General features: G+C 29.9%; 41 protein-coding genes, 2 other RNA genes and 1 pseudogene (1 of these 44 cut by a window edge). 32 read left to right on the plus strand and 12 right to left on the minus strand.

Annotation, left to right across the window (positions count from 1 at the left end; genetic code table 11):
• The 4 genes from rpoD to QMG30_RS17830 form a co-directional block, all read left to right on the plus strand.
• Positions 1 to 269, plus strand: partial view of an RNA polymerase sigma factor RpoD gene (rpoD, locus tag QMG30_RS17815; RefSeq protein WP_281817696.1) — the 3' portion only. It extends 808 nt beyond the left edge of the window; only the last 269 of its 1,077 coding nucleotides appear in the window; its start codon lies off the left edge, out of view; its stop codon occupies positions 267 to 269.
• 160 nt (positions 270 to 429) lie between these two features.
• Positions 430 to 1,122: a tRNA (adenine(22)-N(1))-methyltransferase gene (locus tag QMG30_RS17820; protein WP_281817698.1), complete on the plus strand. Its 693-nt coding sequence runs from the start codon at positions 430 to 432 to the stop codon at positions 1,120 to 1,122.
• Complete coding sequence (locus tag QMG30_RS17825; RefSeq protein ID WP_281817700.1) at positions 1,113 to 1,913, plus strand: Nif3-like dinuclear metal center hexameric protein; 801 nt, start codon at positions 1,113 to 1,115, stop codon at positions 1,911 to 1,913. The genes QMG30_RS17820 and QMG30_RS17825 overlap by 10 nt, the downstream gene beginning before the upstream one ends.
• 57 nt (positions 1,914 to 1,970) lie before the next feature.
• Positions 1,971 to 3,635 (plus strand): nucleoside kinase, encoded by a 1,665-nt coding sequence (locus tag QMG30_RS17830; RefSeq protein ID WP_281817702.1) that lies wholly within the window; start codon positions 1,971 to 1,973, stop codon positions 3,633 to 3,635.
• A gap of 42 nt (positions 3,636 to 3,677) precedes the next feature.
• Here the strand turns inward: QMG30_RS17830 and QMG30_RS17835 are convergent, their stop codons facing one another.
• The 3 genes from QMG30_RS17835 to QMG30_RS17845 are packed head-to-tail and all read right to left on the minus strand — an operon-like array spanning position 3,678 to position 6,318.
• Positions 3,678 to 5,138: a sensor histidine kinase gene (locus QMG30_RS17835; RefSeq protein WP_281817704.1), complete on the minus strand. Its 1,461-nt coding sequence runs from the start codon at positions 5,136 to 5,138 to the stop codon at positions 3,678 to 3,680.
• Positions 5,131 to 5,814: a response regulator transcription factor gene (locus tag QMG30_RS17840; protein WP_281817707.1), complete on the minus strand. Its 684-nt coding sequence runs from the start codon at positions 5,812 to 5,814 to the stop codon at positions 5,131 to 5,133. The genes QMG30_RS17835 and QMG30_RS17840 overlap by 8 nt, the downstream gene beginning before the upstream one ends.
• A 12-nt stretch (positions 5,815 to 5,826) precedes the next feature.
• Positions 5,827 to 6,318, minus strand: coding sequence for a huntingtin-interacting protein K (locus tag QMG30_RS17845; protein ID WP_281817710.1), 492 nt, complete (start codon positions 6,316 to 6,318; stop codon positions 5,827 to 5,829).
• A gap of 334 nt (positions 6,319 to 6,652) precedes the next feature.
• On the opposite strand from QMG30_RS17845, the gene rnpB reads away from it, so the two are divergent.
• The 11 genes from rnpB to QMG30_RS17900 all read left to right on the plus strand — a co-directional run bounded on the left by rnpB (position 6,653) and on the right by QMG30_RS17900 (position 21,242).
• An RNA gene (gene rnpB, locus QMG30_RS17850) (RNase P RNA component class A) lies at positions 6,653 to 7,003 on the plus strand.
• A 141-nt stretch (positions 7,004 to 7,144) separates the two neighbouring features.
• Positions 7,145 to 8,641: a polysaccharide deacetylase family protein gene (locus QMG30_RS17855; RefSeq protein WP_281817712.1), complete on the plus strand. Its 1,497-nt coding sequence runs from the start codon at positions 7,145 to 7,147 to the stop codon at positions 8,639 to 8,641.
• A 130-nt stretch (positions 8,642 to 8,771) separates the two neighbouring features.
• Positions 8,772 to 10,328, plus strand: coding sequence for a spore germination protein (locus QMG30_RS17860; protein WP_281817713.1), 1,557 nt, complete (start codon positions 8,772 to 8,774; stop codon positions 10,326 to 10,328).
• A gap of 37 nt (positions 10,329 to 10,365) precedes the next feature.
• The gene (locus QMG30_RS17865) at positions 10,366 to 11,451 is read left to right on the plus strand and encodes a GerAB/ArcD/ProY family transporter (protein ID WP_281817714.1); all 1,086 of its coding nucleotides are present in this window, start codon (positions 10,366 to 10,368) and stop codon (positions 11,449 to 11,451) included.
• Position 11,452: 1 nt separating this feature from the next.
• Positions 11,453 to 12,637, plus strand: a complete 1,185-nt coding sequence (locus QMG30_RS17870) for a Ger(x)C family spore germination protein (RefSeq protein ID WP_281817717.1) — start codon at positions 11,453 to 11,455, stop codon at positions 12,635 to 12,637.
• A gap of 3 nt (positions 12,638 to 12,640) precedes the next feature.
• Entirely contained in the window at positions 12,641 to 13,756 is a 1,116-nt protein-coding gene (locus QMG30_RS17875) for a GerAB/ArcD/ProY family transporter (RefSeq protein ID WP_281817768.1), read from the plus strand.
• A 623-nt stretch (positions 13,757 to 14,379) separates the two neighbouring features.
• Complete coding sequence (locus QMG30_RS17880) at positions 14,380 to 14,685, plus strand: hypothetical protein (RefSeq protein ID WP_281817719.1); 306 nt, start codon at positions 14,380 to 14,382, stop codon at positions 14,683 to 14,685.
• A gap of 43 nt (positions 14,686 to 14,728) precedes the next feature.
• Positions 14,729 to 15,223 (plus strand): NADH-quinone oxidoreductase subunit NuoE family protein, encoded by a 495-nt coding sequence (locus QMG30_RS17885; protein WP_330680778.1) that lies wholly within the window; start codon positions 14,729 to 14,731, stop codon positions 15,221 to 15,223.
• A 17-nt stretch (positions 15,224 to 15,240) separates the two neighbouring features.
• A complete protein-coding gene (gene nuoF, locus QMG30_RS17890; RefSeq protein ID WP_281817722.1) occupies positions 15,241 to 18,327 on the plus strand; it encodes an NADH-quinone oxidoreductase subunit NuoF in 3,087 nt (1,028 codons plus the stop codon).
• Positions 18,328 to 18,338: 11 nt separating this feature from the next.
• Positions 18,339 to 20,111: an NADH-dependent [FeFe] hydrogenase, group A6 gene (locus QMG30_RS17895; protein WP_281817724.1), complete on the plus strand. Its 1,773-nt coding sequence runs from the start codon at positions 18,339 to 18,341 to the stop codon at positions 20,109 to 20,111.
• Positions 20,112 to 20,282: 171 nt separating this feature from the next.
• On the plus strand, positions 20,283 to 21,242 hold the full coding sequence (locus QMG30_RS17900; protein ID WP_281817725.1) for a D-2-hydroxyacid dehydrogenase: 960 nt from the start codon (positions 20,283 to 20,285) through the stop codon (positions 21,240 to 21,242).
• 102 nt (positions 21,243 to 21,344) lie between these two features.
• On the opposite strand, the gene QMG30_RS17905 is transcribed toward QMG30_RS17900, so the two are convergent.
• Complete coding sequence (locus tag QMG30_RS17905) at positions 21,345 to 22,139, minus strand: hypothetical protein (protein ID WP_281817726.1); 795 nt, start codon at positions 22,137 to 22,139, stop codon at positions 21,345 to 21,347.
• A gap of 566 nt (positions 22,140 to 22,705) precedes the next feature.
• On the opposite strand from QMG30_RS17905, the gene QMG30_RS17910 reads away from it, so the two are divergent.
• From QMG30_RS17910 to QMG30_RS17945, 8 genes are all read left to right on the plus strand, one after another.
• Entirely contained in the window at positions 22,706 to 23,533 is an 828-nt protein-coding gene (locus QMG30_RS17910; protein ID WP_281817727.1) for a cell wall hydrolase, read from the plus strand.
• A 174-nt stretch (positions 23,534 to 23,707) separates the two neighbouring features.
• A complete protein-coding gene (thrC, locus tag QMG30_RS17915) occupies positions 23,708 to 25,198 on the plus strand; it encodes a threonine synthase (RefSeq protein ID WP_281817729.1) in 1,491 nt (496 codons plus the stop codon).
• Between the two features lie 379 nt (positions 25,199 to 25,577).
• Positions 25,578 to 26,252, plus strand: coding sequence for a hypothetical protein (locus QMG30_RS17920; RefSeq protein WP_281817731.1), 675 nt, complete (start codon positions 25,578 to 25,580; stop codon positions 26,250 to 26,252).
• A 29-nt stretch (positions 26,253 to 26,281) separates the two neighbouring features.
• On the plus strand, positions 26,282 to 27,244 hold the full coding sequence (locus QMG30_RS17925; protein ID WP_281817733.1) for a DnaJ C-terminal domain-containing protein: 963 nt from the start codon (positions 26,282 to 26,284) through the stop codon (positions 27,242 to 27,244).
• Between the two features lie 28 nt (positions 27,245 to 27,272).
• The gene (gene clpB, locus QMG30_RS17930) at positions 27,273 to 29,873 is read left to right on the plus strand and encodes an ATP-dependent chaperone ClpB (protein WP_281817735.1); all 2,601 of its coding nucleotides are present in this window, start codon (positions 27,273 to 27,275) and stop codon (positions 29,871 to 29,873) included.
• A gap of 335 nt (positions 29,874 to 30,208) precedes the next feature.
• Positions 30,209 to 31,270, plus strand: a complete 1,062-nt coding sequence (locus QMG30_RS17935) for an extracellular solute-binding protein (RefSeq protein ID WP_281817737.1) — start codon at positions 30,209 to 30,211, stop codon at positions 31,268 to 31,270.
• Positions 31,218 to 32,912, plus strand: a complete 1,695-nt coding sequence (locus tag QMG30_RS17940; protein WP_281817739.1) for an ABC transporter permease — start codon at positions 31,218 to 31,220, stop codon at positions 32,910 to 32,912. Before QMG30_RS17935 ends, QMG30_RS17940 begins: the two co-directional genes overlap by 53 nt.
• A complete protein-coding gene (locus tag QMG30_RS17945; protein WP_281817741.1) occupies positions 32,909 to 33,934 on the plus strand; it encodes an ABC transporter ATP-binding protein in 1,026 nt (341 codons plus the stop codon). Before QMG30_RS17940 ends, QMG30_RS17945 begins: the two co-directional genes overlap by 4 nt.
• Positions 33,935 to 33,936: 2 nt before the next feature.
• Here QMG30_RS17945 and QMG30_RS17950 read toward each other — a convergent pair whose 3' ends face one another.
• On the minus strand, positions 33,937 to 34,815 hold the full coding sequence (locus QMG30_RS17950) for a cation diffusion facilitator family transporter (protein WP_281817742.1): 879 nt from the start codon (positions 34,813 to 34,815) through the stop codon (positions 33,937 to 33,939).
• A gap of 458 nt (positions 34,816 to 35,273) precedes the next feature.
• Between QMG30_RS17950 and QMG30_RS17955 the strand changes: the two genes are divergently transcribed.
• Complete coding sequence (locus QMG30_RS17955; RefSeq protein ID WP_281817744.1) at positions 35,274 to 36,362, plus strand: HD-GYP domain-containing protein; 1,089 nt, start codon at positions 35,274 to 35,276, stop codon at positions 36,360 to 36,362.
• 55 nt (positions 36,363 to 36,417) lie between these two features.
• On the opposite strand, the gene QMG30_RS17960 is transcribed toward QMG30_RS17955, so the two are convergent.
• The gene (locus QMG30_RS17960) at positions 36,418 to 37,653 is read right to left on the minus strand and encodes a 6-phosphofructokinase (protein WP_281817746.1); all 1,236 of its coding nucleotides are present in this window, start codon (positions 37,651 to 37,653) and stop codon (positions 36,418 to 36,420) included.
• Positions 37,654 to 37,985: 332 nt separating this feature from the next.
• On the opposite strand from QMG30_RS17960, the gene ssrS reads away from it, so the two are divergent.
• A non-coding RNA gene (ssrS, locus tag QMG30_RS17965) (6S RNA) lies at positions 37,986 to 38,166 on the plus strand.
• Positions 38,167 to 38,297: 131 nt separating this feature from the next.
• Here ssrS and QMG30_RS17970 read toward each other — a convergent pair.
• The 5 genes from QMG30_RS17970 to hisC all read right to left on the minus strand — a co-directional run bounded on the left by QMG30_RS17970 (position 38,298) and on the right by hisC (position 43,735).
• Entirely contained in the window at positions 38,298 to 38,978 is a 681-nt protein-coding gene (locus QMG30_RS17970; RefSeq protein WP_281817749.1) for an SGNH/GDSL hydrolase family protein, read from the minus strand.
• A 90-nt stretch (positions 38,979 to 39,068) separates the two neighbouring features.
• On the minus strand, positions 39,069 to 40,349 hold the full coding sequence (gene aroA / locus QMG30_RS17975; RefSeq protein WP_281817750.1) for a 3-phosphoshikimate 1-carboxyvinyltransferase: 1,281 nt from the start codon (positions 40,347 to 40,349) through the stop codon (positions 39,069 to 39,071).
• Positions 40,350 to 40,374: 25 nt separating this feature from the next.
• Positions 40,375 to 41,466, minus strand: a complete 1,092-nt coding sequence (locus tag QMG30_RS17980) for a prephenate dehydrogenase (RefSeq protein WP_281817751.1) — start codon at positions 41,464 to 41,466, stop codon at positions 40,375 to 40,377.
• Positions 41,466 to 42,479: a 3-deoxy-7-phosphoheptulonate synthase gene (gene aroF, locus QMG30_RS17985; protein WP_281817752.1), complete on the minus strand. Its 1,014-nt coding sequence runs from the start codon at positions 42,477 to 42,479 to the stop codon at positions 41,466 to 41,468. The genes QMG30_RS17980 and aroF overlap by 1 nt, the downstream gene beginning before the upstream one ends.
• Before the next feature lie 170 nt (positions 42,480 to 42,649).
• Entirely contained in the window at positions 42,650 to 43,735 is a 1,086-nt protein-coding gene (hisC, locus tag QMG30_RS17990) for a histidinol-phosphate transaminase (RefSeq protein WP_281817753.1), read from the minus strand.
• Between the two features lie 725 nt (positions 43,736 to 44,460).
• Here hisC and fusA point away from each other — a divergent pair.
• The 6 genes from fusA to QMG30_RS18020 all read left to right on the plus strand — a co-directional run bounded on the left by fusA (position 44,461) and on the right by QMG30_RS18020 (position 50,445).
• Positions 44,461 to 46,536 carry an elongation factor G gene (fusA, locus tag QMG30_RS17995; protein WP_281817754.1) on the plus strand — a complete coding sequence of 692 codons (2,076 nt, stop codon included), beginning with the start codon at positions 44,461 to 44,463 and terminating at the stop codon, positions 46,534 to 46,536.
• A gap of 69 nt (positions 46,537 to 46,605) precedes the next feature.
• A complete protein-coding gene (locus QMG30_RS18000; protein ID WP_281817756.1) occupies positions 46,606 to 47,403 on the plus strand; it encodes a PHP domain-containing protein in 798 nt (265 codons plus the stop codon).
• A 23-nt stretch (positions 47,404 to 47,426) separates the two neighbouring features.
• Positions 47,427 to 47,966, plus strand: a complete 540-nt coding sequence (locus QMG30_RS18005) for a GNAT family N-acetyltransferase (RefSeq protein ID WP_281817758.1) — start codon at positions 47,427 to 47,429, stop codon at positions 47,964 to 47,966.
• Between the two features lie 133 nt (positions 47,967 to 48,099).
• Entirely contained in the window at positions 48,100 to 48,984 is an 885-nt protein-coding gene (locus QMG30_RS18010) for a GNAT family N-acetyltransferase (protein ID WP_281817760.1), read from the plus strand.
• 72 nt (positions 48,985 to 49,056) lie between these two features.
• Positions 49,057 to 49,860 (plus strand): GNAT family N-acetyltransferase, encoded by an 804-nt coding sequence (locus tag QMG30_RS18015; RefSeq protein ID WP_281817762.1) that lies wholly within the window; start codon positions 49,057 to 49,059, stop codon positions 49,858 to 49,860.
• Positions 49,861 to 49,941: 81 nt separating this feature from the next.
• Positions 49,942 to 50,445 (plus strand): hypothetical protein, encoded by a 504-nt coding sequence (locus QMG30_RS18020; RefSeq protein ID WP_281817763.1) that lies wholly within the window; start codon positions 49,942 to 49,944, stop codon positions 50,443 to 50,445.
• Between the two features lie 296 nt (positions 50,446 to 50,741).
• Here QMG30_RS18020 and QMG30_RS25260 read toward each other — a convergent pair.
• Positions 50,742 to 51,087, minus strand: a pseudogene (locus tag QMG30_RS25260) (transposase).
• A 67-nt stretch (positions 51,088 to 51,154) separates the two neighbouring features.
• On the opposite strand from QMG30_RS25260, the gene QMG30_RS18030 reads away from it, so the two are divergent.
• The coding region (locus QMG30_RS18030) for a helix-turn-helix domain-containing protein (protein WP_281817765.1) at positions 51,155 to 51,359 on the plus strand (205 nt) is incomplete at its 3' end.

The following is a 51,359-nucleotide window of genomic DNA, read 5'->3' on the forward strand; positions in this document are numbered from 1 at the left end:
AAGATGAAAATGTACCTATACCAGCTGATGCTGCTGCGTTCACTCTATTGAAAGAGCAACTGGTAGATGTACTTGATACATTAACGGATAGAGAGCAAAGAGTTCTTAGACTTAGATTCGGACTTGATGATGGTAGAGCTAGGACTCTAGAAGAGGTAGGAAAAGTATTTAATGTTACCAGAGAAAGAATAAGACAAATTGAAGCAAAAGCATTAAGGAAGTTAAGACATCCAAGTAGAAGCAGAAAATTAAAGGATTATCTAGAGTAATTGATTTCACCACATAATGTACATGAAATTGTACTTTAGTGGTGATTTTTAGTAAAAGAGAAGTTATATAATAATTTACTGAAAATTTTATATGGTGCAGTTTCATCCGTATTTTATTTGAGTATTGATGTTTTGTGTTATTTTTGTTGAAGGAGGCAATATGATAATTTCTAATAGATTGAAAGCTATAAGTGAAATGGTTGATTATAACTCTGTCATAGGGGATATAGGTACAGACCATGGTTATATTCCAATATATTTAGCTGAATTAAGAAAAATTAAATATGCTATAGCTTGTGATATTAATAAGGGACCCTTAGAAAAAGCTAATAAAAATATACAAGAACATAATGTTGGAAAATTTGTGGAAACAAGGTTATCTGATGGCTTAGAAAAAATTAGTAGAGAAGATAAAGTAGATACTATAATTATTGCTGGTATGGGCGGAATTCTGATTGAAAAAATTCTTAGCGAAGGTTCTAAAATACTAAAAGATATACATAAATTAATATTGTCACCGCATTCGGACGTAGATCTAATAAGAAAAAAAATTCATGAACTTGATTTTTTAATTATAAAAGAAGAATTAATAAAAGAAGAAGGAAAATACTATAATATAATATGTGCTGTAAAGGGGAAAGAAAAAAAATATGATACTATTGGTTATAAATATGGTAAAATATTAATAGACAACAAAGTACCTTTACTTAAAGAAAAACTTATCTTAGAAAAAGCTAAATATATAAAAGTGTTAGAGATACTTGAAAAACAAAATACAGATAATGCAATAAAGAGAATAAAAGAAATACAATTAGAGCTTAACATTTTGGAAGAGGTGTTGGAATGTCTGTAAAATGTATAGAAATAATTAATAAGTTAAAAGAACTTGCGCCACCTAAATTAGCAGAAAACTGGGATAATGTAGGACTTCTAGTGGGTGATAGTGATGCAGAGATAAATAGAATACTAATATCTTTGGATGCTACAAAAGAAGTTGTTGATGAAGCAGTAGATAAAAAAGTTGATATGATATTAACTCATCATCCAATAATATTTAAAGGTGTCAAAAATATTAATACGTCTAGTGTTATAGGAAGAAAGATAATAAAATTAATCAAAAATGACATCTGTGTATATTCAGCACATACTAATCTTGACGCAGCTAATGAAGGACTGTCAGCTTATTTAGCCAATAGGTTGCAATTAGAAGCTAGTAATATATTAGTGCCAACTAATAATTTTGATGTGCTTGAGCAATGTGGAACAGGACGGATTGGCTATATTGAAGAAATGACGCTCAATGAGTTATGTGTATTCATAAAAGAAAAACTCAACCTAGAAAGAATAAGAGTAATAGGAGACTTAGACAGGAAAGTCAAAAAAGTAGCTGTAAGTCCAGGTAGTTCAATGGAATTTTCTGAAACTGCATATAAAAATGGGGCAGAAGTTTATATAACTGGAGATATTAAATATCATGATGCTCAAGAATTCAAAGAAAAAGGTATGGCTCTTATAGATGCTGGACATTTTGGAACTGAAAATATAGTTCTGGATATGTTTCATGAGTATTTAGAAAAATATTTCAAGAACCAGCTAGAAATAATAACATCTACGGTCAATAAAGATCCGTTTGTAATCAAATGATAAAACCTTAATATCTAATATTAGGACAAAAATAATAAAACGAATGGGGGTACTAACATGAGAAACTTAGTCGAAGTCATACTACCAGACGGTAGAAAGAGACATGTAGAGAAGGGAATATCATTACTTGAACTTAGTAAAAAATATCAAAAAGAATTTAAATCACCAATAGTATTGGCATTAATAAATAATAAATTGAAAGAATTGCGTAGTCATATAAATGAAAACTGTTCATTGGAATTCTTAGATATAACAAGTAGGGACGGTTACAGAACATATCTACGAAGTGTATCATTCTTAATGATAAAAGCCGTATATGATATATCAGGAAGAGGACCATCTACAAAAGTAATAATACATCATTCATTAAGTCGAGGATTTTACTGTGAATTAAAAGGGCATGAAGTTACTGAAGAATTTCTCCTTGAAGTTAAAAACAGAATGGATGAATTAGTGAAAAAGGATATTCCTTTCTTAAAAAGAACAGTTAGCCTTAATAAGGCTCTTAGAATATTTGAAGAAAATTATATGGATGATAAAGTAAGATTATTCAACTATAGACGTGTATCAAGCGTTAACTTATATAAAATAGAGGATTTTGAAGATTATTTCTATGGATATATGGTACCAAGCACGGGTTATCTTGGTAACTATGATTTATTAAAGTATGAAGATGGATTCATACTTCAATTCCAAAGCAGAAATAAACCTATGAATGTAGCACCATTCAAAAATCAAGAAAAATTGTTCAAAACATTAAAAGAGTTTTCCGATTGGGGAGAGATAATGGATGTAAAAACAGTTGGAGCTCTTAATAATAAAATATCAGAAGGTAAAGTTGATGAACTTATTTTAATAGCTGAAGCACTACAGGAGAAGAAAATAGCGGCTATAGCTGATACGATAACAAGAGATATTGACAAGAAAAAAATAATTTTCATTGCAGGACCATCATCATCAGGGAAAACTACTTTTGCTCATAGATTGTCTATACAATTACGAGCAAATGGATTAAAACCTCATCCCATATCAGTAGATAACTATTTTGTTAATAGAGAATTGACCCCAAGAGATAAAAACGGAAATTACGATTTTGAATGTTTAGAAGCGCTGGATATAGAACAATTCAATATGGATATGATGAAGTTGTTAAATAGGGAACCTGTTGAAATGCCAGAATTTAATTTCAAAATTGGTAAAAGAGAATATAATGGGCAAGTGTTGCATCTGGAAAAAAATGATTTGTTAGTTGTTGAAGGTATTCACTGCCTTAATGATAAATTATCAGTTGGTATACCAAAAGAGAATATGTTCAAAATATATATAAGTGCTTTGACCCAACTTAATGTGGATAATCATAATAGAGTACCAACAACGGATGCAAGATTACTTAGACGTATAATTAGAGATAATACTTACAGAGGTACTAATGCAGAAAAAACCATCGCTATGTGGCCTTCAGTGAGAAAAGGAGAAGAGTTATATATATTCCCATATCAAGAAAAAGCAGATGTTATGTTTAATTCGGCTTTGGTTTACGAATTGGCAGTTCTGAAACAATATGCTGAGCCACTATTATTTAGTATTCCAAAAAATAAACCGGAATATATAGAAGCCAAAAGACTAATTAAATTTCTAGACTATTTCTTAGGTGTCAGTAGTGAAAAAATACCTAGAAATTCTTTAATTAGAGAATTTGTTGGTGGAAGTTGTTTTAGATAGAGCAATAAAAAAAGGGGTTTGTCATATAGACAAATCCCTAGTTTATTTTAAATTTGGAATGGATATAGGTATATTTATAATTATTTCTGTTCCCATTTCTAGTTTGCTTCGTACTTTAATTTTACCTTTATGACCTAAAACGATTATTTTAGCAATAGATAGTCCAAGACCATGTCCGCCAGTTTCTCTAGTTCTAGATTTATCAGAACGATAAAAACGGTTGAATATATTACCTAAATCTTCACGACTGATTCCAATACCTGTATCTTTAATACTAATACTTATATCAGAATCTGTTTTAGTAGACTTTAAAATTATTTTACCAGATGGAGGAGTATATTTGATAGCATTATCAACAAATATTCTAATGGCTTGTTTTAATCTATTTCTATCACCAGTTATTAATATTTCTGGAGTAATAGAATCTTCAATAATATGTTTTTTGTCTATGATTTTTGTTTCTCTTATAACTTCATTTAATAGTTCATCAATATAGAAGTTTTCTCTATTATATTTTAGGGTCTGATTATCATGTCTTGCAAGAAATAATAGATTTTCTACAAGATCTTTCATGTTTTCTGCTTCATTCTTTATAGCTTCTATAGATTCATCAAGAACATCTTCATCTTTTTTACCCCATCTCTGTAACATGCCGGCATAACCATCAATTATAGAAATCGGGGTTCTTAGCTCATGGGATACATCAGAAACAAATCGTTTCTGTTTAGTATAATCTGTATTAAGGCTATCAAGCATTTTGTTCAAAGTGTAAGCTAAATCTTTTAATTCATATTTTGCTTCACTGATATTTAATCTAGCATCCATATTATATATTGTTATATCCTTTGCCATTGTGGTCATAGTATATATGGGTTTCAGTACTTTCTTACTTTTTAGTGATCCGAATAGCCATATAATTATTAAACCGAATAGTTCACCAGCACCTACCAGAATTGCTAACATACTTGCTCTATGAGCGAATGCTTGTATATTGAAATAATAAAAGATTTTATGGAATTTGCCGTTAAGGGATATAATATCTTTATAAGGCAATTTTTTATTTTCTTTTATGAACTCGAAATATTTCAACTTGGTTTCTGGATATGGTGTATCATAAATATTATTGTCACTAGAATAAACGATATTATCATCAAGTTCTGTTATTATGATATCACAGTCTCTAAAAGTAGCGACTGTTTTTATTTTATTCTTTAGTTCCAGTTCCGTGGTACAACTACGTAATATATCTTCATCTATAGATATTTTTTTTGGTATGAAAATTTTATGCTCTAAATATAAATATCCACTTATAACTATTAATATCGTAAAAATACAGCTGATTATATATAGAGTGATATAATTATAAGTTATTTTTTTCTTAATAGAGAACTTGACTTTCCGAATATTATTATTAAAAATATTGTTGAATAATTTTAATATCGTATAGGGTAGGATAATAATATTTATTAGTAATTTTTTCATGAAACTAAAAAATTTATTCATCTTTTATTAAATATCCTACCCCTCTTACCGTATGAATCATGTCCATACTATATTTTTGATCGATTTTACCTCTTAAATATCTAATATATACATCAATAATATTAGTATCTCCATAATATTCAAATCCCCAAACTTTTTCTAGAATATTTTCTCTGCTTAGAACTATGTTCCTATTTTCTAATAGATACACAAGTAATTCAAACTCTTTTTTGGTTAATATAACCTCATCTTCATTTACTTTTACTTGACGTTGTTGTTTGTTGAGAGTTAAGTTTTTAAAAGATAGAATAGAATTGTTAGTTGTGCTATTGATTACGTTTCTTTTAAGTGCAACTCGCATTCTTGCTAGGAGTTCTTCTATAGCGAAGGGTTTTGTAAGATAGTCGTCTGCACCCATATCAAGTCCCATTACTTTATCAGATACGTCATCTTTTGCGGTAAGCATAATTATAGGAACACTTGATGTTTGTCTAATTCTTCTACATACTTCAATTCCGCTTAATATAGGTAACATTAAATCAAGTATAATTAAATCCACATCAGATTTTAAGCCTTTTTCAAGTCCTTCCCTGCCATTAGATGCTATATCGACCTCATAACCTTCATATTTTAATTCAAGTTCTAAAAATCTTGCGATTTTGGTTTCGTCTTCAACTATTAAAATCTTGTTTGACATTTGTACCACCTCTTAATTTTCAATATTAACTTCGTTGTAGTCTTCATCTTCAGTTACTTCTAATGTAGAAATTATATCATCACTTTCTTTTGGAGTATTAGTTGGTTTAACAACATTACTATCATGGGAATTTGCATTATTCTTTTGAATAATAACTTTGCAATCAGTTATAATAATGATTAATAATACAAACAAAAGGTCGATAAAACTTAGATAAATGTATCTCATTCGTAAGAATAATAAAAAAATGAGTATTACCATAATTGGTAGATTCATTAAAGTTTCATTCTTTCTGATGATAATCAATTTATACTTGAGCATATCTACAATAATATCTTTTAGTTTACTAAACATCCTACGGAAAATAGAATTCTTTTTCTTGTTTAGATATCTTATAGCTTTATTTAAGTCACCTTTTGATTTTCTTAATGCTTTTTCAGCATCAGCATAGCTTATATTCATTTTTTTTAGAATATATTCAATATCATTATCTCGGATAACCATGCTATACCTCCTTTGGTTACATTGGGAAATTAGATTTCCTTAGAATGACATAACATATGATTATAAAAATATTATAAAAAAGTATTATTATTATCACTTTAATATGTAATTAAAATTTAATTAATTTTAATCTAAATATGGAATTACTATACACATTATAAATCAATTATAGTAAAATTGAAACCAGTTTACTATTTATTTTTAAATAAAAGCTAAGGAAATTGCAATTATTAAGGATTTATTACGAAAAAATTAAACAATTATGGAATTTACTACATTTATAAAAAATGCCATTTGACAAATAATATATATAACGATATAATTACTAACTGAATGAGTAAGCCAAATGGTCGCGCATACTAATGTTGAAAAACTGTATGTGAGGAAAGTCCGAGCTCCATAGGGTAGGATGCCAGATAACGTCTGGTGGAGGTGACTCCAAGGATAGTGCAACAGAAATAAACCGCCAAGAAATTGGTAAGGGTGGAAAGGTAAGGTAAGAGCTTACCGCCCTTTTGGCGACAAAAGGGGCATATGTAAACCCCATCTGGAGCAAAACCGCATAGAAGAGCATATAGTGGTGACCCGTCACGCTCTTGGGTAGGTTGCTAGAGCTTACTGGTGACAGTAAGTCGAGATAGATGACCATTCATGACAGAACTCGGCTCATCGGCTTGCTCGTATTATTTACAAGACTTATTTGGATTATACAATTAAGTCTTTTTATATTATATTGTTTGGGGTAAATTATATTAAAAATGATTAAAATACAGTATAATAGGGTTATATTCATAAGGATCTGAGTCCTTATTTAGGAGGGAAGTAAATGAGTAAAAAGATTTATATGATATGTTTAATAATTATAGTTGTAGGTATTAGTGCATCTTGTAAAAGTAGTGAAGAAGAAGCAAAAAAATATGGTGAAGAGTTTAAGGTAATGGTAGATGATTTTGGTAAAGGAGAAATATCCTACAAACAGTGCGATAAATATTACGAAGAGATTGATAAGAATAAGGTGACTGATTTAATTTCGGATCTATCAACCAAAATGAATAATATTAATGATTCAAAAAACAATTATTCTTTAGGTGAAGAAAAATATAAGGATCAGCAATGGTCAGAAAGTATTAAATATTTTAGTAATGTAATAAGAGATGACGAAGAAAATTTTAGCGATGCAATTGAAAAAAGAAATGAAATCATAGATACATATATCAAAGAGACTGACAGATTGGAACTTGGATATTTTTATGATGAGGCAATTGCTAAGTTAGAGGAGATAAGTTCTTATGTGACAGATTCTAGTGTTGTAAGTGATAAAATACAAGAATATAAAAATAGAAAAAACGATATAGTATTATATGAAGGAGATATCAAGAATATATTTTTCCATTCATTGATTGCTTTTCCAGAATTGGCTTTTGATGGTGATTTCATGGAAGAAGGATATAATATGTGGATGACTACTGTGGATGAATATAAAAAGATGTTAGAGCAGATGTATGAAAGAGATTATGTTTTGATTGATGTCAATATGTTATATGAGACAAAAGAAGTAGATGGTAAGCAGGTAGTCGAAAGAAAAGATTTGTATTTGCCAAAAGGCAAAAAACCAGTAATTCTTTCACTTGATGACCAAAACTATTATGAATATATGGAAAAAGATGGTTTTGCTGATAGACTTGTATTGGATAAAGAGGGGAATGTAGCTACTTTTACTAAATTACCTGATGGTGGAAATCTAGTTGCTAGAGATAATGATTGTATTCCAATAACAGATGTCTTTGTTGAAAAACATCCAGATTTTTCTTATAGAGGTGCAAAAGGGATTGTAGGATTAACTGGATATGAAGGAATAATGGGTTATAGAACAGATTTATTTGATTCACCCACATTCGAGGAAGATGTTAAGACTACCAAAGCTATTGCAAATAGATTAAAAGAGACTGGATGGTTGTTTGCTTCACATAGTTATGGACATATTAGGTTCCCTGAAAAAGGTATGCCTAGAGTTAAGAAAGATACCAAACAATGGGACGATGAAGTACCACCGATAATAGGTGAGACAAACTTATATATATATCCATTTGGTGCTTCAGTGGGTAAGGATGATGAAAAATTTAAACTCCTTCAAGAATATGGATTCCAAGTATTTTTTGGTGTAGGAGTTCATACTAATCTAAGATTTACAGATGATGCTGTGCTGATGGATAGATGTAATTTGGATGGATTCAGAATGCATTATGGTAAGAATCAATTAGAAGACTTGTTCGATGTTGATTATGTGTATGACAAGAGTAGACCAAAATTTAAAGATAATTAGTATTAACAGTACCCCTGAGTTTTAAACTCAGGGGTTTATTTACGTTATAGTAGATTTAATTTTTCATTTATGGAATATTTTTTATAGTTATCCAAATAATAGCTATATAAATATAGTAAGGATGAAAATCATGAATAAATATATCGAGAAATTTATCAATAAGAGTTTTAATAAAACATCAAATAAAAATAAAAAGAATATCAATAAGTACAATAGAAAAATATCTACTAACCTTCAAACTAATATAGCTTATATTAAAAAAGAATTCGGCAATAGTCATGATATCATTTATCGTGAAATTAATATAGGGAGTAAAATATGTGTTCCGGCAATAGTAATTTCAATTAATGGGTTAGTTAATCTTAGTGTCCTGGATTTTGATATTCTAAAAAGAGTAATGCATGAAGATATAAAATTAAAAGAAGATTTTTTAGAATATATTAAAAAAAGTATTATAACCATGACTGATATTAAAAATATTGATAATATGGATAAAGTATTTGAAGCTATATTATCAGGTGAATCAGTAATGCTCATTGATGGATATAGTATTGCTTTTGAACTTGATACTAGAGGATGGGAAGATAGAGGCATTAGTGAACCTATAAACGGATCAGTTGTCAGAGGTCCTAGAGAAGGATTTTCAGAAACTCTTCTTCTTAATACAGCGCTATTAAGAAGAAGAATCAAAACACCTAAGTTGATGTTTGATTTAATTAATTGCGGTGAATTTACTAAGACTGATATAGTTATAGCGTATATTAAAGGTATAGCAAATGATAAGATAGTTAAAGAAGTAAAGGAAAGAATCAATAAAATCAATATAGATGGTATATTGGACTCAGGCTATATTGAACAGCTAATAGAAGATGAACCAATAAGTCTATTTCCTACCATAGGAAATACTGAAAGACCTGATCAAGCGGCAGGTAAATTATTAGAAGGAAGAATTGTCATATTAGTTGATGGTTCTCCTATTGCCTTAACGGTTCCTTATTTATTTGTTGAGAACATACAAGTTACTGAAGATTATTATACAAGACCTTTTTATGCTACTTTTACAAGGATAATCAGGATATTATCAATCATCATTGTAGTTTTTTTACCTGGATTCTATATTTCAGCACAGACATATAATCAAGAAATGCTTCCTACACACTTATTTATAACTATGGCAGCTTCTAAAGAAGGGGTTCCATTCCCTGCTTTCATAGAAATATTGATAATGTCAATACTATTTGAAGTTCTGAAAGAAGCAGGAATCAGAATGCCAAAGCAAATAGGTCAAGCACTAAGTATAGTTGGAGCGCTTGTACTAGGTCAAGCAGCGGTAGAAGCAGGCTTTGTAAGTAATCCAGCAGTTATGATTACTGCATTGACGGGGATTGCTACATTTGTAATATATTCACTTAATGATTCTATTACAATTCTAAGGTTTATTTTTATGATTCTCGCAGCAGTAGGTGGACTATTTGGTATGCTTGTAGGGACAATATTTTTATTATTACATTTAGTAAGTATTAGATCATTTGGTGCACCATATATGTCACCATTTGGACCTAGAAATGCAAAAGACATGAAGGATTCAATAATCAGAGCTCCTTTGTGGATGATGACTTCAAGGTCTCAGATCATCAGTAAAAACAAAAAGAAGCCTTCTGACAGATCTATTGATACTAATAGGTAGTAAATTGGAAATAATAATTTTTTGAATGGAGTATATGATGAATGAGAACGGTAAGATTTCATATAAACAAATAGTTAGTCTGATTATTATGACTATTTCACCTACAGCCATATTATATCTTCCTACTTTGATATATAAAGAAGCTAAACAAGATGGTTGGATCAGTATTATAGTAGTAACTGTATATTCTTTATTTTTAACATTCGTAATCAATAAACTGAATTTGATGTTTGTTGATAAAACTATAATTGAGTATAGTGTAGATATAGTTGGAAAATATTTTGGAAAAACTATTGGTCTAATATATTGTGTAATGTTCATTAATCTTAATAGTACAGTGATTAGAGAATTCTCAGAATTTTTGGCGGGACCTTTCATGATGGAAACACCTATATTGTTTTTTACTATAGGTATCATGTTGCCCTCCATATTTGGAGTATATAAGGGTATAGAAGTGATTGGGAGAACTGCTCAGATTATTTTGCCCATATTTATTGGTGCAGTTGTGATAATCATAATATTAGGAATAAAAGATATGAATTTCAGTAATCTACAACCAATAATGGAGGATGGTTTTGTTCCTGTGTTAAAAGGGGCAACGAGACAGATGAGTTGGTTTAGCCAACCAATGATACTAGTAATCATTATGCCTTTTATAAATAACCCACAAAAAGTAGGTAAAACGTCATATCTAGCTGTTATTTTGACAAGTTTTCTGATTCTATCAGTAAATATCAGCATAATAACTACGTTTGGCTGTCAGACAAAAATAATGATTTATCCCTTTTTATCATTTGCCAGATATATAACTGCATTAGGTTTTATTGAAAGACTTGATTCCATAATCATGTTCTTATGGATAGGAGGAGTTTTCGTCAAGATTGTCGTTCTTCACTATTGTTCGGTTATTTCTATTAGTCAATTATTCCAGGTTAAGGATTATAGGAAACTATCTATACCTGTAGGCATTATTCTTATCGTCATATCAACTGTAGCATGGAAGAGCTTGGTAGAATTAAAAGATTATATCAAATCATTTAATTATTACTTTAATGTTTCTATTCAGGCTGGTATTCCAATTACATTGATTGTAATAGAGAAAATCAAGAGGAGATATATATAACATGAAAGTTAAGGTTCCATTGATAATAATGATAATAGTACAGATGTTATTATTAACCAGTTGCTGGAGTAAAAAAGAATTAGATGAAATATCAATCTTATCCGGGGTGGGCATAGACAGTTATGATGAAGAAAATCTATTATTGACTATGCAGGTTATACTACACAGAGAAATGAAGATTGAATCTCAGACAGGAAAAAGAGGAGAGGAAAGTCCTACTCAGAATATTGAAGCTATAGGTGGTTCGCTTATTGATGCAAATAGAAATTTCGTACTTCAAACTGGTAGACATGGGTATTGGCCTCATATAGCAGTAATTGTTATTGGAGAAGAACAAGCAAGGAAAGGTATATCTCCTATATTGGATATATTAGAAAGAGATCATGAAATAAGGCAAAGAACCTATCTGCTGGTTACCAAAGACAAGGCAAAGGATATATTAATGGCAGAAACAGTTGACTTAGAAGTTATTCAAGCATATAACATCAAAGATATGATAGAAAACTCATATGAACATGGTGAAAGTGCCAAAGTGGATTTACACAAATATTATCTCATGAGTTCAGAGAAGAACAATAGTTGCTATGTAACTGGCATCAATACTATCAAAGATGATAATACAGAAAAAGTCACAAGTAACTTGGAGTTAAAAGATACTGGTATATTCAAAGAAAACAAACTTATCGGATGGTTCGATTCAGAACAAACCAGAGGATTGCTATGGATAATAGATGAGCTTAACAGTTGCGTTTCTAGAATAAATTATCCAAAAGATAAAAAGGATTTCGTTTTCATAGAAACTTTACGTAGCAAAACAAAAGTCAAACCAGTAGTCAAAAATGATAATCTGGAAAAAATTGTAATTGACGTGTCATCACAGAATATTCTTGCCCAAGCCAACGAGCATATTGATTTAACTAAAGTTGAGTCATTAGATGAAATAGAAAAGGAATTGGAACATCTGGTAAAAACTCAGATGGAAAGCTCTCTAGTCAAGGGAAAAGAACTTAATGCAGATGTATTTGGCTTTGGAGAGATTATCCATAAGTACGAACCCGAATTGTGGAAAGAGATAAAAGAATATTGGGAAGACATATTCTTGACTACACCAATTGAAATAAATGTTGATATGAATATCAAGAGAACTGGTCTAATATCAAAAAGTAAAAAAGATGAAGGAATGTAAGTGATGTTTGAAGATGGAAAAATATCGTATAGAAGTGTTGTTGGGATAATTATCACAACTATAGGACCAACTGCAATATTATATTTACCAACTATAACTTATAAAGAAGCTAAACAAGATGGATGGATTTCTGTATTGATAACTACAATATTTGGTTTCATAGTTGCTTATTCCGTAGCTAATTTAGGAAATATGTATAAAGACAAAACAATCATACAATATAGTAAAGATATAATCGGTAAGATACCTGGTAAGATAATAGGGTTTGCTTATTGCATCCATTTCATATATATAAATGCATTCATACTAAGAGAATTCGCTGAACTCTTAGCTGGAGCTTTCATGAGTAAGACCCCTATCTTATTTTTCGTAATCGGTATAATATTACCTTCTATTTATGGTGTCTATAAAGGTTTGGAAGTAATAATAAGGATAAATCAGATTATATTTCCCATATTTATGTTATCCATATTAGCTATACTAGCATTTTCATTGAAAGATACTGATTTTACAAGAATATTACCTATCCTTGATAATGGAATAGAGCCGATTATTACAGGAGGATATAGGAATCTGCTATGGTTTACTGAGGTAGTGGTTCTAGCTATGTTTATACCATATATTAACGAACAAAAAAAGATTAAAAAGCCGATAACCATAGCTTTACTTATTGTTGGAGTATTGGGTGCATTCATAAATCTGATAATAGTTGCTACTTTTGGTGCCAATACTGAATATTTAACTTATCCATATCTTTCATTAACTAGATATATAAGTGTGGGATTCTTAGAAAGACTGGATGCCATAATATTATTTATGTGGATTGCTGGAGTATATATGAAGATAGTGGTATTTCATTATTGTGCAACTCTAGCTTTAGGACAATGGCTGAATATCAAGAAGTTCAAAATTTTAGCAATTCCAATAGGAATATTATTAGTTGTTTTATCATATGTATTATGGGACAACCTTGAATTGTTAAAATATCAGATTGCATATATATTTGTTACACCATTTGTTATAATACAAGGTGTAATACCTGTTTTACTATATATAATAGCTCTGATTAGAAATAAATTTAATAAAAAGAAGGTAACTAGCAGTTTGAATAACAAATAATAATTATAATTTTAAAATATTTACTTGGAAAATATCTAAAATTGTATTATACTATAAACATCAGCATAATTTCATTAGGGAAAAAATGTAAAAAAGTTATAATTTCATAGTTATATAACATTATTACATTGCTATGCTAAAGTAGATTAAGTTTATTCTTAATATAATTAGTTTATATAGTCTTTTTATCTTAAAACTGTTAGTAGATTAATATAATATATTATATATATTTTAATTAATTGTTTTTTGTTTGTCTTATATATACTAATATTTACATAATTATTTCTATATAGATGCTCAATAACTTATCTGAAATTAACTTTGATAGTGCAAAAAGTCATATCACTAAACCTAATAATATTTTTTCTTATATATACTCAATAATACAATCTAAATAAAATAATAATATTATCATTATTCATAGGATAGCTATTTAAATTTTTAACTATCAGAATCTTCACATCATGGTGATACTAGATAATATTCGCAATTTTGAAATGATTGAATATTTATATTGGAGTTTTTTATCTAATTAAGGTATTCATTCATATAAAGCAATTACTATAACTTTATAATAATAAGGTTTATTAGTAATTGCAAAAAAATCTTAAGGGGTGTGATTCATGGAGGAAGTAATTAGTTATTTAAAGAAAAAGAGTCAACTAATTTATGACATCAATTGCATCAAAAAATATATTGAAGGAGGGGATTATGATAAGAATCTGAAAAGCACTTGGGAACGTTACAAGAAAGAACTCACTGAACTCAATCAAAAAATTGAAGAAATCAGAGTACCTCAGCTAAAAGAATTTGATAATAAAAAACAGGATATTCTAGATTCCATTAAAGAGCATGAAGAAAAAATTAGACTATTAAGGAAACAGTTGAAAGATATTGATAAAATAATAATCAAATTACAAATGGATTAAACTTATTAACTGTTTCAAGTAAACAATAGTAAGGAGAGTAGATATGGATAAATTAAAAAAATGTCAATGCGAAGATATGAGTGAAGAAGAAAAAATAGCCATAATAGAAGAATTTATTGATGAGTATAAAAACAAGGAAGGATCTTTAATACAAGTATTGCATATTGCTCAAACTATTTATGGCTATTTACCTATTAACATTCAAAAATTAATTGCAGATGGATTAGACAAGCCTTTATCAGAAGTTTCTGGTGTTGTAAGTTTTTATTCATTTTTCTCAACTACCCCAAGAGGAAAGTATACTATAAGAGTCTGTTTAGGGACAGCATGTTATGTCAGAGGTGGTAAAAAAATCCTGGATAAGTTACAAGAAATATTAGGCATTGGAGTAGGTGAGACTACAGAAGATCAAAAATTTACTCTAGAAGTGATGAGATGTATTGGAGCCTGTGGTTTAGCTCCTGCTATATCAATTAATGATACTGTGTACAAGCAGGTAAATCCAGATAAACTTAGCGAAATACTAGAGAAATATTAGTTGAAGGAGATGAAGTCATGGCAAAAATAATGAATATAAGTGATTTAAAACAAATCAAAAATGAATTTGATGAAATGACAAAAAAATATCAATATAACTTACATGTATGTTTTGGTGCTGGTTGTATTTCTTCAAATTGTAAAGATGTAAAAGATGCTCTAGTAGAAGCTTTAAAAAGATATAATTGTTATGATAAAGTATTAATTACTGAAACTGGATGTATAGGAGCCTGTCATCTTGGTCCCTCACTTTTAGTAGAACCGGGAAATATCTACTATATTAAATTGCAACCTGAGGAAATGGAAGAGATAGTACTAAAACATATAATAGGTGGACAAGTAGTAGAAAGAAAATGTTACTATGATGAAAATTCAAAAAAACATATACATAAACTCCACAAGATACCATTTTTTGAAAAACAGAAAAAAATTGTACTTAAAAATTGTGGACAAATTGATTTTAGTTCAATAGATGAATACATAGCTCATGATGGTTATCTATCATTAGAGAACATTTTTGAAAATAAAACTCCAGAAGAAGTAGTAAGAGTGATGAAAGATTCTGGATTAAGAGGTAGAGGTGGTGGTGGTTTCCCAACGGGATTAAAATGGGAATTCGCAGCAAGGTCTGAGTCAGACCAAAAATATGTTATATGTAATGCTGACGAAGGAGACCCAGGAGCTTTTATGGACAGAAGTTTGTTAGAAGGAGATCCTCATGCAGTTATAGAAGGTATGACTATAGCTGGTTATGCTATAGGAGCTAATAAAGGTTATGTTTATGTACGTGCAGAATATCCTTTGGCTGTTGAGAGATTGAATATTGCTATAGAAAAAGCTAGAGAATATGGACTATTATCAGATAATATTATGAATAGTGGTTTTTCTTTTGATATTGAAATCCGTATAGGAGCAGGAGCTTTTGTATGTGGAGAAGAGACAGCTCTAATGAATTCAATAGAAGGAAAAAGAGGAGAACCAAGACAAAAACCACCATTCCCATCTGATCGAGGTTTGTTTGACAAACCATCTATCATCAATAATGTGGAGACGTTCGGCAATGTACCTTATATCATGCTATATGGTGCAGACTGGTTCAAAACTTTTGGAACAGAAAAAAGCAGTGGTACAAAAGTATTTGCTTTGGCAGGTGCTATCCATAATACAGGTATAGTTGAAGTGCCTATGGGTGTAACACTAGGGGACATCATATATGATATAGGTGGTGGTATTAAGAATGGAAAGAAATTTAAGGCTGCTCAGACTGGTGGACCATCGGGAGGTTGTCTGACTAGTAATTGCCTTAATACACCTATAGATTATGATTCATTAAAGTCAAAAGGAGCTATCATGGGTTCTGGCGGACTTATTGTAATGGATGAAGATAACTGTATGGTTGACGTAGCAAGATTTTTCATGGAATTTGTTCAAGAAGAGTCATGTGGTAAATGTGTTCCTTGTAGACTTGGTACTAAGAGGATGCTTGAAATCCTTGAGAGGATAACTAGAGGTGAAGGAAAAGAAGGAGATATTGAAAAGCTTATTGAATTAGGTGAAACCATAAAAGAAACTGCGCTTTGTGGTCTTGGACAAACTGCTCCTAATCCTGTACTTAGTACAATTAAAGAATTTAGAGAAGAATATGAAGAACATATAAGGGATAAGAGATGTCGAGCAGGCGTGTGTACTGACCTTTTCATATCACCTTGTCAGAATGCCTGTCCAGCAGGAGTTAATGTTCCAGGTTACATAAGTCTTATTGCTGCTAATAGATTAAGAGATGCTTATAACCTAATTCGTAAAGATAATCCATTTCCAGCGGTATGTGGTAGAGTATGTACTCATCCATGTGAAAGCAAATGCCGAAGGACACAGTTGGATGAAGCACTTGCTATTAGAGATCTTAAGCGGTATATTGCTGATACCATTCTAGAATCAGATGAACCTTTTAATGATCTCAAATTCCCACCTAAAGGTAAATCAATAGGTATTATTGGAGCAGGTCCTTCAGGTCTTACATGTGGTTATTATTTATCAAGACTTGGTTATGATGTTACAGTATACGAATCCCATGATACTGCTGGAGGTATCTTAAGATATGGTATTCCTGAATACAGACTTCCAAGGGATATATTGCAAAAAGAGATTAAGACTATAGAGCAAGCTGGTGTGAAAATTGTACTTAACTCTGAAGTTGGTATTGACGTAAGTTTTGAAAAACTTAAGGAAGACAATGATGCCATTTATGTAGCAACGGGTACTCAGTATTCTAATAAGATAAATGTTAAAGGTGAAAATTTAGATGGAGTGTATCATGGACTTGATTTCCTTAAAGACGTCAATAAAGGAAAAGATGTAAAGGTAGGTAAGAAAGTCGCAATAATTGGTGGAGGTAATACAGCAATAGATGCCGCAAGAGTTGCTCTTAGATTAGGTGCTCCAGAAATACATATCCTTTACAGAAGAAACATAGATGATATGCCAGCTGAAAGAAGAGAAATAGATGAAGCTCTTGAAGAAGGCATCATCATTCATACTCTTGTATCACCAATAGAGATTATGGGAGAAGATTCTGTAGAGAAAATTAAATTAGTTAGATTAGAGCAAGGCAAATTTGATGCTACAGGAAGAAGGAGACCTCATATAATTGAAGGGTCAGCTTTTGAAATGGATTTTGATATGATTATACCTGCTGTTAGTCAACATTCTGATCTACCATTCATTAATAAAGATGAAGTTGAAATGACTAAATGGGGTACATTTGTAGTTGATAATAAGAGTAAAATGACTAATATTGAAGGAGTATTTGCTGGTGGTGATGTAGTAAGAGGACCAGATACTGTTATATGGGCGATTGCAGATGGTAAAGAAGCTGCTATTTCTATGGATAAGTTCTTAGGCGGAGATGGAGTTTTAAATACAGGAGAAGATATTGAAATTCCAAAACCAGATGCAGAAGTTCAGGTGTCTGAACATATGAGATTTGAAATGGATAATATATTACCAGAAGATAGAAAAAATAACTTTAAAGAGATATCTAAAGGATTCCATAGATTGAATGCTATCGCAGAATCTATGAGATGTTTAAGATGTGACAAAAGATAGGAGGATTAGTAATGGTAAAAATAACAATTAATAATAAAGAATTTGAAGTACCTGAAGATATTACAATTTTAGAAGCTGCTAAGATGAATGGTATTCTAATTCCTCATTTTTGTTACCTTGAAGATGTTCACAAAAATGGTTCTTGTAGAATATGTTCTGTTGAGGTAGAAGGAGCAAAAACTCTTCAAGCAGCATGTATGACAAAAGTTACAGATGGTATGGTGGTTCATACCAATACTAAAAAAGTGAGACAAGCAAGAAAGATATTATATGAGCTAATGCTTTCAGACCATCCGAAAGATTGCCTTAGCTGTGATAGAAACAGGCATTGTGAATTTCAAGAATTAGGTGAATTATTAGGTATAACAGATAATACATATGAAGGTGAAATGTCTAGATGCTATATAGACGATAACAATCCATGTATTGTTAGAGATCTATCCAAGTGTGTTCTATGTAGACGTTGTGTAACTATGTGTAATGAAGTACAAGGTGTAGGAATCCTTAATAATCAAAATAGAGGATTTGATACTTTTGTTGGTCCTACTGAAGGATTGAATCTTAATGATATCAATTGTACATATTGTGGACAATGTACTACAGTCTGTCCAGTGGATGCCCTCAGTGAAAGAGATTCCATAAAAGATGTATGGAGAATGTTGAGTGAAGAGGGTAAGAGAGTAATTGTTCAGACTGCACCTGCTGTTAGGGCTTCATTAGGTGAGGAGTTCGGTTATGAGCCAGGTACACTGGTTACTGGTAAAATGGCTTCGGCTCTAAGAGAAATTGGATTTGATGATATATTTGATACTAACTTCGCTGCTGACCTTACTATTATAGAAGAAGGTAATGAGTTATTAGCAAGACTTGGCAAATTCGTTAATAGTGAGGAAGTCGCACTTCCTATGATAACAAGCTGTAGTCCAGGTTGGATCAAATATATAGAAAACAGATTTCCAGAGCAGTTAGCTCATCTATCATCCTGCAAATCACCTCATATGATGTTGGGAGCAATAGCTAAATCATATTATGCTGAGAAGATAAACGTTGACCCAGATGATATATATGTTGTATCTATTATGCCATGTACAGCTAAGAAATATGAGATAACCAGAGAAGAAATGAAAAAGGATGTTGATGCTGTACTTACTACAAGAGAATGTGCTAAAATGATAAAAACGGCGGGTATAGATTTCAGAAATCTTCCCGACGGTAAATTTGATAATCCCTTTGGTATTTCAACTGGTGCAGCAGATATATTTGGTACTACTGGTGGTGTAATGGAAGCTGCTATAAGAACAGTCTTTGAAATACTAACAGGAAATGAATTACCATTTGAGAACTTACATGTGAAAGAGGTTATGGGTCTACAATCCATAAAAGAAGGAGAATTATATCTAGAAAAGACTACAGATGAATATAAAGCATTTGAAGGGCAGACAGTTAAAGTAGCTGTTGCAAGTGGTCTTGCTGCTGCAAAAATCCTTCTTCAACAAATAAAAGATGGTATTAGCCCGTATCATTTTATAGAAATAATGGCATGTCCAGGGGGATGTCTTAGTGGTGGAGGTCAGCCAAGACCAACAACTAAAGATGTAAGAGAAAAGAGGATGCAGGCTATATATAGAGAAGATGAAGGTAAAGAATTAAGAAAATCTCATGAAAATCCATTTATAGTTAAATTGTATGAAGATTATTTAGGTAAACCTCTAGGACACAAATCACATGAACTATTGCATACACACTATGTAAAACGTGGTTTGTATAATGAATTAGTTAAATAAAACATAGAAACAGGTACTTATAATATCTTAGTGCCTGTTTTTTATTTAATAAATAATTAGGATTACCCAATAGATGAAAATATATCTTAATTACTTATTGATAATTATTGATTTATATAATTCTAGATAGTATTATGGTAGTGTAACAAAATTATTAAAAGGAGAATAACTATGAAAATAGTAATTTTAGATGCGAATACATTAGGTGATGATCTTGATCTATCCGTCTATGATGATTTCGGAGAAGTAGAAGTATATGGATTTACATCTAAGGAACAAGTTGTAGAAAGAATAAAAGATGCTAATGTCATAATAACCAATAAAATAGTTCTTGATGAGAGTAATCTAAAATATGCTAGAAATCTACAATTAATATGTTTAACAGCTACAGGAACTAATAATGTAGATAAAAATTACACTAATGCTCATGGCATAGTTGTTTCTAATGTAGTGGGATATTCAACTGAAAGTGTAGTACAACATACTTTTGCATTACTGTTTTATCTATATGAGAATCTATCGTATTATGATAGATATGTTAAATCAGGAACATATGTTGGAGATAGTGTGTTTTCGCATTTTGAAAACAAATATAATGAGATTAATGGAAAGACATGGGGGATAATAGGATTAGGTACAATAGGAAAAAGAGTTGCAGATGTAGCTAGTTGCTTTGGTTGCAGAATGATATATTATTCTACATCAGGTAATAATCATAGTACAGAATATGAAAAAGTTAATCTAGACACATTAATAAGAACTTCTGATATTATTTCCATACATGCACCCCTAAATGAGAATACAGATGACCTTATAACATATAAGGAATTTATTAATATGAAAGATACTGCTGTTATTCTTAATTTGGGCAGAGGAAGAATAATAAATGAAAACCATCTTGCAAAAGCTCTAAAAGAAGAGTTGATTGCTGGAGCAGGAATTGACGTACTGGAACATGAACCTATCAATGAAGGTAATCCATTATTGGATATACAAGATAGTGGTAAGTTATTCATTACACCACATATAGCTTGGGCTAGTGTGGAAGCTAGACAAAGGGTGATTATTGAGATAAAAGAAAATATTGCTTCCTATATAAAAGGTACTCCAAGAAATGTTGTAACAAAATAATATAAGAAGGATAAGAGTATTTTTTATCCTTCTTATATTTCTATAAGTCTTATACTATATAATGTATGTTTGTAAATCATAATAATAAAATGTAAATAATAGTTATTGGTGTAAGGATAAGATTTTTTTGGGTAATTTGATTGAATCATATATTTTAGTATATTCCTCGTATGAATCAATTTCTGATATGAAATTTTTATTATATTTAATAGTAGATATATTATTGGAAAGAACAAAATCTACTGCTTTATTATAAGCTATAGCAGCTTCTATTTCTGTTTTGTATGTTCCTATCTTCATATATCCGTTTATTCGTATTTTTGCTAGGTATAGGTATTCATTTTGATTTGTCATTCGTTCAATACCATAGTATTTGTTGATTATAATAATATTATGGTATCTCATATTGTTGTTGTCACCGTCTTTAAAATGATAGTCTTTTCCCTCTACAGCAAAATTCTTGATTCCGTATCTTGATAAGATGTTAACCTGCATACCGTAATCATTAACAAATAGATACCCTCTCTTTCTAAAAATCTTATGATTGGAATAATAAAATAAATCATCTACATCAAATGTCAGCTCGGTTTTCATATCTATAAAATAAGAGAAATAATATTTATGAAGATAAATAGGGTTCTTTATGTAGTATTTGTTATCTCTGAAATTAATTAACATCACATGTTTTTCAAAAGACAGTAAACTAGTATCTTCATAATCAAAAATGGTTACACTGGAATTCAAAACATGTTTAGCTTCTAGGTAAGCTTCATGTGCATATGCTTCATATCTATAACTACCTAAGCTTATGTGTTTATTCTTGTATGTGATTGAAGATCTATAATATAGAGTACCGTCTTTTTTGGTAGCTTTTGAAACACCTTTTAATGAAGTCATTAGGTCTTTTATCCTTTCTCAATTATATCCAAATATATATTTTCAAAAACTTTATGTATAAAACTAAATATATCGGGAACAATCTAGATGCTAAGACGTTGGCATGTTGAATACATATATAATAACATGTTTTCAATAAAATATATATCGGATAATTATTGTTATTATATTATATTGTTTTAATACAAAAAAATACAATATTTGTATTGTAAATAATTAGAAAAAATTGGAAGCGAAAAAGTATACATATAATTACTAACAAAATTGTATTTGATAATTTACACAAAAAAATTTTTTGGTGTGTTAAATATAACAAAATAACAATTGGAAAAAATAGTAAATAAATATAAAGTGCATGAAAACATTAATTGAAAATTCTGAAAAAAAATAAAATGTACCAAAATATTTAGATGTTAGTTGACACATTATGTATGTTTTACTATAATCGCTATGACAAGCAAAATGTTAAGAAAGTATTACAAGCTTGTTAAAAAATTCAATTTCATATAACATGCTAGATTGTCTTAAATATTATGAAATTGTCTATAGTAAAAAGGAGAAAAATTATGTTTAAAGTAAAGAATCTTCTAAAGGACATATTTTCTTCAATAAAGCATATACCAAAGAAAGCATATACTAACGGGTTAATAGTATTGACAGGTTGTATGATGGTAACTGTACTCTACTTAGGAGTTAACGGATTCTTTGGTTCGCATACTAATGTAGTAGCAGCTTTAGAGGAGAATACTGAGGAAGAAACGGATGTTTCGGATGTAAAGTCTATTGAAGAAGAGGAAGCTTATCTTGCACTGAATATAGGGACTGCTCAGCTTACTGATAGTCTTAGTGATATATTGAGTGTAGAAGAAACAGAAGAAATAAAAGAAGAAGTTCTTGAAAGTGAAGAAAATATTTTAAAACCTATGAAAGAGCCGCTGGATAATAGCGATGAAAGACAGCTACGTACAGCAAGTTATAAACCAGAAGAACCAAAAGACCAATTAGTTAATATTTCAGCTAAGGATTATGAAGCCTTGACACGGATTGTAGAAGCTGAAGCTACTGGTCAAGATTTAACTGGAAAAATATTAATAGTGAATGTCGTAATGAATCGAGTAAAAAGTTCAAAGTTTCCAAATGACATTTATGGTGTTATACATCAGAGTAACAATGGAAAAGTACAGTTTTCACCAATAAGTGACGGAAGATATTATTCTGTAACAGTTACGGATAGTACGAAAAAAGCTGTTGAAAGTGCATTTGATGGTGAAGATTACTCAAATGGTGCATTATACTTTGCCGCAAGGTCTCTTGCTTCACAGAAGGCAATGAGTTGGTTTGATAGTCATCTTACCAAAGTATATGAATATGGAGGACATGAATTTTTTAAGTAGATAAATAATTATATATATAATGGGCAATCTTGAGATTGCCTATTTTTTGTTGAAATTTTTATGAGGTGTAGCGTGTTTGGTCTATTTATATGAATTTTGACCCTTTGTTTTACTATTGTATAAAAACAAATATTATGATATAATCTTAAAAAACATCATAAAGGAATGAAATTCATGAATACATTATATAAAAGTACACGTGGTGGTGAAAAGAATATACAGGCTTCACTAGCTATTATTAAGGGGTTAGCAAGTGATGGGGGATTGTTTGTACCTAATGAGATTCCTAAACTGGATAAGCCTATAGAAGATTTGATAAATCTAGAATATAAAGATTTAGCTTATGAAATAATGAAATTATATTTGACTGATTTTAGTGAAGAAGAATTGAAGTATTGTATAGATAATGCCTATGATGATAAATTTGATACTAGAGAGATCGCTCCTCTCGTTAAGAAAAATAAAGCATATTATTTAGAACTGTTTCATGGTTCTACTATCGCATTCAAAGATATGGCATTATCAATTTTACCATATCTAATGAAAGTATCTGCAAAAAAACAGAATATCGATAAGGAAATAGTAATTCTTACAGCTACTTCTGGAGATACAGGAAAAGCTGCTTTAGCTGGATTTGCTGATGTAGAAGGAATTAAGATTATCGTATTCTATCCTAAGGATGGAGTAAGTCCAATACAGAAACATCAAATGGTTACTCAAAAAGGTGAAAATACATATGTAGTCGGCATAGAGGGTAATTTTGATGATGCTCAAAATGGAGTAAAAGAAATATTCAATAATTCAGATTTTGTTAAATTAATGGATGATAATGGTTATAGATTTTCATCAGCCAATTCAATCAACATAGGAAGATTGATACCACAGATAGTTTATTATTTTTATGCTTATACTAATATGTTAAGGAATAAAGATATTAAATTAGGAGAAGAGATTAATGTTGTTGTGCCTACTGGTAATTTCGGTAATATATTAGCTGCTTATTATGCAAAAAATATGGGATTGCCAATTAATCAATTAATATGCGCATCAAATGATAATAAAGTGTTGTATGATTTTATGAATACAGGTGTATATAATAAAAACAGGGAGTTCGTTTTGACTATTTCTCCTTCTATGGATATATTGATTTCAAGTAATTTGGAAAGATTGTTATATAAGATATCCGGTAATAGTGAAAGTATCATTAATAATCTTATGGATTCTTTAGCTAGTAATGGTGAATATGAAATATCTGATGATATGAAGAAAGGGTTAAAGAGTTTTTATGGAAATTATGCAACCACTGATGAAACTTATGCTACGATAAAAGAAGTGTATGATAATTCTAGGTATTTGATTGATTCTCATACTGCTGTTGGTAGTTGTGTTTATAAAAAATATAAAAATGATACTGGAGACACTAGAAAGACTGTAATTGCTTCTACTGCAAGTCCGTATAAGTTTACTCGTAGTGTTATGAAGGCAATTGATAAGAGTTATGAGAAATATGATGATTTTGAATTGATTGAGAAGATGAACGAGCTTACAGGAGTTGAAGTTCCTAACGCCATTAAAGATATTATTAATGCAGAGGTTAGGCATAAGAGATTATGTGGCAAGGATAAGATGAAAGAAACAGTAAGAGATATTTTGGGTATAAGCTAGCGTGATGCTAGCTTTTTTTTATCTTATAGGAAAGTCCTACGTTTTAAGCATATATAGATAAATATTCATTAAGTAACTATATGATATTAGATTATTTCTATTAACGTATAGTTGCTTTTTTATTGATGTTTTTAAATGGTAAGGTGGGATGGTCCTTTAGTTATAGGTTTAATTTATTAAGTTTATTGTAAGTAATAATAATGTAAAAATTAAATTATATATTATTAGTATAATAAGGGTTAATATATGTAAAATAGTAATATAAAATAATAACCAAAAATGTAATTGAATTTATATAAAGAGGTTGACAAATTATTTAATGAGGTATACTATATATGTGTAATAACATATGATAGTGTTATTAGAAGGGTTGATAAATATGAAAAAGAGTATTTATAGTATAGTGTTGTTTGATGAGATTGTTGAAGCTATTGATAGATTATCATATATTAAGAATACTAATAGATCACAGTTAATTAACGATATGTTAGCTGAGAAATTGGGACTATTGACGCCCCAACAAAAAGTAACTAATATTATAAATAGAATATCTGCATTAGTTGAAACAGATAGTATTCAAGTTAAATCTAAAAATGATTATGGAAGTTTGCAGTTCGGTACTTTTATAAAATATAAATATAGACCTAGTATTAGATATAGTTTTGAATTTTATGTAGGAAATAATGAAGAAAGATATGCGGTGCTTAAGATAAATTCAAGGTCTAAGTCAGAAGAACTTAATGAGCATTTAGAAAGGTTTTTCAAAGGGATCTGTTATATTGATAAAAAGAGATTCCCACAGATATATCAAAGAGAAATTATCAATAAGACATATACGAATTCCAATAATAGATTTTCTAGAGAATTTTTACGCGGAATACCTTTGGAAAAAATGGATGATGAGGCGATAGCAGAATATTTAAGTTGTTATTTATTGATGATAGATGATTCAATGAATTATTATTTTAATAATTATGATATGGAGAATGTTTTTAGTCAGATTGATAGGATATATTATCATCATCTTAAGAATCTTAATTTGTTCTTAAAATAGTAATGGAAAAAAAATAGGAGGTGTACGTTATGCCAAATAGCGTTGAAGATTATTACAAAACACTGGGTGTTACAAAAGAAGCTACCGATAAAGAAATACAGAAGGCGTACAGAAAGCTAGCTCATAAGTATCATCCAGATTCAAATAAATCAAAAGCAGCAGAAGAGAAGTTTAAAAAAATTAATGAGGCTTATAATGTTCTGAAAGATCCAGAAAAAAGAAAAGCTTACAACCAATTCGGTAATCAGTGGGAAAGTGGTGGAGGATATTATTCTCAGGATACTAGCTCATGGAGTGGTGATGAAGATATATTAAGATCAGTTTTCGATTCTATATTTAGAGCTAATGGATTTGGTAATACTGGTAAAAGTACTTTTAGGGGATTTGGTAATATGGGAGGTTTTTCTTCATCTATGGGTGGATTCAGGAGGCAGCAGTATGGTGGACAGCCTAGAGCTGTCAAAGGGCAGGATGCAGAGGCAGAACTGGATATTGCCATATCAGATAGCTATTTTGGTTCGACTAAAAAAATAACTGTCGGTGATGAGATGGGTAATAGACACCAATTAGATGTTAGCATACCTAAAGGAATCACTGAAGGTCAGAAGATAAGGTTGAAAGGGCAAGGAAGCAAAGGATATAATGGTGGACCTAATGGAGACTTACTGATAAAGGTGCATATTGTAGAAGATGCAGAATATAGTCTGAATGGGTATGATATTTATAAAGATTTAAATATCGCACCATGGGAAGCGGCTCTTGGTGCTGAAATACCAGTTAGTACTCTGGATAAGAATTTGCAGATTAAAATACCTAAAGGAACCCAATCAGGTAAAAAATTCAGATTAAAAAATAATGGATTGAAAAGCAGAAAGAAAACAGGAGATTTCTATTTTGTGGCTAAGATAGTTGTTTCAGAGAAATTAAGTAAAGAAGAGATAAAGTTGCTGAAGAAGTGGCAGGAAATATCTAATTGGAAGATTAGAGAATAATAGGATAGTTATTGAGAGGTGAATAGTTATGGATATGAATAGATTTACTCAAAAAAGTCTAGAGGGAGTTAAGGATGCTCAGACTATTGCAGTTTCTAATGGTAATATTGAGATTATGCCGGAGCATCTGTTGTTGGCGTTATTAAAACAGGAGAATGGGTTGATACCTAGGATTTTGGATAAGATGGGTAAAAACATTAATGAATTGATTGTTGAACTAGAGGATTATGTTAATAAAATGCCTAGAGTATCTGGACCTGGACGAGAAGCTGGTAAAGTATATATTAGTGAGACTACTGATAAAATATTCGTTGCTGCTTTGAAAGAGGCTGAGAAATTAGGCGACCAGTATATTTCTGTGGAGCATTTGTTCGTCTCATTTTTTGAACTTAACAAAAAAGAATATGTTGTTAGTTTACTTAATAAATACAATATTACTAAGAACGAAGTATTAAATGTTCTTAAGGCGATTAGGGGTAATCAGAGAGTGGTTTCTGATAATCCGGAGAATACTTATGAAGCTCTAACCAAATATGGACATGATTTGGTTAAAGAAGCAAGACAAAATAAACTTGATCCAGTTATAGGAAGAGATAGTGAGATTCGTCATACTATCAGGATATTATCAAGGAAAACCAAAAATAACCCTGTTTTGATTGGAGAGCCTGGTGTTGGTAAGACTGCGATTGCTGAAGGACTTGCTCATAGAATCGTTAAAGGGGATGTTCCGGAAGGAATAAAGGACAAGAAGATTATTTCTTTGGATTTAGGTGCTTTAGTAGCAGGAGCTAAGTATAGAGGAGAATTCGAAGAAAGATTTAAAGCGGTTTTAAAAGAAGTTAAAGATAGTAATGGTGAGGTTATACTATTTATTGATGAACTTCATACCATTGTAGGTGCTGGAAAGACTGAGGGTGCAATGGATGCAGGTAATATGTTGAAACCCATGTTAGCAAGAGGTGAGTTACATTGTATTGGGGCAACTACATTAGATGAGTATAGGAAATATATAGAGAAAGATTCTGCTCTAGAAAGAAGATTTCAACCTGTCATGGTAGATGAGCCTACAGTAGAAGATACTATATCAATCTTAAGAGGTCTAAGTGAGAGATATGAAGTATTTCATGGTGTCAAGATACAAGATACAGCGTTAGTTTCAGCAGCTGTCTTATCTAATAGATATATAACAGATAGATTTTTGCCAGATAAAGCTATAGACCTTGTAGATGAAGCATGTGCAATGATTAGGACCGAAATGGATTCTATGCCATCGGAGGTAGATGAAGTTTCTAGAAAAATTATTCAGCTGGAAATAGAAGAAGCAGCACTTATAAAAGAAAAAGATGATATGAGTAAAAGTAGATTGGCAAGGATTCAAAAAGAGCTTGCAGAGCATAGAGATACTTATAATTCTATGAAGGTTCAATGGGAAAACGAAAAACAAAACATAGAAAAAGTGCAGAACCTGAAAGAAGAATTAGAAAAAGTAGGTAGAGATATTGAGAAGGCTGAAAGAGAATATGATCTTAATAAAGCTGCTATGCTAAAATATGGACGTCTTCCAGAATTAAAAGCCCAATTAGAACAAGAACAGAAGAATATCGAGGCTAACAAGAATGAAAGTTCTTTATTAAGACAAAAAGTAACAGAAGAAGAAATAGCTGAAATAATATCTAGATGGACAGGAATACCACTTAGTAAATTAGTTTCTGGTGAAAGAGAAAAGCTATTGAAACTAAATGATATACTTCATAGAAGAGTAATAGGACAAAATGAAGCCATACAGACTGTAACAGATGCAATAATAAGATCAAGAGCTGGAATTAAGGACCCTAAGCGACCTATAGGTTCTTTTATATTTCTTGGACCAACTGGTGTAGGTAAGACAGAACTCGCTAAGGCAGTAGCAGAGGTGTTATTTGATACAGAAGACAATATAGTAAGAATTGATATGAGTGAATATATGGAAAAATTCTCAGTATCAAGACTTATAGGTGCACCTCCTGGATATGTTGGATATGAAGAAGGAGGACAATTGACCGAAGCGGTACGTAGAAAACCTTATTCAGTAGTTTTATTGGATGAAATAGAGAAAGCTCATCCAGATGTATTCAATATACTTCTACAGATACTTGATGATGGACGTATAACTGATTCACAAGGTAGGACAGTTGATTTTAAAAACACAATAATAATTATGACATCCAATATTGGATCAGAATATCTACTAGAAGGAATAAATTCAATGGGTGAAATAAGTGAAAAAGCTAGAAATGATGTGTCTAATTCACTAAATAGATATTTCAGACCAGAGTTTCTTAATAGGGTCGATGAAATTGTATTGTACAAACCATTAACAAAAGATAATTTAATGGATATAGTCGATTTATTGATTAATGAAATCTCTAAGCGATTGATTGAGAAAAGACTTAGTATCAGGATAACCGATAAAGCTAAAAATCATATTGTAGACGAAGGATATGATCCTGTATACGGAGCAAGACCGTTAAAAAGATATCTACAGAGAAATATTGAAACAATGATTGGTAGAGCAATAATATCATGTAATGTATCTGAGGGCAGTGAAATAGTAATCGATTATATTAATGATAAACTAATGATAATATAAGTATCCGTTAGACAATGAAATAGTGAATATAATTAAAAGAATAGACTTTAATCAGCAAACAATACTCTGAATTTAGAGTTCATTAGTGGAAAATGCTTATGTGGTGCTGATGGAGTCTTTTTTTTGTATAAAGATATGCAATGATGTACTTGTCATATGTGATGTTAATTAAAACACTAATACAATTATGTTATTAATGTATTATATTTAAAATGAATAGGTGAAATATATATTATATGGTAATATATTCAAAATTTGTCTTGACAGACGTAGATAAATATACTATACTTTAATCGAAATTGATATTCATTATCATTAAAAGTAGGAGGAATAAAATGAAAAGTAAAATTAATATTATAATATCATGTATGCTAGCTATTTCTTTAATGCTTGTAGGGTGTGCAAAGGATGCTGATGAGAATGAAGTGACGGATAAAGGAAATTATCATGGTAAAGAAGGAAAAATAACTATATATCTATCAGGACCAGAACAAATGCTTAATAAACTAGAAAGTGAATTCGAAAATGAAAATGGTGATGTGCTAGATCTTGTAATATTAGGATGTGGACCATTAAGGCAGAAAGTATGGACAGAGAAACAAGCTGGACAAATCCAAGCAGATGTAGTATGGGGTTCTGATCCATTGCTTTATCATGCTCTACAAAAAGAAGGAGATTTGGATAAATATACTCCTGAAGAATATGACAAAGTAAAAGACGAATATAAAGTAGGAGATAATTATTATACGATTGTAAATGAGAGATATGCAATAATAGCTTATAACAATGAGAAATTAAAAGATGATAATGTACCCGCTTCATTTGAAGATCTTAAGAAAGAGACTTATAAAGGTACTGTCGTAATGGCAAATGCGAACTATTCATCTACTGCTTTAGCAATTACTTCAGGTTTATATCAAATGAGTGATAATAATTGGGACTACATAAAAGCATTAAAAGAAAACAAATTGTTCTTTGCAAAATCTAATGGTCAAGTACCTTCTAAAATACAAGAGGGTGAATTTGATGTTGGAATTGCACCACATGATTCAATATTAAGGTTGCAGACAAAAGCTAAAAAAGAAGGTTATAAAATGCCCGTAGATATATGTTGGCCTGAAGAAGGGGCGCTTAAGATTCAAAGACCAGTTGCAATAATAAAAGATGATTCAAGACCAAGTGCCAATAAAGAAATAGCTGAAAAATTTGTAGATTTCTTAATATCAAAGAAAGCGCAAAATATTACTGTAGGGATGGGATTTATTAGTGTAAGAGAAGATTTATCATTGCCTAAAGGAATTCCTACAAATATAAATACTAGAGACATCGATTGGGGGTACGCTTATGAAAACGAAAGCTTACTTAGAGACGGGGTTAAAGAGATCATGGGACAATAAGAAAATAAATTACACATCACAGTTTGGTAAACAAGCTGTGATGTATATAATATTATTCTTATCAATCTTCATTATAATAATTTATCCATTAACAAATTTAATTCTTAAAAGCTTTGATATAGATGCTTTTTTTTCGTTATTTAAAGATAAATATGTCTATAAGAGTTTATTGAATACTTTGATTATAGGGGGAGGAGTAACTTTTTTTTCAATAATATTAGGAGGAAGTTTAGCTTGGCTAGTTGTGCGAACAGATTTCAAATATAAAAAGTTTGTTAGAACATTTGCTTTGATAGGCTTCATGATTCCTTCTTATATTCTCAGTATATCTTATATAGAAATTTTTTCTAAGAATGGTTACTTAAGTAGATTATTAAAATTATTATTCAATTATGATTATAATTTATTTCCATATTCAATAATATCAGTGATATTGGTCTTATCTATACATTTATATCCTTTGGCTTTTATGGCAATATCTAATGCTTTAGAAGCTTATTCTATGGATTATGAAGATGCGGCTTTCGTTTATGGAGCTAATAGAAAAAAAGTTATTAAGAGTATAACAATACCTATGATAATACCCAGTATTTTATCTATAGGAATATTGATTTTTAGCCGTTCCATGGCTAATTTTGGAGTACCTGCTGCATTAAGTCTTCCTATAGGGAAAGAAGTAGTTACTACAAAGATATTTGGATATTTATCTCATTTGGAATTAGTGAATGCTACTGTATTATCTGTAGTGCTGATAATTATTTCTGCTTGTATTTATATAATAAATTCAAAAATAATAAGTAAAAGGAAATATTCCAGTAGTACCAATAAAAAATTTAAGAATCCTCAGTTAGTTAAATTAGGTAAAGGAAAGAAAATAATCTCATTATTAGTTATTCTTTTTTGCTTATGTGTTACAGGTATTCCCTTAATGAGTATCATAATGACATCTTTTCTTAAACGTTGGGGATTGAAATTACAATTATGCAACTTTACATTAAATAATTATAGTACCTTATTTACTAATCCATATACTAACAGATCCTTCATAAATAGTTTATCATATGGAATAATAGGAGCAACAACAGCGGTTATAATAAGTTCGGCAGTATTATATTTATTCTATATAAATAAGAATAAGCTTACTAAACTATTTATGATTGTAGTTACTTGGCCTATAGCATTTCCTAATATCGTATTAGCTGTTGCAGCGACATTAAGTTTCATAAATAAGCCAATTAAGTTATATGGAACCAAATGGATTATTATTATTACATATATCGCTTTATTTATACCTATTGCAGTAAAAAATATGAGCGGAATTATAGAGAATGTGGATAGAAGTTTGATAAAGGCTTCAAAAATGTCAGGGGCAAGCATGTTTTGCACATTAAAAAACATTGTTATTCCATTGATAGCTCCAGGAATGACTTCAGCATGGATACTATGCTTTTTGATTGCATTAAGAGAAATACCAATATCTTTATTGTTATATAGTAGTGGAACTGAAACTCTAGGGGTAATGTTATTTACATTACAATCTAACTCTTATGGGCTTGAAATGACGTCTGCTTTGGCTGTGGTCATCATACTTATGAGTTTGATAGGAAATTTTATAATTAAAAAAGTTAGGAGACGACAATGATGATAAGTGGTATGATTAGAAGTATTAGTAAAAAATATAATGAAGTCAATGCTTTGAATGATATTAGCTTAGATATTTATAAAGGTGAATTGTTAAGTATTTTAGGTTCTAGCGGATGTGGTAAAAGTACTTTGCTATACTGTATAGCAGGACTTGAAAAACCAGATTGTGGTAATATAAATCTTAATGATAGGGTTTTATTTTCTAAAACTAAGAAGGTATTTATTCCTCCTGAAAAGAGAAATGTTAGTTTAGTGTTTCAAAATTATGCTCTTTGGCCACATATGAATATTTTTAAAAATGTAGCTTATCCTCTGCAAATAAGAAAAGTCAATAAATCGATTATTAAGAAAGAGGTATTCAATATACTAGATTTAGTTGGTTTATCTGGAAAAGAAAAAAAATATCCTTTTGAATTGAGTGGAGGGGAACAGCAAAGAGCAGCTGTAGCTAGGGGATTGATTATGAAGCCAGACATATTGTTATTGGATGAACCATTCTCTAATCTGGATGCAAAATTAAGAGAAAAAATGCAAGATGAATTAAAAAGAATTCAAAAACTGACTAAGCTAACAATGATTCATGTAACTCATGACCAAGAAGAGGCAATGAGGATTTCTGATAGAATTGCTATTATGAATAAAGGAAAATTACTTCAGATAGGTTGTCCTAGTGAAGTATATAAGAAACCAAAAGATACTTTTGTTGCAGGATTCATAGGAAAATCTAATTTGATTTCTTATGATAATATAAAAAAATATCTACCCCAAAATACTATATGTAAATATTCAAAAAGACATAAAGCTCAAACGATATTAGTAAGACCAGAGGACATATGTTTCACTAAAAACAACAATCAAGCAATAAATGGAACCATTACCAATAAATTCAATAAGGGAAGTGTGAATTTATATAATGTAAGAACTAACATATGCGAATTCTTGATCCAAACTGATAATAAGTGCGATTATCCCTTGAATACTAAAGTTAATATAAAGATCAAAAAGGGATGTGCAATATAATATTATCTATGATATTGAGCTGGATTAACATGAACAACTACATCTTCTATATGGTCAAATTCCATGAGAGATTTTTTTATCTGTGCTGATATGGAGTGTCCTTCGTATACTGTCATATTGGCATCAACAGATATTTTTACTATTAAAATAAAATTAAGACCTATTGGTTTGGAGTTGATATTATCTACATGGTCAAGTCCTTCTATATCCATAATTCGTTTTTCCATTTCTTTTTTCACTTTTGAATCTATATTAGTGTCCATAAGTACAGAATATGACTGGTTGAAAATTGAGACACCAGTATAGGCTATCCATAATGAAATTAAAACACCAACTATTCCATCGACGAAATAGATATTGTAATGACCAAGAATGACACTAAGTAATGTTAGTGATGATAGGAAAATATCATTTCTGTGATCTTGAGCGTTAGCAATAGCTAACAAGCTGTTATATTTTCTCCCGATATTGATAGAATAGAAGAATAGTACTAATTTAACAACAATTGCAGCTAAAGCAACGTATATAAGCCATGGTGAATAAGTGAATTCTTGTTTATTTATTAATGAATCGACTGACATCTTGAATATTGAAAATGCCACAAAAAACAATGAAAAACTTATTATCATTGAAAATATGTATTCTGCTTTTCCATGACCGTATGGATGTTCATCATCTTCAGGAGTGGAGGATATCTTATTACCGATAAAAGTAATAGTTGATGCAAAAACATCTCCGGCGCTATTGAGTCCATCAGCAATCATAGCTTGACTTTTGGTAAAGAAACCGATAATAAGTTTTATGACAAGTAAGAAAATATTACCTAGAATTCCTGATAGAGCGACTCTTTTGATTTTTGTATATTTAGTCATATTGTTCATTTCTAGATACCTCATTTATTAATATATTATCATTAAATGTAATAAATACATTTCCTTAGATTACCATTATATATTATTTTAAATCACTTATGCAAGTAAAAGTTTCATAATCTACATGTTATATGACATTATTTCAAAATAGGTATAAATCATTTGTTTTGAAGTATATCAGAACTATGATACTTTACAAAATAATACTTATTAAATAATTAAAAAGTCATATTATTGTAAAATAACTATGTTAATAGTTAAAAAAAATATTACCATATATAATTAAAAAATTACTAAATTGACTATTGAATATAACAAAATTATGTTATAATCTATATAGTCCATTTTAACTATTCAAATTATTTGAGTTTATGCAATAATAGATATTATGGACATAAAAATATAAACTATAAATATACAATTTATAAGCTAAGGGTGTATACTTCAAAGTAGGGGTGACATAATATATGAGATTTGTACCTGTTAATGGATTAATGGAAGGTATGTATGTTGGGAAAAGTTTGTATGATAAGAATAGTCAATTATTATTAAGCAAAGGAAGTATTATTCAGAAGTCATATATTGATAAGATATATGAAATGGGTTATCAAGGATTGTATGTTGAAGATTATATTTCTGCAGATATAGAAGTTAAGGATGTAATATCTGATGAATTAAGAAGAAATACAGTCAGAACAGTAAAAAATGTATTTATAGAAACACATGATAATAAAAAAACTAAAAAAAATAGTAATAATATTGATCAAACTAAATGTATGATAACTAATATAGTTGATGAAATACTTGAAAATAAAGATACATTAGTAAATCTTATTGATTTGAAAATGTTTGATGATTATACATTTTATCATTGCGTTAATGTCGCAGTTCTTTCTATAGTTCTTGGTACTTCAGTTGGGCTAAATAAAAATAACTTATATAATCTTGGCCTTGGTGCTATATTACATGATATAGGTAAGATGTTTATTGATAGTAGTATCCTTAATAAAAAAGGTAAATTAACTGATGAAGAATACAAATTCATACAAAAACATTCAGAGTATGGTTATAATTATTTAAAAGAAACGTATGAAATACCGTTATCATCATATATTGGAGTTTTGCAGCATCATGAAAGATATGATGGTACTGGCTATCCATTAAATAGATGTAAAGAAGATATTTCCTTATTTGGGAGAATAATTTGTATAGCTGATGTATATGATGCATTGACTTCAACTAGACCTTATAGAGAAGCTTTATTACCATCGGAAGCAATAGAATATATTATGGCTAATGGTGGGGTAATGTTTGATATTAATTTAACAAAAAAATTTGTTAAAAAAGTTGCACCGTTTCCTATTGGTACATGTGTTGAATTAAGTAATAGATACAAAGGTATCGTAGTTGAAAATTATGAAGAAGCTTGTTTGAGACCTAAAATAAAAATTATTGTAGATGATAACAGTAAAAAAGTGGATACTTTTTATTATAATCTAAAGGATGATAAAAATTTAAGGAATGTTACTATTACTTCCATTACTAATCTTAACTAGAAGTATAATAGGGCCTATCTTATGTACTAAGACAGACCCTGATTCTTAAATATTCTTATTTATTGATTAAGTGATTTATATCTAAATAAACAGGTAGTCCTTGTTTATATCTGATATTAGGTTCGCCGTATATTAGTGGTGATATATATTCTATGAGTTGTTCTGAAACATCACCGTTGTTTTCTGCTATCCATTTTATGGGGATCAATTTTTCTTTATTTGCTACTTTCTCAATATCTACATAATCAATAATGTATGTATAAGGTTCATTATTAGTTCTTATAAGAGTTACCATTTTTCCTGTGATACCTTTTACCGCATATTCTACTGCTTTCGCTCCTACTAGAAAAGCTTCATTAATATCTTGTAAAGATGCAATATGCATTGCGCTTCTTTGAAGTACATTAAGTTCGATGGAACGTACTTTGCAACCTAAGGATCTACTTACGATATGTTCCAGTGTTTTACCTGTTCCACTTAATTTTGCATGTCCAAAACAATCATCTAAAGAATTCTCACAAGATGAAATATAATTTCTGTCTTTATCTTTTATACCTTCCGATACAGCTACAATTATATTCTTTTTGGTTTTTTGAATTTGTTTTAGACTGTTTAAGAAATCATATATAGAAAATGGTACTTCTGGAAGATAGATCAAATCAGGAGAAGAATTGTGTTCAGTTCTGGCAAGTGCAGCAGCAGCAGTCAACCAACCAGCATTTCTTCCCATAATTTCGACAATAGTAACACTTGGTATATCATAAATATATGTATCATAAGATATTTCAAGCAGAGTAGTTGCTACAAATTTTGCAGCAGATCCAAATCCAGGAGTGTGATCAGTTCCAAATAAATCATTATCTATTGTTTTAGGTATTCCTATAACAGTTAAATCCTTATTATTATTCTTAGCGTATTTAGATAGTTTCAATACAGTATCCATAGAATCATTTCCGCCAATATAAAAGAAATATTTGATTTTTTTATGTTCTAATATATCAAAAATCAGTTTGTATTCAGTTTCATCTTCACTTGCTTCTGGAAGTTTATATCTGCAAGAACCCAAAAACATAGAAGGGGTAGTCTTTAATATTTCCAATTTATCTTTTGAATCTGCAAAAACAGATGTTAAATTTATTAGGTTATGATTTAAAATACCTTGTATTCCATTTATAGAACCATATACTGTATGTATATTAGGATTTTCTATAGATGAAGAAATAACACCACTTAAAGAGGCATTAATTACTGACGTTGGACCGCCTGATTGAGCAATAAGACAATTAGACATTAGTAAATCTCCTTCAAAAAAATTTTTATGAAATATTTTCCTCACAATTGTATATAATACATTATTTATTTCTTAAAAGCAATTTAAAAAGTTATGCTGAAAAGGTAAAATTTGATTGTATTTGTATAAGCAGCTTTGCATATAATAATAACGTAAAAGAGAAATGATTAAAATAACTTACTTGTATCATATATGAAACAAAAAATAAATATTCTAAGTATCAATTATAGACAAAATGAACAAAAAAAACTATAAATATTTTAAGTAATTTTCTTGCAAAATATGAAGATATATAGTATAATTAGGACACAGCAAAACAAGACAAAACAAGATGTCTCCTGGGATGTACGATAATCCTGTAATTTTGAACCTACATTAGCAATACGGGAGTTCTATATTTCAAAGTGGATGTCATGCCCTCATTATGGCGGGGAAGACAAAAGCTCTGTTGCGGACACCCACCTAACGTGAGTTAGGGATCAAAATTCAGGAAACGGCATATCCGGGTATACATATTATAGAAGTAACGTGACTTTGTCACTTTACTTTTATAAAAGTAAATTATGATAAAAATGAAAAAAGGTTACTATTAATTATAGTAACTTTTTTATAAAATAGAAAGGTTATACTTTCTATTTTTTATTTTATCTTTTTTGAGGGGTAGCATCTATTTTACCCATTGTTCTTTCTTTTAGAACGCCTTGAAAATTAATGTATTTGGTAAATTCAGCAAATACTGTATCAAATAATAAATCATATCCATCTTCATTTAAATGTACACCGTCTTCAGAAATGAATTTTTCATAATTATCTTGATTTATCATTTTACCGAAAAAATCAATAATTGGACAATTATAATCTTTAGACACTGTCTTAATTATATGTACATACTGATTTAATCTTGAATTGTTCCTAAGTGGTTTTGCTATAGTTTCATTAACTGGAGGTGGTGTAATCATAATAGGAATGGGTATACAATTATTTAAACCTGTTCTATTGTTATGTTCAATTATTCTACATATAATTTTTTCTAAATTTCCTTCAAATTCTTCTAATGATCTATATTTGTTGTTATTAGCACAATCGTTAGTACCAAATTGAATTAGAACAATATTTGGTTGATGAACTAATACTGAAGTTTCAACAGACTGTAATGCCTCTCTAGTGGTAATACCATTTTTACTAGAATTTACAATGTTCCAGTAAATTGAAGGATAGTAGCTTGGAATATATTTTTCAAGTCTATTAATGTAACTATGAGCCTTACCAATTCCATAACCATTTGAAATACTATCACCAAATCCAACTATTGTTGTCTTAATCATATGATTCCCTCCACTTTTAATTTAACATATTAGCTTTACACTATATGATAATACAAAATAACATTAATTCCAATAGTTTTTTTAAAAAACTTACAAATTACTTATGTTTTTCAATAGATCATAAAAACTAGGGAAAGATATATCTATGCAACTACTGTCAAGTATTTCAGTTGTTCCTTGAGCAGCAAGACCAGCTACTGCCAGTGACATAGCTACTCGATGGTCATTATAACTGTTAACAGTTGTTCCTGTTAATTGTGGAGAATGTGATATGATCATTCCATCTTCAGTTGCCAATATGTCAGCATTCATTTTACTTAATTCAGTTACCATGGCTTCTATACGATTTGATTCTTTAACTTTTAACTCAGCAGCGTCTTTAATTATTGTCTTACCTTCAGCAAAACAAGCAGCTACAGCGATTACGGGAATTTCATCAATCAATGTTGGAATAATATCTTTATCGATAATTGTTCCTTTTAGATTACTAGATTTTACTTTAATATCTGCAACTAATTCACCATTGATGACTTTTTCATTTAGTAGTGATATATTTGCATTCATTGATTTAAGTACTCTAATAATACCATCTCTGGTAGGATTAATACCGACATCCCTAATAAGTAACTCAGAGTTCTTGGTTATTAAACAAGCTACTATTAAAAATGCAGCAGATGAAATATCACCAGGAACAATAATATCTTTTCCATACAATTCTGCAACAGGTGTACTGATTATAGTAGAATCATGTATTGTAATATTACCTCCGAAATAGTTAAGCATTAATTCGGTATGATTCCTTGATAGTGCAGGTTCTATTATTTTGGTTTCATTCTCTGTATATAAGCTTGCTAGAATGATACAAGATTTAACTTGTGCACTAGAAACTAGGGATTCATAAGTTATATTATGCAGGTTCGAACCAGTAATTTTTAATGGAGCTTTATCATTATTTCCTATAGAAACTATATTAGCACCCATTTTGGTTAAAGGTTCAATGATTCGTCTCATAGGTCTTGATTTAATTGAATCATCACCAGTTAAAATACAATCAAATTCTTGTGGAGCTAATAATCCGGATAAAAGTCTAAGAGTAGTTCCGCTATTACCTACGTATAACTCTTTATTGGGTTTTTTTAGACCATGCAATCCTTTTCCGTGAACGGTGACGAGAGAATCGTCAATATCTATAGTAATACCCATTTCTCTAAAACATGAAATGGTACTTAGACAATCTTCACCCATCAAAAAACCCTTTATATTAGTTATTCCTTTTGATAAGGCACCTAGCATTATTGCTCTATGGGAGATAGATTTATCTCCAGGTACACATACGTTACCTTTTATATTTTTTATGGAATTTATAATCATATTTTCCTCCAGTAATTTATATAGTCTAGATATAGATGTTGTAGTTCATATTTGTTAGTAGTTTTATACTTTCATTTTGACTATCTATGTCATAGAATATAATTTCAAGGACACCTTGTTGATGTTCCCTATTATTGTTAATACCTATATTTTTTATATTAATATTATTTTTGCTTAATAATGAAGCAATTTCAGCTATGATACCAGGTTTATCTATAACATCTACAGTGATCTTATAAGATTTCATTATAAATCCAGTATTTTTATCTGAGAATGTATTTCTATAATCCCTGGATAAAGAAAAGAATGAATGTATTGCTTCACTATCACAATTACATATATTTTCTTTTATCATATTAAGTTCCTGTTGGAATTTATCTATAACTTTAATTATTTGCTTATTATTAGTTAAACATATTTGCTGCCACATTGCTGGGGAAGAAGATGCTATTCTTGTTATATCTTTGAATCCTCCAGCTGCTAATGTATGCATATGTTTATCAGGAGTATCAAGTTTGGATACCACATTAACAAGAGTAGAAGCTATAACATGTGGAACATGACTAATTGTAGCTGTAACAAAATCATGTTCAGATGGTTCGATTACAACAGGTAAAGCTCCTAATTCAGTAATGAATATTTGTAATATATCTATTTTATCTTTTGACGTGTCTGGCAGCGGAGTTAATATATAATAAGCATTCTCAAACAAATGCCTATCAGCAGCAGATATTCCGCTTTTTTCTGATCCTGTCATTGGATGGCCACCAATAAAATTATTACAATTCATATCTAAAGCAGCGGTTATTATTTTTTCTTTGGTACTTGAAACATCAGTAATTATACAATTATTATTGATTATTGGTAATAGTTTATTCATAGCATGTATATTATTTTCCACTGGTGCACATAAAAAAATAATCTGGCAATCCCGAAAATTATTATTGATTTCAGTAGTATATTGGTCAATAATGTTTTCTTTCATAGCTTTTTCAAGTGAAGTTATTTTAATGTCATATGCAATTATTTTTGAGTTCTCATAATGGTCTTTGATAGCTTTGGCTAATGAACCTCCAATTAAACCGAGTCCAATAAAACCAACTTTTTGTATGTTCATTATAGTATTTTCCCAACAAGTTTTGCAAAAGGTCTTAATTCATTACATAATGCATCAAATTCTTTTGGAGGTAATGATTGAGGACCATCTGATAAAGCTACTGAAGGATTAGGGTGAACTTCTACCATGATACCATCAGCACCTACAGCTACAGAAGCTTTAGATAAAGGATTAACATATGCTCTTTTTCCAGTAGCATGACTAGGGTCTACAATTATAGGCAAGTGACTCTTTTGCTTGATAATAGGTATTGCACTTATGTCAAGAGTATTTCTTGTAGCTGTTTCAAAAGTTCTGATTCCTCTTTCACATAAAACGACATTCGAATTACCTTCACTCATTATATATTCTGCTGCATTAAGCCATTCATCAATGGTTGCTGATAAACCTCTTTTTAGTAGAACTGGAGTATTGGTTTTACCGATTTCTTTCAAGAGATAGAAATTCTGCATATTTCTCGCACCTATTTGAAACATATCAACATATTTGTAAGCTGTTTCTACAGATTTAAGACTGGTTACCTCACATACTATAGGTAAACCTGTTTCTTCACGTGCTTTTGACATATACTTCAATCCTTCTTCTTCTAATCCTTGGAATGAGTAAGGAGAAGTTCTAGGCTTATAAGCACCTCCTCTTAGTATAGATGCACCAGATTTTTTAATGGCATGTGCAGTTTCAATTATTTGCTTTTCATTTTCAATAGCGCATGGTCCAGCCATGATTACGAAATTATTATTACCTATTTCAACATCTCTTACCTTGATGACAGATGATGTCATGTTAAATTTCTTATTAGCTAGTTTATAAGTTTCTGTGACTGGAACAATTTTTTCTACACCATCCAATAATTCAATATTACATTTTAATAGTTTCGATTTATCACCAACCACACCAATTATAGTAATTTGATCACCAGTGGATAAATGAGTCTTGAGTCCGTGTTCTTCAACTAATGTTATGACTTTATTAATATCTTGGTTATTAACATTAGGTTTCATTACAATAATCACTGTTATACCTCCTTTTGTATATGAATCAGTATTATTTTAGTTAAAAAACGTTGGGGATATCTCAATATTCTAGTTGCTAACGAGATAATCATGTTAAGCAAATATAAATATATTGATAGCCCCTCAAATACTAATAGTATATCATAATTAATATTAATCTAGTACATAATCTATTTTATTATTTGTTCACATGCTTCCAAGAATACTTTCATCTCTTCTTTAGTGCCTAGTGACACACGTTGGTATGTATCCATGCCAAATAGGTAACCTGGTCTTAAAATAACACCTTTCTTCTCGAATTCAACAAATAGTTCTTTGCTTGGTTTGTTGAAGTTAATCATCAAGAAGTTACCATGACCTTCAATATATTCTATACCTAATCTGTCAAGTCCTTCATAAGTATATTTTTTAACCTCATTGTTAGCTGCATATACTTTTTTAACAAATTCTTGATCAGATAAAGCGGCAACAGCCCCTTCTTGTGCTTGTGTAGTTACATTAAATGGTCCACGTACACGATTGATATAGTCAATGATTTTTGGATGTGCTATACCATAACCAACACGTAGTGAAGCAAGACCATACATCTTAGAGAAAGTTCTTAATATGATCAGATTATCATATTCTTCTAATAAAGGTAGTGATTCTGGATAACTTTCATCTGATACAAATTCATAGTAAGCTTCATCAAGTACAATCAATATGTCATTAGGTATTTTCTTGATGAATTCAAGTTGTTCTTTTTCAGTGATTATAGTTCCAGTTGGATTGTTTGGGTTAGAAATAAAAATAACTTTTGTACGATCTGTAACTTGATCGGCAATACCATTAAGGTCATAAGTATGATTAATTAATGGTACTTGTATTATTTTACCACCCATAGTATTTACTGAAGCACTATATTGAGCGAAGCTTGGAGTACAAGTGATTGCTTCATCTGATGGACCAATGAAAGTACGACCGATTATTGATAATAGTTCATCTGATCCAGCACCAAAAACAAGTTGATTAGTTTCTATATTCATTTTCTTAGCGATAGCATTTCTTAGTTTTGTACAGTTTCCATCAGGGTAGAGAGATGGAGTTTTTAATGTTTCTATTATGGTTTGTTTCGCTTTTTCAGAACAACCATATGGATTTTCATTAGATGCTATTTTGATAACGTGGTCTAAATTGAATTCTCTTTTTACGTCATCTATAGGCTTACCAGGAACATAAGCTCTTAATGACTCAACTTCTTTTCTGCAATTAACCATTTTTAATATTCTCCTTCACAAAATTATTTAAATTAGCATGTGTAGTTTTAGTTTTAGCTACTTCACTAATTTGATACGTATATTCTATCATATATATTTTTTTTATGTTGTTAAACTATATTTTTTTATAATTATATAAGTAAATTAATTTAAAAATTAAAGTTTATTGTAACTCATATTAATTAAACATAAATTAATGAATTATATTATTTTAACATTAATACATATAATATACAGATGACCATTTATTTATATGGTTTTATATATTTTACGCTTAATAGGTTTTTATGTCAACACTTTAAAGCTCCAAAGTAAAACAAATATTATTATGACAATAGTTATTTATAACTGACAGAATAATAATTATTATAATAATTATATTTTAATTATTTAAATATTGTATATAATATGTAATTATTTTGATATATAATGGGGCGATATTATAACAATCGATTTTATTATTCTATTAGTTAGTTAAATATGAACAATAATATATTTTATTGAATGGCAGATTATTTTGTGCAAAATTAATAAAATTAATAAATGTTTTTTGAAATTATTGAAGGAAATCGATGATTATAGTAGAATATTAAATATATCACGTATTTAGTGTTATAGTTCAATAATTTAATAACAACTTAATTTTTTCAATGGAGAAATGAAAAAATATTAAGTTGTATTTACTATTTTTGTAAAAAATATTCCAATGATTGGGGGAAAATTCCATGAAAATCTACTCATCTGAACAAATCCGCAACGTTGCACTCTTAGGTCATGGTGGAAGCGGTAAGACAACCTTAATTGAAGCTATGGCAAACGTTGCTGGAATAACTAAGAGACAAGGGAAAGTTGAAGAAGGGAATACAATAAGTGATTTTGACAAAGAAGAAATTAAAAGAGGCTTCTCAATAAACACGTCATGTATTCCTATTGAATGGCAAGATTGCAAAATTAACCTATTAGATACACCAGGATATTTTGATTTTATGGGAGAAGCTAAAGAAGCAACAAGAGTCGCTGATAGTGCTATAATTGTTGTTTCTGGTAAATCCGGAGTTGAGGTAGGTACTGAAAAAGCTTGGGAATATGCAGAAGATATGCAAATTCCAAAAATGATTTTTGTTACTGATATGGATGATGAACAAGCTAATCTTAAGAATGTATTAGAACAACTAAGAGAAATTTTTGGTAAAAGTATTGCACCATTCCAAGTTCCTATTAAAGAAGGAGAATCTTTTGTAGGTTTTGTTAATGTTGTTAAAATGCAAGGAAGAAAATTTGTTAAGGACCATGTAGAGCAATGTGATATACCTGAAGGTATGAATGATGAATTAGAACCTGTTAGAGAAATGATACTTGAGGCAGTTGCTGAGAGTGATGAAGGACTTATGGAGAAATATTTTGATGGAGAAGAATTTACTCTAGAAGAAATTCAGACAGCACTTCATAATGGTGTTATCGAAGGCTCAATAGTTCCAGTATTATGTGGTTCTGGTATTTCTAATACTGGAGTTCAGGTACTACTTAATTCAATACTTAAGTATATGCCCGCTCCAAAAGAGGAAAATACAGTTGTTAAAGCAATAGATCCTGAGACAAATGAAGAAGTAAAAGTTACATGTGACAAAGATGAGCCAATGAGCGCTTTGATTTTCAAAACTATAGTAGACCCATATATTGGAAGATTATCATTGTTTAGAGTTTATTCTGGAGTATTTAAAGCGGATTCAAATTATTTGAATGTTAATAAAGATGGAAGTGAAAGAATTTCCCATATTTATATCTTGAGAGGGAAAGAACAGATAGAAGTAAAAGAGATTAGAGCAGGAGATATAGGAGCTGTCGCTAAATTATCAAATACAAGTACTGGAAATACATTATGTGATAAGAGCAGACCTGTTAAATTAGATGGAATTAATTTCCCAGAATCTCTTGCATGTAGGGCAGTATTTCCTAAAACAAAAGGAGATGAAGAGAAAATTTCATCTGGCCTTCATAAATTAATGGAGGAAGATCCTACAATTAAAGTCGTGTTAGATTCAGAGAACCACCAAGAATTATTATACGGTATTGGTGGACAGCATTTGGATGTTATAATTAGCAAATTAGAAGCTAAGTTTAAAGTAGGTGTGGATCTCAAAAAACCTAAAGTACCATATAGAGAAACTATCAAAAAGAAAGTCAAAGTACAAGGTAAACATAAAAAACAATCTGGTGGACATGGACAATATGGAGATGTACATATTGAATTTGAACCATCAGGAGATCGAGAAACACCTTATATATTTGAAGAAAAGATATTCGGAGGTTCAGTACCTAAGAATTATTTCCCAGCAGTAGAAAAAGGACTTCAGGAATCAGTTCTTCATGGAGTTATTGCAGGCTATCCTGTAGTAGGTGTCAAAGCTACATTGGTAGATGGTTCATATCACCCTGTAGATTCATCAGAAATGGCATTTAAGATTGCAACAACAGTGGCATTTAAAAAAGGTATCGTGGAAGCTTCACCTGTTTTGTTAGAGCCAATTGTTACTGTTAAAGTAGTTGTTCCTGATGCTTATATGGGAGATGTTATAGGTGACCTTAATAAGAGACGAGGTCGAGTATTAGGTATGAATCCTGCTAAAGGTAAGCAGGAGATTGTTGCAGAAGTTCCACAAGCTGAGATGTATGGATATTCAACAGACCTTCGTTCTATGACACAAAGTAGAGGATTATTTACTCAAAAATTTGAGCGTTATGATGAAGCACCTATTGATGTTCAAGAGAAAGTGGTTGAAGCTAAGAAAAACGAAGAATAGAGGTTGAAAAAGGCTGTCCACTAAAGGATAGCCTTTTTTAATTAGCAATATTCAGGAGGAATAATATTAATGATAGATATGCACGTTCATCTGGAACGAGGTCCATATACTAAAGAATGGCTTATGGAATTAGTATCCAATGCAGTGAAAAGAGATATTGATGCATTATATTTGTTAGAGCATTCATTTAGGTTTGTGGAATTTAGAAATATTTATGGTACGATTATAGAACATGAAGATTATGGTACATATCAGTCAGAGTGGCTATCTAATAGAATGCAGCTAGAATTAACTGATTATAAAGATTTCATTACGAAGATGAGAGAATATGAATTTCCTATTGAAGTCAGATTTGGTTTGGAAATATGTTATTTCCCCGACAAAGAGGAAGAAATTAAAAAGTGTATTTCTAATTTTGATTGGGATTTCTTAACTGGGTCAATCCATTGGATAGACGGATGGGGTTTTGATCATGAGAAAACAAAAGAAAACTGGAGAAAATGCAATATAGATAAAGTTTATGAAAGATATTATAAATTAATGATACAATTAGTGGAGTCAAGAATTTTTAATATACTTGCTCATCCAGATTCTATTAAATGTTTTGATTATTATCCTACCATTAAATTAACTAATGTATATATACAATTAGCAAAAGCATTAAAAAGAAATAACGTGAAAGCAGAATTTAGTAGTGGTTTGCATATTAATTATGGACATGGAGATCTAGGGCTTAATAAAGAATTATTGAAGATATTATCTGAATATGAAGTTGATATAGTAACAGCTTCAGATGCTCATAGACCAGAGGATGTTGGAAAATATATAAGAGAAGCTAAAAAAATATTAAACGGTAGCAATAAGTAAAATATTAAAAAGGATGGATGTAAATGTTTAAACATATTATTGATGATAAATTAGAGCTGAAATTGTTAAATGTTAAAGATGCCGAAGAATTACATTCACTAATAGAAGACAATAGAGAATATTTATTAAAATGGTTACCATGGGTTTATATTAATAAGTCAATAGAGGATACTAAGGATTTTGTATTATCCAGTATGAAACAGTATGGTGAGAATAAAGGATATAGTGCGGCAATATGTTATGATGATAAGATTGTAGGAGTTATTGGACTGCAATGCTTGAACCTACAGCATAAACATGTTTCTATTGGTTATTGGCTAGCAGAAGATTATCAGGGTAAAGGTATAATGACAAAATGTTGTACAGCATTGATAAATGATGCATTCAATAATTATGAATTAGAGAGAGTAGAAATAAGATGTGCAGAAAAAAACTATAAAAGTAGGGCAATACCAGAGCGATTAGGTTTCATTAAAGAAGGAATCATAAGAAATATTGAATGCCTTAATGAAAAATATGTTAGTCATGTAGTTTATGGTATGTTAAGAGAAGAGTGGAAATGATTATATAATTATGATTAATAGTTGATTTATGTTATATTAGGTATGAGTAATCAATGTATTTTAGTGTGTCGGGAAAACAGTAGTAGTAAAGGAAATAAACTTGAAAATATTTAATAGTCTAGGAGGGATAATTATGTTACAGCAAAGATATTTTAAATACTTACAAGATTATAACAACGTTTATGAAATGTTAGTAAATAATTTTAAATCAAATAATGTAAATAACAATATGATACCTGCTGAATTTGAATATTGTTTTTGTCATTCGTATTCTGATATCAAATCAATGAGTAGAAGTGGTGTATGGGAAGATGAAGGGAATATTATAGGGGTAGCCCATATAGAATTTCAACTTGGAGAGGCATTTTTTGAAATTGCTGACGGTTATAATTTTTTAAGAGAAGAAATGTTAGATTATAGTGAGAAATATTTGCGGGGAACAAAAGAAGACGGAAAAGAATTTCTATATGTAAAAGTTCCTCAACATGAATCAAAATTTAAAGAATACATTGAAAAGAAAAATTATAAATATGATATTACATATAAGTGTATGTATATGCCACTTAATAAGGATTTCTTAGTTGAATTACCTAAAGGTTATAAAATAATTAGCATACATGATGGTGTTGATCATGCAAAACTTCAAATAGCAAAACAACTAGGATTTAATCATAAAATGGAAGATATAAAAGGCGACCATCTTGCTAATAGCCTTATATGTGCTACAGGACCTCATTTTATTCCAGAAATGAATTATGTAGTTGTTGCTCCTAATGGCGATTATGTAGCTTATGGTGGATTCTGGTATGATAAGAGAATGGATTTAGCTTATCTAGAACCCCTCTGCACTCATCCGGATTATAGAAAAAAAGGACTTGCAAAAGCAATTCTAAGTAAGGGGATGAATGAATGTAGAAAACTAGGGGCTAAATATTGTACAGGAGGTCAAAATGATTTTTATTCCCATTTGGGATTTTATGAATACAACAGGTATGATTGGTGGTATAAGGAATTTTGATTTCATAATGAAATAAGTACTATTAATAAAATGACATGAATGTACTGAAAATTTAATGAAGAGGTGAATTTTATGATTAGAAAATTACATGAAAAAGATAGAATAACAGTTTTAGAATTTCTGAATGAAGATCCATCTATAAATATATTCATAATAGGTGATATTGAAACTTATGGATTCAATAATGAGATGCAAGAATTGTGGGGACAGTTTTCAGATGATGGACAAATGGAAGGTGTGTTATTAAGGTATAGAGAAAGTTTTATTCCATATTATAATAACCCTAATATTGATAATACTGATTTTGTAAATATAATGTTGAATTATAAAGAATATAAAGTTATTTCAGGGAAATCCTCAATTATTAGTAAATTCCAATCAATGTTTCCTGATTATAAAATTTCCAAGACTTATTTTTGTGAGCTTAATAATATTGATGAGTTAAATGCTGACCCACTAAAAAACATTGTAAAAATAGCAAAAGAATCTGATGCCAAGAGAATATGTGATTTGCTAAATACAATAGATGAGTTCAATAGTATTATAAATGATCCAGAAAGGGTAAAGACTAAGCTTATTAATAAAGCAGGAAGATCTTATTACATAGAAAATGATAAAGGTGAAATGGTTTCAATTGCACAAACAACAGCAGAAAATACAAGTTCTGCAATGATAGTAGGTGTAGCTACTTTAAAAGAATATAGAAAACATGGGTATGTTAGTGAATGTATGGCTAAGTTATGTACAGATATCCTTAAAGAAGGAAAGACAATATGTTTGTTTTATGATAATCCTAAGGCTGGTAAGATATATCATAGATTAGGATTTAAGACAATCGATAATTGGACAATGTTAAAAAAGAGTAGGGTAAATTAGCTGATTCTGAAAATGAAAATAGAACGAAAAATAAGTAATATTTATTACAGTGTATAAAATAATTATAAGGGAGCTTTACATATGAGAAAATTAGGGAAATTATTAATAAGGATTATATCATTATATTATTTTATCAAGGCAATTTTAGCATTAAAGGAAATTGCTTTAATATTATTACCAGGTGTAAAAGGAAACAGTAATGCATTTGCAGTTTTGGGAATAAATGGATTAACATATTTTTTAGTAAACTTTATTGTAATATTAATAATAGCTGTTTTGCTATGGATATTTACTGATAAAATTGTTGCTACTATTATAGGAGAAGATAGTAATGATGGGTTAAATATTAATTTACATTATGAAGAGTTATTTAGTATAACATTATTTGTCTTAGGAATTATATTTGTTATTGATGCTATACCAAGTGTATTATCTCAGGTACAATCTTTGTTTACTGTTAATATGCAATCATATCCTTCAAATTTTAGATTAAGTATATTTGTAGGAATGTTAGCTCCAATATTGAAATTAGTAGTAGGTATTTGTTTAATTATTAAAAACAGAATACCCAAGAAAGGGATTTGAAATAAATAAAGAAAGCTGTTTGATATCTAATAGAAAATGATAAAATAAGTGTTCGTTGTAAGTAATACTATAGGGAGTGAGTAAAAATTAATATTTTAATTGATAAATATAGGATGTACGAATATAATAATTTAAAATATGTTGATGAGCAGGAATTAGAGAATATATTAACATTTAAGGAAAAGGATAATTATATTATTGTTTTTAAAGTATTGATAGATAAAATACAAGTATATTGGGCAAGTAAAACCTTAGATGATTTTATCTAGATATTTCGAGAAAACTCCCTCCTCTAACTAGGAGGGAGATGAATCGGAACGGTTTTTAATCTTTAACTCCTGCTTGAGAGCGAATATATTTCTCAATATTGTTGCTCCTCCAGTTGTTAAAATGCAATAACTTCTACTCCAAAATACTGGTTTCCAGTAATATTCTTTTAAATATTCACTATGCTTTTTCCTAATAAGTCTTGAAGAAACAGTCTTCAGAGTATTTACTAATTTTGCTAATTCCACTTGGGGAGGTGTTTCAAATAGTAAGTTCTTTGTTAATACATTTGTGCCTATATTTAGTTATTACAACCAAATGATATTTTAGATTGTATATGGAATGTCTATTGCTTTTGAATTCACTATCATTCATCTTAAAAACTCCTTTACAACTAAATTAAATTACGATATAATTATAACATAAGGAAGTGGGAAAATCTATGAAAATCAATAAAGCTTTCAAATATAGAATATATCCTAATAAGGAACAACTGATTTTGATTCATAAAACCTTCGGTTGTACTAGATTTGTATTCAATCGTTTTCTTAATCAAAGAATTGAATTATACAAGAATGAAGAAAAATCAACTACTTATGTTAATCAAGCTAAAGAGTTAACAGCTTTAAAAAAAGATTTAACTTGGC

The sequence above is a fragment of the Vallitalea longa genome (assembly GCF_027923465.1).
GTDB lineage: Bacteria > Bacillota > Clostridia > Lachnospirales > Vallitaleaceae > Vallitalea > Vallitalea longa.

Bases quoted from the DNA above. Each gene is read 5' to 3' on its own strand.
- QMG30_RS17865 (WP_281817714.1), top strand. From the start codon at position 10,366: ATGAATGAGAACGGTAAGATTTCATATAAACAAATAGTTAGTCTGATT.
- QMG30_RS17895 (WP_281817724.1), top strand. From the start codon at position 18,339: ATGGTAAAAATAACAATTAATAATAAAGAATTTGAAGTACCTGAAGAT.
- QMG30_RS17950 (WP_281817742.1), bottom strand. From the start codon at position 34,815: ATGAACAATATGACTAAATATACAAAAATCAAAAGAGTCGCTCTATCA.
- QMG30_RS17925 (WP_281817733.1), top strand. From the start codon at position 26,282: ATGCCAAATAGCGTTGAAGATTATTACAAAACACTGGGTGTTACAAAA.
- QMG30_RS17940 (WP_281817739.1), top strand. From the start codon at position 31,218: ATGAAAACGAAAGCTTACTTAGAGACGGGGTTAAAGAGATCATGGGAC.
- QMG30_RS17970 (WP_281817749.1), bottom strand. From the start codon at position 38,978: ATGATTAAGACAACAATAGTTGGATTTGGTGATAGTATTTCAAATGGT.
- thrC (WP_281817729.1), top strand. From the start codon at position 23,708: ATGAATACATTATATAAAAGTACACGTGGTGGTGAAAAGAATATACAG.
- QMG30_RS18005 (WP_281817758.1), top strand. From the start codon at position 47,427: ATGTTTAAACATATTATTGATGATAAATTAGAGCTGAAATTGTTAAAT.
- QMG30_RS17880 (WP_281817719.1), top strand. From the start codon at position 14,380: ATGGAGGAAGTAATTAGTTATTTAAAGAAAAAGAGTCAACTAATTTAT.
- QMG30_RS17825 (WP_281817700.1), top strand. From the start codon at position 1,113: ATGTCTGTAAAATGTATAGAAATAATTAATAAGTTAAAAGAACTTGCG.
- QMG30_RS18015 (WP_281817762.1), top strand. From the start codon at position 49,057: ATGATTAGAAAATTACATGAAAAAGATAGAATAACAGTTTTAGAATTT.
- clpB (WP_281817735.1), top strand. From the start codon at position 27,273: ATGGATATGAATAGATTTACTCAAAAAAGTCTAGAGGGAGTTAAGGAT.
- QMG30_RS17935 (WP_281817737.1), top strand. From the start codon at position 30,209: ATGAAAAGTAAAATTAATATTATAATATCATGTATGCTAGCTATTTCT.
- QMG30_RS17860 (WP_281817713.1), top strand. From the start codon at position 8,772: ATGAATAAATATATCGAGAAATTTATCAATAAGAGTTTTAATAAAACA.
- QMG30_RS18020 (WP_281817763.1), top strand. From the start codon at position 49,942: ATGAGAAAATTAGGGAAATTATTAATAAGGATTATATCATTATATTAT.
- QMG30_RS17920 (WP_281817731.1), top strand. From the start codon at position 25,578: ATGAAAAAGAGTATTTATAGTATAGTGTTGTTTGATGAGATTGTTGAA.
- QMG30_RS18010 (WP_281817760.1), top strand. From the start codon at position 48,100: ATGTTACAGCAAAGATATTTTAAATACTTACAAGATTATAACAACGTT.
- QMG30_RS18000 (WP_281817756.1), top strand. From the start codon at position 46,606: ATGATAGATATGCACGTTCATCTGGAACGAGGTCCATATACTAAAGAA.
- QMG30_RS17905 (WP_281817726.1), bottom strand. From the start codon at position 22,139: ATGACTTCATTAAAAGGTGTTTCAAAAGCTACCAAAAAAGACGGTACT.
- QMG30_RS17945 (WP_281817741.1), top strand. From the start codon at position 32,909: ATGATGATAAGTGGTATGATTAGAAGTATTAGTAAAAAATATAATGAA.
- fusA (WP_281817754.1), top strand. From the start codon at position 44,461: ATGAAAATCTACTCATCTGAACAAATCCGCAACGTTGCACTCTTAGGT.
- QMG30_RS17835 (WP_281817704.1), bottom strand. From the start codon at position 5,138: ATGAATAAATTTTTTAGTTTCATGAAAAAATTACTAATAAATATTATT.
- QMG30_RS17840 (WP_281817707.1), bottom strand. From the start codon at position 5,814: ATGTCAAACAAGATTTTAATAGTTGAAGACGAAACCAAAATCGCAAGA.
- QMG30_RS17900 (WP_281817725.1), top strand. From the start codon at position 20,283: ATGAAAATAGTAATTTTAGATGCGAATACATTAGGTGATGATCTTGAT.
- QMG30_RS17875 (WP_281817768.1), top strand. From the start codon at position 12,641: ATGTTTGAAGATGGAAAAATATCGTATAGAAGTGTTGTTGGGATAATT.
- QMG30_RS17820 (WP_281817698.1), top strand. From the start codon at position 430: ATGATAATTTCTAATAGATTGAAAGCTATAAGTGAAATGGTTGATTAT.
- aroA (WP_281817750.1), bottom strand. From the start codon at position 40,349: ATGATTATAAATTCCATAAAAAATATAAAAGGTAACGTATGTGTACCT.
- QMG30_RS17980 (WP_281817751.1), bottom strand. From the start codon at position 41,466: ATGAACATACAAAAAGTTGGTTTTATTGGACTCGGTTTAATTGGAGGT.
- hisC (WP_281817753.1), bottom strand. From the start codon at position 43,735: ATGGTTAATTGCAGAAAAGAAGTTGAGTCATTAAGAGCTTATGTTCCT.
- QMG30_RS17960 (WP_281817746.1), bottom strand. From the start codon at position 37,653: ATGTCTAATTGTCTTATTGCTCAATCAGGCGGTCCAACGTCAGTAATT.
- QMG30_RS17885 (WP_330680778.1), top strand. From the start codon at position 14,729: ATGGATAAATTAAAAAAATGTCAATGCGAAGATATGAGTGAAGAAGAA.
- QMG30_RS17845 (WP_281817710.1), bottom strand. From the start codon at position 6,318: ATGGTTATCCGAGATAATGATATTGAATATATTCTAAAAAAAATGAAT.
- QMG30_RS17830 (WP_281817702.1), top strand. From the start codon at position 1,971: ATGAGAAACTTAGTCGAAGTCATACTACCAGACGGTAGAAAGAGACAT.
- QMG30_RS17955 (WP_281817744.1), top strand. From the start codon at position 35,274: ATGAGATTTGTACCTGTTAATGGATTAATGGAAGGTATGTATGTTGGG.
- QMG30_RS17855 (WP_281817712.1), top strand. From the start codon at position 7,145: ATGAGTAAAAAGATTTATATGATATGTTTAATAATTATAGTTGTAGGT.
- nuoF (WP_281817722.1), top strand. From the start codon at position 15,241: ATGGCAAAAATAATGAATATAAGTGATTTAAAACAAATCAAAAATGAA.
- QMG30_RS17910 (WP_281817727.1), top strand. From the start codon at position 22,706: ATGTTTAAAGTAAAGAATCTTCTAAAGGACATATTTTCTTCAATAAAG.
- QMG30_RS17870 (WP_281817717.1), top strand. From the start codon at position 11,453: ATGAAAGTTAAGGTTCCATTGATAATAATGATAATAGTACAGATGTTA.